The sequence below is a fragment of the Kitasatospora sp. NPDC087271 genome (genome assembly GCF_044744605.1).
Classification (GTDB): domain Bacteria; phylum Actinomycetota; class Actinomycetes; order Streptomycetales; family Streptomycetaceae; genus Kitasatospora.
This window is the reverse complement of the sequence record NZ_JBIUYQ010000005.1, coordinates 308,445-364,483: the sequence shown is the minus strand read 5'-3', so window position 1 is coordinate 364,483 and position 56,039 is coordinate 308,445. Positions and strand designations below refer to the sequence as shown.

Genomic DNA, 56,039 nt, shown 5'->3' with positions numbered 1-56,039 from the left:
GCGGGCCCGCTGGGTGAGACTGAGCGCCTGGACTGCGTTGCCGGTGTGAGCTTCGAACTGTGCGAGGCTTCCGGTTTGGTACGCGGCAAGCAGCGGGTGTGCTCCTGACCGCGCGGCTTTGATTGCAGCCCCGTAGAACGACCGCGCGGACCCGTAGTCTCCCATGTCCCACGCCAGCCAAGCGGCCAGGCTCGCCGCCTCACTCGCGACGGCGGCGAGCCTGATTCGATGAGCATCGGTCCGTGCCGCGCCAATCAACCCTTGGATCAATCGCAGATGGGAGTGGGCGACATCGGCAAGCTCTCGTGAGGGTGTAGATCCGTCTAGTCGACGGTAGGAGGTAGTGGCGACTCGGAGTGCGACAGCTTGCTGCTCGACCTCGTCTGTGGGTCCCGCGGCGGCTGTTAGTACGGGGGATGCCGCGATTGCTGCGGCTGCTCCCAGGAATTGACGTCTTTCCACGCTCTCAGTTCCGATTCGCGTCTGAACCGTAGTTTCGGCGAGGCCGAGCAGAGCTGCTGGAATTCCCAGGTGCTGCGACAGTCGCAGCAGCACGTCCATGGCATAGGGGGCGATGCCTCGCTTCTCCAGTCGCGAGATCGCTGATTGTGAGAGTCCACATGCCTCGCCCAGCTGCACCTGCGTCATGCGCCGGTACATTCGAGTCAGCTCGATGATCTTGCCGTAGTTCCTCATCCGGGAGGCATCCCGGATCGCTGCCGAGTTCCAGTTCAACAGCCCACCCCAACGCTACGAGACCTGCCAGGTCACATGATGCAATCCGATGCGTTCCTCGCATATCCGTATGCGGGCGCCGCATGATCAATGGTCTCACAACTGTGACGGGTTGTTGACTGGCAGTGATGAATTGGCTTGTGTGTTGGTGTCTCGGCTGCTGCCGAGACACCAACGTCTGGCCCTGTGCTGGCAGTTGTGCCCGGATGGCTCGGAGGGTTCGGTTCGGTGGTGGTCAGTCCACACAATGTGGTGGCGGCCCGTGCCGGGGGTGGTCATTCTGGGCGGATGGGTGATCGTGCGAACTTCGTCGTCGTCCGCGAGAGCGGTGAGTTCGAGCTGTACCTGTCGCGGTTCGGGGCGGTAGGAATCGACCTCGACCTCCTGGCCGGGCCGGCGGAGGTTCTCTCGATGGTCCGGCACCTGAGAGCGGTCGACTGGTGGCTGGACGATGTGCACTGCCAGGGTGCGGCACTGATCGACCTCGGGCGGAAGGTGTTGATGCTGTTCGCCTGGGAAGGGCCGAGCGCCGAGATGCGCCACCGGGCAGCCACGCTGGAACTGTTGCAGGAGGCGTGGGCGGGGTGGGACGTCCGGTGGATGTACGACGGCCCGGCCGAGCTGCGGACGTACCTGGAGCTGGACCCCGAACACGTCCGTGCCCGTGGGTACGGGATTGCGGTGGGGCCGCTGCTCGAACCGGGCGACGAGGAACTCGCTGACCCCGAGCCGATGGTCGCGGTGGTGACGGTCGGGACGGAGCACTGCTACGTGTTGGCGAACGTCAACGACCATCCGGTCCGGGAGGGGGCTGCGCTGCTCGACCGGCTGGCGGGCGGCCCCGAGCACGGGGTCTGTCGGGCGTCGGCCGATGCCGGGATCCACGTCGATCCGCTGCGCCGGCGGGTGGGGTGGTGGCTGCTGGGGGCGTCGGCGGAGGCGTACGAGATGCCGCAGCGATGGCCCGGTTGGACGGTGGAGTTCTGGCAGGACCGCTGGGAGGAGCACGTACTGGCGGCGCCCGGGCGCTTCTCGCCGCCGCCGGTCGACCGCGCGAGGGCGCTGGCGGACGTACGGGCAGCGGCCGGACGCTGTCGAGAGGCATGAACCCGCCCGGCGCCCGCCGGGTCGGTCCGACCGACCGGCCGGACCGACCGACCCCACCCCTCGAACCGTGCCGTCAGGCGCCGACGTGCATACTTGCCGGACGATCAGCAGGACGTAGAGGTGATGACGCGGTGAAACTGGCTGAAGCGCTCGCGCAGCGCGCGGCTGCGGTGCGGCAGGTGGAGCAGTTGCGGGCGCGCGTCGTCGGCAGTGCCCGCTACCAGGAGGGCGAGGAACCGGCCGAGAGCGCGGCGGAGGTCCTGGCCCAGGCCGGAGAGGTGCTGGACGAGCTGGAGCGGCTGATCCGTCAGATCAACCGGACCAACTCCACCGCGCTCATCGAGGGCGGCGGCACGCTGACCGACGCCCTCGCCCGCCGGGACGTCCTGCGGCTGCGCCACTCGGTGATCACCGCGGCCGCCGACGCCGCCTCCGGGCGCGACCAGCGGGGAGCCGTACGGCAGTTGCGGTCCGAACTCAGGATCCTCTCCGCCCTGCCGGTCGCCGAGCTCCATGCCCAGGCGGACGCCCTGGCGAAGGAGATCCGCGAGGTGGACACCCTGATCCAGCGCACCAACTGGGAGATCGACCTGATCGAGGGCTGACCCCACAAGCTGGGTGTGGGAAGCAGGTAGTCGCCACGGAGGCGTGCACACACCGCGGGCCGGCGGTTCATCCGGCCCCTGGCGCGTGAAGAGCAACGCAGGGGTTCGATTCCTCACCGAACAATGCAGCTCAGCATCGCGTACAGGTGACAGAGCACACGGCACAGCTCACCACCACGTGCAGATCCGGACGACGAGGGCGGGAGCGGGGCGCCCCACACCCGGTGCGAGGGCCGTGCACACCGGCACGGCCCTCGCACCTGTTCCTCCCCGGGGCCACCCGAGAAGCGCCTCCCGTCAGGGCGTGCCGAACAAGCCGAAGAAGGTGTCGAGGATCTGCTGCGCGGCGAGCCCCGCCGGCATGGTGCCGGCGCGGACCCGGGCCTCCAACTCGACCGAGAGCCGCCGCACTTCGGGGTGTTCGTGCAGCCGCGCGTAGAGCTGGTCGTGGACCATCGTCCAGGTCCATTCGACCTGCTGGTCCCGCCGCTTCGCGGCCAGCGCGCCGGTGGCGTCGAGGACCTTGCGGTGTTGCTGCAGCCGCTCCCACAGCACGTCGAGTCCGGCGCCGTCCCGGCCGCTACAGGTCAGCACCGGGGGCGTCCACGCCGCGTCGGGCGCCTGCAACAGCCTTAGGGCGCCCGCGAGTTCGCGGGCCGCGGCGCGAGCATCCGTCTCGTGCGGCCCGTCCGCCTTGTTGACGGCGATGACGTCGGCCAGCTCCAGGACGCCCTTCTTGATGCCCTGCAACTGGTCGCCGGTGCGGGCCAGGCTGAGCAGCAGGAAGGTGTCGACCATCCCGGCGACGGCGGTCTCGGACTGGCCGACTCCCACCGTCTCGATCAGGACCACGTCGTAGCCGGCGGCCTCCATCACCACCATGGACTCCCGGGTGGCCTTGGCGACGCCGCCCAGCGTCCCGGAGGTGGGCGAGGGGCGGACGAAGGCGTGCGGGTCGACGGCGAGGCGTTCCATCCGGGTCTTGTCGCCGAGGATGGAGCCGCCGGTGCGGCTGGAGGTGGGGTCGACGGCGAGCACCGCGACCCGGTGGCCGAGCCCCGTGAGCATGGTGCCGAAGGAGTCGATGAAGGTCGACTTGCCGACACCTGGCACGCCGGTGATGCCCACCCGGACCGCGCCGCCCGCGTGCGGCAGCAGCCGTTGGAGCAACTGCTGCGCGAGCGCGCGGTGGTCGGGCCGGGTGGACTCGACGAGGGTGACGGCGCGCGCGATCCAGGCGCGCGAGCCGTCGAGGACACCCGTCACATAGCTGTCGAGGTCGATCGTCCGCGGAGGCATACGATCAAAATCTCACAGCTCGTGGCCGAGGTCGGCCGCCAGCGAGGTGAGCAGGTCGTAGGCGGCGTCCGGGATGACGGTGCCCGGTGGGAAGACCGCCGCCGCTCCCGCCTCGTACAGCGCGTCGAAGTCCTGCGGGGGGATCACCCCGCCGACCACGATGGTGATGTCCTCCCGGCCGGCCTCGGCGAGCGCGGTGCGCAGCGCGGGGACCAGGGTGAGGTGCCCGGCGGCGAGCGAGGAGACGCCGACGATGTGCACGTCCGCCTCGACGGCCTGGCGGGCGACCTCGTCGGGGGTCTGGAAGAGCGGGCCGACGTCCACGGTGAAGCCGAGGTCGGCGAAGGCGGTGGCGATCACCTTCTGGCCGCGGTCGTGGCCGTCCTGGCCCATCTTGGCGACCAGGATCCGCGGGCGCCGGCCTTCGGCCCGCTCGAACCGCTCGACCAGGTCGCGGGTGCGCTGGAGGGAGGCCGAGGGGCCCGCTTCGTCTCGGTACACACCGGAGATGGTACGGATCTGGCCGCTGTGCCGGCCGTACACCTTCTCCAGGGCGTCCGAGATCTCGCCGACGGTGGCCTTCGCCCGGGCCGCGTCGACGGCCAGGTGCAGCAGGTTGCCGTCGAGCGAGCCGCCGCGCTGCGGGCCGGCCTCGGCGGCCCGGGTGAGCGCGTTCAGCGCGTCCTGGCAGACCGCCTCGTCGCGTTCCTCGCGCAGCCGGCGCAGCTTCTCGAGCTGGCGGGCGCGCACCGAGGAGTTGTCGACCTTGAGCACGTCGATCTGCTCGTCGCTGTCCACCCGGTACTTGTTGACGCCGATGACCGGCTGGCGGCCGGAGTCGATCCGGGCCTGGGTGCGGGCGGCGGCCTCCTCGACGCGCATCTTCGGGATGCCCGCGTCGATGGCCTTGGCCATGCCGCCGGCCGCCTCGACCTCCTGGATGTGCTGCCAGGCACGGCGCGCCAGGTCGTGGGTGAGCTTCTCGACGTAGGCGGAGCCGCCCCACGGGTCGATGACCCGGCAGGTGCCGGACTCCTGCTGGAGCAGCAGCTGGGTGTTGCGGGCGATCCGGGCGGAGAAGTCGGTGGGCAGGGCCAGCGCCTCGTCGAGCGCGTTGGTGTGCAGCGACTGGGTGTGGCCCTGGGTGGCGGCCATCGCCTCCACGCAGGTGCGGGTCACGTTGTTGAACACGTCCTGGGCGGTGAGCGACCAGCCGGAGGTCTGCGAATGGGTGCGCAGCGACAGCGACTTGGCGTTCTTCGGGTCGAACTGCTTGACCAGCTTCGCCCACAGCAGCCGGGCCGCGCGCAGCTTGGCGACCTCCATGAAGAAGTTCATGCCGATCGCCCAGAAGAACGACAGCCGCGGCGCGAAGGCGTCCACGTCCAGGCCCACGTCCAGGCCCGCGCGCAGGTACTCCACCCCGTCGGCCAGGGTGTAGGCCAGCTCCAGGTCGGCGGTGGCCCCGGCCTCCTGGATGTGGTAGCCGGAGATGGAGATGGAGTTGTACCGGGGCATCTTCTGCGAGGTGTACGCGAAGATGTCCGAGATGATCCGCATCGACGGCTGCGGCGGGTAGATGTAGGTGTTGCGGACCATGAACTCCTTGAGGATGTCGTTCTGGATGGTCCCCGCCAGCTTCTCGGGTGCCACCCCCTGCTCCTCGGCGGCCACGATGTACAGGGCCAGGACGGGCAGGACGGCGCCGTTCATGGTCATCGACACCGACATCTTGTCCAGCGGGATGCCGTCGAAGAGTTGGCGCATGTCGTAGATCGAGTCGATCGCCACGCCCGCCATGCCGACGTCGCCGGTGACGCGCGGGTGGTCGCTGTCGTAGCCGCGGTGGGTCGGCAGGTCGAAGGCGACCGAGAGGCCCTTCTGGCCGGCCGCCAGGTTGCGGCGGTAGAAGGCGTTGGACTCCTCGGCGGTGGAGAAGCCCGCGTACTGGCGGACGGTCCACGGCTGGTTGACGTACATGGTCGGGTACGGCCCGCGCAGGTACGGGGCGATGCCCGGGTAGGTCTCCAGGAAGTCCAGGCCGGCCAGGTCCGCCGTGGTGTACAGCGGCTTGACGCCGATGCCCTCGGGGGTGTCCCAGACCAGCTCGTCGACGTCCTTGCCGGTGGACTGCCGCCAGGCGGCCCGCCACTGGCCGTCGGTGACGTCCCCGGAGGGATCCCCGTTCAGCCCGATTCCGGTGAAGTCGGGGATCATCGTGCCACTCCGATCTGGTCGAGCAGGGAGGTGAGGACGGCGATGGCGTCCCCGCCCGCGTGGATGAACTCGTCTACTCCTGCCGGGGTTTCGCCGAGCCGACCGGCCAGCAGCACCCGTTGGGCTCCGGCCGCCCTCAGCGCGCCGGCGACGGCCTCGGCGTGCTCGCCGTACTGCGCGTCGCCGGAGCACAGGCAGGCGGCGGTGGCGCCGGAGGCGGTGAAGGCCTCGGCGAAGGCGGCCGGGTCGACGGACTCCAGCGAGGTCGTCGCGATGCCGCCGGCCTGGAACAGGTTGGCGGCGAAGGTGGTGCGCGCGGTGTGCGCGGAGGCGGTGCCGATCGAGGCCAGGAACAGCTTCGGCCGCTCGCCGGTGGCCGCGAGCTGCGCGTCCGAGCGGTCGCGCAGCGCCTCGTACGCCTCGGCGCGGCGCACCTGCGGCAGCCCGCCGCCCGGTGCGGCCGGGGCCGGCTCGCGGACCAGCGGCTGTTCGTCCAGGTGCGGGAACTCGCTGACGCCGGTGACGGGTTCACGCCGCTTGGCGAGCTTGACGGAACGCTCCGCCCAGGTCGCGGCGATCCGCTCGCGGACCGTCCCGTCGGTGAGCGCCGCCTGCTGGCCGCCGGCCCGCTCGATCTCCTGGAACCAGGCCCAGGCGGCCGCCGCCAGCTCCTCGCTCAGCTGCTCGACGTACCAGGAGCCGCCGGCCGGGTCGATCACCCGGGCCAGGTGGGACTCCTCCAGCAGGATCGACTGGGTGTTGCGGGCGATCCGGCGGGCGAAGGCGTCCGGCAGGCCGAGGGCGCTGTCGAAGGGCAGCACGGTGACGGCGTCGGCGCCGCCCACGCCGGCGGCGAGGCAGGCGACGGTGGTGCGCAGCATGTTCACCCACGGGTCGCGGGCGGTCATCATCACCCGGGAGGTGACGGCGTGCTGGCGCTGCGCCGAGGCCGCCGCGGAAGCCCCCGACACCTCGGCGACGCGGGACCAGAGGCGGCGCGCGGCACGGAACTTGGCGATGGTGAGGAACTGGTCGGCGTCGGCCGCGTAGCGGAATTCCAGCTGGCCGAGCGCGGCGTCCACCGACAGCCCGGCGGCGGTGAGCGCCCGCAGGTAGGCGACGCCGGTGGCGAGCGAGCAGCCCAGCTCCTGGGCGGGCGAGGCGCCGGCCTCGTGGTAGGGCAGGGCGTCCACGGTCAGTGCCCGGACGCCGGGGTACTCGGCGGCGCAGCGGGCGGCCAGCGCGGTGGCCTCGGCGAGCAGCGCGGTGGTGCGTCCGGTCTCGCCGGTGCGGGCCTGGAGGCCCAGCGGGTCGGCGCCGAGGTTGCCGGCGGCGGCACCGGGGGAGACCTCGCGCTCCTCGTACAGGGCGAACAACTGCTCGGCGGCGGCGGTGAATTCGGGCCCGGCGTCGAGTGCCACGGCGGCCAGGTCGAGGTACACGCCGGCCAGCGTCTCGGGCAGGGCCGTGACGGGCAGGCCCGCGCCGCCGAGCTCCAGCCAGAGCGAGCCGACGCCGTTCTCCAGATCGGCCAGGACCGCCTCGTTGGTGCGCCGGCGGTCCGGGTCGGCGTGCCGCTGGCGGACGTCCCAGCCGGCGACGGCGGCGCCCTGCGGCCGGCCGCCGCGGACGAACGGGGGGAAGCCGGGGTAGCCGGCTTCGGCCGGGGCGTCCTCGGCGGTGTACAGCGGGCGGGCGCGCAGCCCGTCCGGGAGTTCGGTGGTGAGCGCCCGCTCGGCGGCGGCGCCGTCCGCGGGGTGCGCGCCGGACTTGCGCAGCACGCCCTCGACGAGCTGCTGCCACTGCTCGCGGTGTGCGGCCGGGAATTCGGCGGCGAGGGGGAGCCCTTCGGGCAGGACGTTCATGACCGCAGGTTAGCGCTCGTTCGCAGGCCCGCAGGAGGGGCGGTCCGTGTGACCTTTCCCTCGATTTGGCACGTTCTCAGCACTCCGGGCGGCGAGGAGTGCCGCGGACGGCGGCACCCGAGGTCAACGCCGGTGCCGGGGGCCACGATCGATCGCCAGGGACGGCCCGGAACAGGGGGATTGCGGAACCCCTCCACTCATCTATTAAGTTACTTCGAAGAAGGTGGGTGGGGACCGAACCCCCGTAGGTCCTCGCCCGCCTTCGCCGTCCCCTGCCGTCCCCCGAAGGAGAGCCCCCCGCCATGGGAAAGCGTCGCAAGCCCAGCCCCCCGAGCCGGGCCCGCATGGCGGTCCTCACCACGGCCATGGCCGGCGGCGCCGTCCTCGCCTCCGGCACCGCCCACGCCGAGCCCGCCCCCAACCTGGCCTCCGTCAAGGAACAGGTGGACAAGCTCAACGAGGAGGCGGAGCAGGCCGTCGAGCAGTTCAACGGCTTCCAGGAGAAGCAGCAGAAGCTCCAGGGCGACGCCAGCAAGATCCAGGAGAAGGTCGCCCGCGGGCAGGAGGCGATGAACGAGCTGCGCTCCCAGCTCGGCGCGGTGGCCGCCGACCAGTACCGCACCAACGGCATCGACCCGTCCTTCCAGCTGATGCTCGACTCCGACCCGGCCGCCTACCTGGAGCGCGCCTCGGTGCAGAACCACCTCGCCGACTCCCAGATATCCCTGCTCAAGCAGGCCCAGAACGAGCAGCGCAAGCTCGACCAGGACCGCGCCGAGGCCACCGCCACCCTGGCCCAGCTCGACTCCGTCGGCACCGAGCTGGGGGAGAAGAAGAAGCAGATCCAGGCCAAGCTCGCCCAGGCACAGGGCATGCTCAACAAGCTGAGCGCCGAGGACCGCGCCAAGATCAACGCCCAGCAGAACGCCGAGAAGGCCAAGGCCGAGGCCCAGGCGGCGGCCGCCGCCGACCGGGCCTCCCGCTCCTCGGAGCGCCAGAACATGAACACCCCGGCGCCGCCCGCCAGCGGTCGAGCCGCCGCCATCCTCCAGTTCGCCTACGCCCAGCTCGGCAAGCCCTACGGCTGGGGCGCGACCGGCCCCAGCAGCTTCGACTGCTCCGGCCTCACCGGCGGCGCCTACCGCTCGGCCAACGTCAAGCTGCCCCGGATGTCCCAGGACCAGTGGAACAGCGGCGCCCGCGTCCAGCGCGCCGACCTCCAGCCCGGCGACCTGGTCTTCTTCTACCCCGACATCCACCACGTGGGCATCTACATCGGCGACGGCAAGATGATCCACGCCCCGCGCACCGGCAAGAACGTCGAGGTCCTCCCGATCAGCGCCATGCCGTACGTGGGCGCCGTCCGGCCGTAGGAAGTCCGGCACCGGCAGTCCGGCAGCCCGCTCCCGCCTCGGCGGGGGCGGGCCTTCGCGTTCTCCGGGGCCGCCCGGTCGGTCCTCCTCGTGTGGCGGAACGTGGAAACAGGACCATCTGGAAGTACTTGCCCCTACAGTCTCCCCACACCCCCAGGGTCGTCACGGAGAGGGAGCACCATGGCTGACACGCCCGCGCCCCGGAACATCGAGAGCTACGGCTACCAACAGGAACTCCGCCGGTCCCTGACCTTCACCGACCTGCTCGTCTACGGCCTGGTCTTCATGGTGCCGATCGCACCGTTCGGCATCTTCGGCGGCGTGTTCCAGGGCTCCGGCGGCATGGTCGCGCTGGCCTACGTCCTGGGCATGGTCGCGATGATGTTCACCGCCCTGTCCTACGCCCAGATGTCGCGGGCCTTCCCGATGGCCGGCTCGGTGTACACCTACGCCGGGCGGGGCATCGCGGCGCCGGTCGGCTTCCTGTCCGGCTGGATGATCCTGCTCGACTACGTGCTGGTGCCGGGGCTGCTGTACCTGGTCGCCGGTGTCGCCATGAACTCGCTGGTCCCGTCCGTCCCGGTGTGGCTCTGGCTGGTCGGCTTCGTGCTGCTCAACACCGTGGTCAACTACCTGGGCATCGAGACCACCTCCAGGGTCAACAAGGCGATGCTGATCGGCGAACTCGTCGTGCTGGCGCTGTTCGTGGTGGTCGGCGTGATCGCGCTCGCCTCCGGCAAGGGCCGGGGCTTCGACTTCACCCCGCTCTACAACGCGCACACCTTCTCGTGGAGCCTGGTCTTCGGCGCGGTCTCGATCGCGGTGCTCAGCTTCCTCGGCTTCGACGGGATCTCCACCCTCTCGGAGGAGAACCGGGACTCCACCAAGGCCGTCGGCCGGTCGATGGTCGCCGCGCTGCTGCTCGCGGGCACGCTGTTCATCGTGCAGACGTGGGTGGCCTCGCTGCTGGTGCCGGACCCGGACGCCCTGATCCGGGACGGCGATCCGAACGGCACCGCCTTCTACGACGCGGCCCGCACCGCCGCCGGCAGCTGGCTCGCCACGCTGACCGCCGCCTCCACCGCCGTCGCCTGGGGCTTCGCCAACTCCCTGGTCGCCCAGGCCGCCACCTCGCGGCTGCTGTACGCGATGGCCCGGGACCGCCAGCTGCCCGCCTTCCTGGCCCGGATCCACCCCGAGCGCCGGGTGCCGGTCAACGCCACCCTGCTGACCGCCGCGATCTCGCTGCTGCTCGGCCTCTACATGGCCTCGCGCGACGACGGCATCACCCTGCTGAGCACCCTGGTCAACTTCGGCGCGCTGACCACCTTCCTGGTCCTGCACGTCGCCGTCGTCGTCCACTACCTGATCCGCCGACGCAGCAGGGACTACTGGCGCCACCTGATCGCGCCGGTCCTCGGCTTCGCGATCCTCGCCTACGTGGTCGTGAACGCCAACATAGCGGCCCAGCGGCTCGGCTTCGTCTGGCTGGCCGTCGGCGCGGTCGTGTTGGCCGGGCTGGTGGCCACCGGCCGCAAGCCCCGACTGGCCGTCATCGAGGCCGAATCGGCCGTCGAGCCCGAATCGGCCGTCGAGCCCGGATCCTGCACCGAGCCCGGATCCGGTACCGAGCCCGATCCCGCCACCGGGCCCGAATCCACCGTCGATGCGCCCACCACCCGCGAGGAGAACCCGTGAGCCTGCCCGAGACCGTCCAGCTGGCCCCCGCCCCGGCCGACTACGCCTACACCTTCGGCGGACGCGCACCGCTCGTCACCGTGCGGCCCGGCACCATCGTCGAACTGACCACCGAGGACTGCTTCGGCGGCAAGGTGCGCGGCACCGGCGACCTGCCCAGCCAGGTCTGCGTCTTCCCCTACCTCAACCCGGTCACCGGGCCGATCGCGGTGGCGGGCGCGGAGCCCGGCGACGTCCTCGCGGTGCACTTCGTGGAGATCACCCCGGCCCGGGAGTACGGAGTCTCCAGCACCTTCCCGCACTTCGGCGCGCTGACCGCGACCCACAGCACGGCGATGCTGCACCCGCCGCTGGAGGAGCGGGTCTGGGTCTACGACCTGGACCTCAAGGCGGGCTTCTGCCGATTCCGGGCCCGGAACAGCGACTTCACGGTGGACCTCCCGCTCGACCCGATGCACGGCACCGTCGGGGTCGCCCCGGCGGCCGGCGAGGTGCTGGCCTCGATCACGCCGGGCGCGCACGGCGGGAACCTGGACACCCCCGAGATGCGGGCCGGCACCACCGCCTACTTCGGGGTCAACGTCCCGGGCGGGCTGCTCGCCATCGGCGACGGCCACGCCCGCCAGGGGGAGGGGGAGGTGTGCGGGACGGCGGTGGAGGCGGCCATGCGCACCACCGTGATCGTCGACCTGGTCAAGGGCGGCGGACCGGCCTGGCCGCGGCTGGAGGACGACCGCTTCCTGATCAGCACCGGCTCCGCCCGCCCCCTGGAGGACGCGTTCCGGATCAGCCAGCACGACCTGGTCGGCTGGACCGGGCACCTGCTCGGCCTGGACCAGCTCGACGCCTACCAACTGGTCAGCCAGGCCGGGCTGGCGCCGGCCGCCAACGTCTGCGACACCAACTACACGATGGTCGCCAAGCTGCCGAAGAGCCTGCTCGGGCGGGTCCGCGCCTACGACGGCCTGCACGACCGCCTGCGCGAAACCGCCGAGGCGTACCTGCGGCACCGCTAGGGTCCGCCCGGCATCGTGACCGGGGGACGGCGGACGCCCTACGGGTGCGGCGCGCAGGCCAGCAGGTACGGCAGCAGCGGGAGCGCCGACACCACCATCCAGAAGGCCAGTCGGCGCCTTCGTCGGCCGTGCCCCGGTCGGGCCAGCCGGCGGACCCGGGCCAGCACCCCGGTGGCGGCCACCGCCAGCGACCCGCCGGGCGCGATGCCGTACGCCGTGCCCGGCGCGACGCCGTGCGCGGCGCCCGTCGGGGCCCCGGACGTCGCCAGGGCGCAGAGCGCGGAGGCCAGTTCGCTGCGCGACACCCGCGCCAGCGCGGCGTCGTCGGCCGCCATCTCCAGCAGCAGTCCCACCTCCGCCCGCCCGCGCCGGGCCAGCGGCAGCGGGCCGAACAGCAGGGCGAAGGTGTCCGCCGGCAGCCGGAACAGGTGGTGGCGGCCGCGGATGTGTCCGTGCTCGTGCGCCACCGCCGCGGCCAACTGCCGGTCGTCCAGCAGCCGCAGGGCCCCGCGTGACAGGACCACCCGGGAGCTGCGGCCGGGCAGGCAGTAGACGGTCGGGTGGGCGTGCTCCAGGATCAGGGCGCCCCAGCGCCCGTCCCGGACGGCGACCACGTCCAGCATCGCCCGGTGCCGCCGGCGCGCCCGTCCGGCCCGGACGCCGACGGCCGCCACCATCGTGGCGATCGCGGCCCCGGCGGCGGCCAGCAGCCACCAGTCGTGGGTGTGCGGGGCGACGGGCCCGGGCGGCTCCGGGTGCGGGAACAGCCCGACCAGCCCGGCCGGCTCGTGGGCGAACGGCTCCACCGCGTGGTGCGCCGCCAGCAGCAACGCGACCAGGAAGGAGGCCATCAGGGCCAGCCAGAGCGCGGCGCCCGCCGCCGGGCGCGCCTGCAACCGGGCCGAGCCGGCCAGCCGGCGCGGCAGCAGGACCCCGGTCACGGCCAGGTGGAGGCCGAGCAGCGCGAGGGTCACCCGGCGTCCCGGGCCTTCACCTGCTCCAGCGCCGCCAGCAGCGCGGACGCCTCGTCGCTGCTCATCCCGTCGACGAAGTGCAGCAGCGCACCCGCCCGGTCCGGCGTGGTCTCCAGCGCCTGGCGCATCAGCCGCGCGGTGTACGCCTCCCGGGTGCAGGTCGGCTCGTACGCCCAGGCCCGGCCCACCTTGTCCCGGCGCAGCCAGCCCTTGGTGTGCAGGATGTCGGCCACCGTGGTGACGGTGGTGTACGCGACCGGCCGCTGGCGCTGGAGGTCGTCCACCACCTCGCGCACGGTGGCGGCCCGGCCCCAGGACCACAGCCGGTCCATGATCTCGGCCTCCAGGTCGCCGAACCCGCGCAGCACCGCCGTTCTCTCCCTCGCCGACCGCCGGCGCCCTTCGCCCGCTAGAACCCGCCCATGGTACGGCGCTCTCGCGCGTGGGTCGCCCGCGCACGCCGAAGCCCGCCCTCCGGAACGGGGGGGCGGGCACCGGCGTGCGCCAGGGGTCAGGACAGCCGCCGCCCCATCGGGATGCGGGAGCGGGTCAGCAGGGCGGCGAGCAGCCCCGCCAGCACCGGGAGCACCAGGACGACCAGCAGCAGCTGGCCCCAGGGGGCGGTGATCAGGGCCGGGTGGCCGCCGAACCCGCTCGCCCGGGACTTCAGCAGGCCCACCGCGGGGACGAAGCCGTTGACCGCCCCGAGCAGCGCCCCGAGCAGGGCGATCATCGCGCACTGCAGTCCCGCCATGGTGCGGCGGATCCGCGGTGGTGCGCCGACGGCGGCCAGGGTGGCCTGGTCCTGGCGGGAGTCGGCGGCGGCCAGTCCGGTGGCGATGCCGGCGGCGCCGAGGACGACCAGTCCGGCGAAGCCGCTGAGGGCCAGGGTGAGGGCGTCGCCGCGGGGCTGGAAGCCGCGCTCGACCTCCAGCTGGGCGGCCCGGTCGAGCCGGACGACGGCGGCCTCGGCGCGCTGCTGGGCCTTGCGGTCGGGCGGGGTGGCGGGCACCCAGATCGAGCCGGTGGGCTTCGCGGTGAGCCCGGGCAGGAGCTTGGGCAGCGCCGAGGGCAGGATCAGGCCCTGGGCGAAGCGGGCGGCGGCCGGGTTCTCGACCAGGACGGCGTCGGCCGGGATTTCCTGGAGGTCGGGCTTGGGGACCTCGCCGGGCTGGAGCGGCGCGCCGGAGCTGCCGCGCAGCTGGAGCACCGCCCGGCCGTCGCCGGCGAGGAAGGCGCGGTCGAAGACCAGGATCTTCCCGGCGGCCAGGGCCTGTTCGGCGGCCGGGTCGTGGATGCCGAACTGGGTGCGGAGCATGGCGGCGTCCCCGGAGGCCAGGTGCGGCGGGCCGGACGCGGTGCGCCAGTTCACGGTGCCCTTGAGCTGGACGGTGCTGGAGCAGTTGGCACAGAACTGGTACACCGCTTCGCCGAGGTCGGCGCGCGGCCCCAGGTCGGTCAGCTGCTTGCCCACCTCGGCGCGCAGGCCGTCGAGTTGCGGTCCGTCGACGGTGGAGAGGAGCTGCACGGCGCCGTACGGGGCCTGCGGCCGGTAGTCGCGGCGGTTCTCGGCGTCGGTGCTGGTGCTGTAGACGCCGATGGCGACGGCCCCGGCCACGGCGGCCATCACGGCGGCGACGGCCGGCGCGGTGCGCGAGCGGTGCCGGGCGGAGTCGCGCAGGGCGAGTCGGGGGCCGAGCGGCAGCCGCCTGGCGAACCGGCCGAGCAGGGCGACGAGTGCGGGGGTGCAGGCGAGCAGGCCGAGTTCGGCGATGACGGAGCCGCCGAGCACGGTCAGCGTGCGGGTGTCGTAGGTGCTGACGACGGGCACGCCGCCGTGTTGCAGCGCGCTCGCGCCGTACAGGGCCAGGGCGGCGCCGACGGCGAGCAGCAGCACACCGAGCACGGTGACCCAGCGGTTCGGGGCCTGGACGGTGTCCCGGTCGGTGAGTCCGGCGGTGACGCTGCGGCGGGCGGCCTGCCGGGCGGGCAGCGCGGCCGCGAGGAGCGCCGTGAGCAGGCCGATCCCGCCGATCGCGAGCAGGTCCAGTGGCGGCAGGGCGAAGTGCCCGAAGCGGGCGCCGCCGGCCCGTTCGATCCACGGGCGCAGCCCGGCGACGAGGCCGCCGCCGAGGACCAAGCCGACCACGGCCCCGGCCGCGCCGAGGACGAGGGCGCCGCCGAGCACCACCGCGCCGACGTGCGTCCGCCGGCCGCCGGCGGCGCCGAGCAGCGCGAGCTGGCGGCGGGAGCGGCGGGCGCCGACCGCGAAGGCGGGGCCGGCGAGCAGGGCGACCTCCAGCAGGCCCATGCCGGTGACGGTGGCCACCACGACCTTGGTGTTGTCGTCGGCGGAGGGGCCGAAGGAGCGGTAGGCGTCCCGGTAGTAGGGGACGGCGGCGCGCGGCGGCGGGGCGAGCGCGACCGAGCGGGCGGTGAGGGTGTAGCCGTGGGCGTTGAACTCCTGGACCTTGGCCCAGTCGAGGGTGGCCCCGGCGGGGAGCCGGACCAGCCAGGCGCCGCGTTCGGGCTCCGGCGGTGCCGCGGCCGGGCTGCCGGGAGGCGTGGCGGCGGCGAGCTGGCTCAGCAACGCGCCCGACTGGGCGACGAGTTCGACCCGGCGGAGGTCGTCCGGGTGCTCGACGACGCCGGTGATGGTGAAGGTGGTCCGCTCCAGGCCCGGAAAGGTGGTGGTGCCGCCGACGGCCAGCCCGGAGTTGTCGAGGAAGGCCCGGGTGGCGGCCAGTTCGCGCGGGCCGCCCGGGGCGTGGCCGTCGACCAGGTTGAGCCGGCCGTGCCAGAGCGGGTCGGTGAGGTCGGCCTCGGTGGTGAGGGTGCGGACCAGGCCTTCGGGGGAGGTCGCGCCGGTCTCCGGGCCCTGCCGGGCGGAGGTGAGCACGCTGCCCGGCGGCAGCAGTCCGGTGACCAGGGTGACCGGGTCGGTGCCGGCGCCCTTCTGCTGCTCGGCCGTGGGCGGCTGCCCGGGGCGGGGCTGGGCCGCGAAGGCGCCGTCCTCGGCGACCGGGGCCTGCTCGACGGCCCGGCCGGGGGCGAGCGAGGTGACGAGGGCGTCCGCCCCTCCCAACACCCGTTCGACCCGTTCGGCCGGGGTGAGCTGCCCGCTGCGGTGGACGACGTCGGCGCCGGTGACGCCGAGGACGGGCAGCGCGATCATGGCGACGATCAGGGCGCTGCGGCCCTTGGCGCGCAGCGCGTCGCGGCGGGCGATGCGCAGGGCGACCTTCCAGGCGCCGAGTCTCATCGGGCCACCTCGCCGAAGCCGTCGGCCGCGTGGCCGAAGTCGCCGACCGCGTGCCCGGTGCCGGTGGCCGAGTGCCCGGCCCCGTCGGCCGCGTGGCCGTAGCCGTCGGCCGGGGCGCTGAGCGGCTCGGCGCTCAGCCGGCGCTTGCCGGTGCGCCGCCCGTGGCTCTCGGAGGCGACCGCGCCGTCCTTCAGGTGGACCACCCGGTCGGCCCAACTGGCGTGCGCGGCCTCGTGGGTGACCATCATCGCGGCGGCCCCGGCGTCGCAGCGGGCGCGCAGCACGGCGAGCACGGCCTCGCCGGTGGCGGAGTCGAGGGCGCCGGTCGGTTCGTCGGCGAGGACGAGGCGGCGCTCGCCGATCAGCGCGCGGGCGATGGCGACGCGCTGCTGCTGGCCGCCGGACATGTCGTCGGGGAAGCGGTCGGCGAGCTCCCCGATGCCGAGTTCCTCCAGGGCGGCGAGCGCCTCGCGGCGGGCGGTGCGTCCGGAGACTCCGTCGAGTTCGCGGGGCAGCGAGATGTTCTCGGCGGCGGTGAGGGCGGGGATCAGGTTGTAGTCCTGGAAGACGTACCCGATGGAGCGCCGCCGAAGGTCGGCGAGCCGGCCGCGGCTGAGGCCGCCGAGGGCCACGCCCTCGACCAGGATCTCGCCCTCGCTGGGCGCGTCGAGTCCGCCGGCCAGGGTCAGCAGGGTGGACTTCCCGGAGCCGGACGGGCCCATGACGGCGACGAACTCGCCGGGGTGGACGGCCAGTTCGACGCCGCGCAGGGCGTGTACCTCGGCGGCTCCCCGCCCGTGCACCCGGGTGACGTTGGCCAGGTGCAGGACGGGTGCGGATCGGGTCGGATCGCTGTGGGACACACTTCCCCCTCGTGAGCTGTTGAGCTGCATATGTCGGTGAACTATATATGCCGGACGGGGGTGCACGTCGAGGGGTGGGTTTGGTCAAGCTTCTACAAAGCTGTCGAAGTTCGGTCGAGACGCCGCTATCCGGGTGAAGGGGAGGGTTTATGCTTGACGAGATTTGAAAGGCACCTCGTTCGGTGAGGCGTCTTCACGGACACAGGCCACTGACCCGACGACGTCGAGAGACGCCCAGGTTCAGGACAGGTCTTCCCGAGTTAAGGGTTGACCCCAAGTGGCTTCCGGCCGATCGGGCTGGACACGCCGTGGAGTGCCAAAGCTCTGACGAGTTGGGGTGTGCCGGTCCCGTGGGGCCGGTCCGCTCCTTGCCGTGTCGCGATGCGGTGCACAGACGGTGCGCCCCCGACCGGGAGGAGGCGAGAGACATGGACTGCGATAGTCCGGGCCATAGTCGCCCCTGCCCCCGCATGCTCTCGATCACCTCTGGCACGCGGTAACAACCTTCCCTGCGCGCGTTCACCTGACGCTGCGTCATGCGCTCAACCGCGCCCCGACGCACGACGTCTGACGCTCCGTCATGCCCTCACGGCCGCCGCCGCTCAGCGCCGCCGTGTGGTCCGACGCCGTGCGCTCTCGCAGGGAGGATCGCTGCTGCGTGCCCCCTGTCGCCCCCTCAAGGAAGGGGGCAGGGAGGCCCTGCCATGACCAACGTGATGCTGGACCAGAAGGTCCCCACCACCACCCGCACCGCCGTGCTCGACGACGCCCACGTCGGCGACATCAGGGGTGCGCTCGGTACCATCCGGCTCGACGACACCACGCCGCGCCACGGCCTGTCCGCGCGGCTCAAGACCCTGCTCGCCATCGTGGGCCCCGGCCTGATCGTGATGGTCGGCGACAACGACGCGGGCGCCTTCTCGACGTACGGGCAGGCGGGGCAGAACTACGGCACGCAGTTGCTGTGGACGCTGCTGATGCTGGTCCCGGTGCTGTACGTGAACCAGGAGATGGTGCTGCGCCTGGGCGCCGTCACCGGTGTCGGCCACGCCCGGCTGATCCTGGAGCGCTTCGGGAAGTTCTGGGGCGCGTTCAGCGTCATCGACCTGTTCCTGCTGAACGCGCTGACGCTGGTCACCGAGTTCATCGGTGTCACCCTGGCCGCCGGATACCTCGGGCTGCCGAAGGTGGCCGCGGTGGTGCTGGCGGCGGTGGTGATCATCGCCTCGGCGTTCACCGGCTCGTTCCGGCGCTTCGAGCGCGTCGCGGTCACGCTGTGCGTGGGCTCGCTGCTGCTGGTGCCGATCTACTTCATGGTCCACCCGAAGACCTCGCAGATGGCGCACGACTTCGTGGTGCCCGGCATGCCGGGCGGCTCGGGCCAGCTGGCGGCCGTGATGCTGGTGATCGTCTCCATCGTGGGCACCACCGTCGCCCCGTGGCAGCTGTTCTTCCAGCAGTCGTACGTCATCGACAAGCGGATCACGCCGCGGTTCATGAAGTACGAGAAGGTCGACCTGTGGATCGGGATCGTCATCGTCATCATCGGCGCCGCCGCGATGATGGGCTTCACCGCCGCGGCCTTCGCCGGCACCGACGGCTTCGGCCAGTTCTCCGACGCGGCGGCCGTCGCCAAGGGCCTTGAGGACAAGGCCGGACACGTGGTGGGCGTGCTGTTCGCCATCGCGCTGCTGGACGCCTCGATCATCGGCGCCTTCGCCGTCTCCCTCTCCACCGCCTACGCGATCGGCGACGTGTTCGGCATCAGGCACTCGCTGCACCGGGGCGTCAAGGGCGCCAAGGGCTTCTACGCGATCTACGCGGGCCTGGTGGTCGCGGCGGCCGCGATCACGCTGCTGTCCACCGGCTACACCCAGGGCCTGATGACGCAGTTCGTCCAGGTGCTGGCGGGTGTGCTGCTGCCCTCGGCGACGGTGTTCCTGCTGCTGCTCTGCAACGACAAGGCCGTCCTGGGGCCGTGGGTCAACGGGCCCAAGACCAACGCCTTCACCTCCGCCGTGGTCGGGGTCCTGGTGATGCTGTCGCTGATCCTGACCGCCGCCGTGGTCTGGCCCGACATCAGCTCGCAGGCGATCCTGTGGATCATGGCCGGCTGCGGCGTGGCGGGCGTGCTGGTCGCCGGGTACTTCTTCACCTTCGGCCGCACCGCCACCAAGGAGGACCCGATCGACCGCACCGGCCGCGAGGAGTGGCGGATGCCCCCGCTGGAGACCCTCGGCAAGCCGGTCATGTCCACCGCCCGCAAGGTCGGCATGGGCGCCCTGCGCGCCTACCTCCTGGTCGCGATGGTGATGGTCATCATCAAGATCGTCCAGACCGCGCTCAACCACTGAGCCGCAGACCGCAGCCCGAACGGACGGGTGGTGGGCAGCGGCCCGCCACCCGTCCGTCCGTCTCCCAGGTCTCGCAGCCCTTCCCGCTCTCCCAGCTCTGCCAGCTCTCCCAGCTCTCCCAGTGAAGGAGGTGCCGTCGTGCACACCCTGACCACCGCCGACTTCCTCGTCCGGCTCGCCACCGGGGTCGCCTGCGGCGCGCTCATCGGCGTCGAACGCCAGTGGCGGGCCAGGATGGCCGGCCTGCGCACCAACGCCCTGGTCGCCGCCGGCGCCACCCTGTTCGTGTTGTACAGCGAGGCCGTCGGCGACGCCGCCAGCCCCACCCGGGTCGCCTCCTACGTCGTCTCCGGCATCGGCTTCCTCGGCGGTGGCGTCATCCTGCGCGACGGCGCCGGCGTCCGGGGCCTCAACACCGCCGCCACGCTGTGGTGTTCGGCCGCCGTCGGGGTGCTCGCCGCCGCCGGGAAGCTCGAATTCGCCGTCCTCGGCACGCTCGGCGTCCTCGCCGTCCACCTGATCCTGCGCCCGGCCGGCCGGATGCTCGACCGCGCCCCGCAGTCCGGCAGCGACCCCGACTCCACCGTCCGCGCCACCGTCCACCTGGAATGCGAGCGCAAGGCCGAGACCCACATCCGGGCCCTGCTGCTCCAGGCCCTGTCCGCCTCCGGCCTCGCCCCCACCGGCCTGCGCGCCCGCCGCACCGACAGCGGCGACGCCACCAGCCTGCGCGCCACCGTGGCCATCACCGGGCAGGTCGCTCCCGCCCTCGAACAGGTCGTCAGCCGGCTCTCCCTCGAACCCGGCGTCCGCGACCTGCACTGGCACCTCGACGACGAACCCGACGACCCGAGCCGCCCCGCGCTCGCCTAGTCGGCGGCCCGGGGGAGGTAGAACGGAGGCACCGTCACGAGGCCGACCAGGAGGTCCCGATGTTCAACCCCGACCCCAGGCACGGGCCGCTGGTGCCGATGCTGCTGGTGCTCACCGTCGTCACCGGACTGGTGGACGCGGTCAGCTACCTCCGGCTCGGCCACGTCTTCGTCGCCAACATGACCGGCAACGTGGTCTTCCTCGGCTTCGCCCTGGCCGGTGCCGCCGGACTCTCCGCCACCGCCTCACTGAGCGCCCTCGCCGCGTTCGTGCTCGGCGCCCTGGTCGGGGGCCACCTCGCCCGGCGGCTGCCCGACCACCGCGGGCGGCTGCTGACCACGGCGGTGGTCGGCCAGGTGGTGCTCGTCGCCGCGAGCATCGCCCTGGCCGCCGTGGCCGGCTACACCTCCGACCCGGCCCGCTACGGCCTCATCGGGTTGCTGGCCTTCGCGATGGGCGGCCAGAACGCGGTGGTCCGCTCCCTCAAGGTCCCCGACCTGACCACCACGGTGCTCACCATGACCATCACGGCCCTCGCCGCCGACCGCACCGGCCCCCGCCGTCTGGCCTCCGCCGTCTGGATGTTCGTCGGCGCCCTCGTCGGCGCCCTCCTCATCCGCCAGGCCGACGTCCCCGTCGCCCTGACCCTCGCCCTGACCCTCCTCGTCGCCGTCGCGGCCCTCACCCACCGGGCCGCCGGAGCCCACCCCGCCCCGGCCTGGATCCACCCGCTCTGACCCGGCGCCGCGCCCCTCCGCTCGCCGGTCCTCTCTCGTGGGTCAGTCGTCCTGGCGGTGGCCGGCGCGGCCGCTCCAGAGGGGTTCGAGGCGGGCCCAGCCCTGGGCCCAGGCTTCGTCGGCGCGGCGGTCGAGGACGTGCAGGCGAAGGCGCAGGGCGAGGGTGAGCAGGGCCAGGAGGGCGAGAAGGGCGCCGGCGCCGGTGCAGACGGCGGAGACGGCGACGGAGGCGCGGTTGGTCGGGGGCGAGGAGAGCGCGCCGGCGGGGTCGACCCAGACGGGGACGACGGTGCCGGTGACGGCCGTGCGGGGGGCCTGGACGGTACCGGTGTGCGGCTGCCCGTCGGGGTAGGTCCAGGCGGCCTCGGCGTCGACGCGGGTGCTGTAGCCGGCGCCGAAGCGTCCGCCGGTGCCGGAGCCGGTGCCGGTGCCGTGGTCGGGGAGGGTGAGCACCACGGCGTCGACCTTGTGGAGGCGCAGGCGGTCGCTGTCGGCCTGGGGTGCGGTGGCGTGGTAGGCGAGCAGGGCGCTGCCGGTGGCGAAGGCGAGGGCGAGCAGGGCCCCGAGGGTGCTCAGCAGCCAGGCGCGGGCGCGGGCCCGGTCGACGGGCCGGACCAGCGGTTCGTGCCGGGCACCGAAGGCCCGCCGCAGCCGGCGGCCGGTTCGCGGCGGGCGCGACGAGGGCCGGGCGGGGCGGGGTGTGCTGGACACGTCGACGGCTCCTCAGGGGGGTTGGGACGGCGTGCTGGTGGGGTCGTGGGGCTTCGTCACCCAATTTCCACCCGGTGGCCGCCCGCGCACAAGAGTCGTGCGGGCTCGTACCACCGGGACCTGCGGACGGCGCCGCCGCGCGCCGGTCGCGTTCCGGGTCACGCCCGGGCGTGCGGCCGCCCGGCGCCCCTTCGCGCACCCGGGACGTTCGACCCTCGGCAGCGGCCGGGCGGGCGGGCAGGCTGGGGTCCGGCCGCATCCTTCGTGCCAGGGGACGGCTTGGCCCGGTTGACCGTGGGGGTGCCGGGCCGTGGTGCGGTGCAGGGGGTGAGCGTGGGGCTGCCTCCTGCCCGCCCGCACCCGGGTGACGGTGTCTCCGCCCGGGTTCTGACCACGTTCTGACCACGTTCTGACCGGGTTCTGACCGGGTTCCCGGCGAGGGACCCGAAAGCGAGCGCTACGTGATCACCGGCGCGGGGGCGACGGAGTTCGAGACCTGGCTCCGGGATCCGGTCGCGCCCGAACCCAGCCTACGGAGCGTGCTGTTCACCAAGGTGGTGCTGGCCCTGACGCTGGGCCGCGACGCCGAGGAGTACCTGGACACCGAGCGCGCCGCCCACCTGCGCCGGATGCGCGAACGCACCGAACTGCGCCGCACCGGCGCCCTGGTGGACGCCCTGCCCGCCGACCACGGCCTGTTCCACCTGGATGCCGACCTGCGCCGGATCGACCTCACCGCCGCCCGCCTGGACGCGCCGGCCCGGCTCGGCTCGGCCCGGCTCGGCCTGGGCGGCATGGAGCGGCATGGAGCGGCGCCGCTCCGGCGAACTGTCGGGTGGTCAGGCGCAGCGCGTGGCGCCGGCCCGGGGTCTGGCGGCCCGGCCGCAGGTGCTGTTCGCCGACGAGCCGACCGGCGCGCTCGACTCGCTGAAGCGGATCACCGGCCCCGAGGCCGCCCGCAACGGCGGACGGCCCGTCGCCGTTCGGCGCGGGCCGCCCGGGCGGTGGGCTCTCGGCGTCCGAGTGCCGCCGGGGTACCCCGGCGCCCTCAGCGGGTGACGGGGTACCCGGTCGTTCCGGCCCGGACCACCGACGGCCGTTGCGGCAGCCAGCTGCCGAGGACCAGCGAGGACGGGTAGAACATCGGCTCCGGCAGCGCGTCCAGCGCGACCCGCTCCCAGCCGCCGCAGGAGTGCGGCTCGGTGACGACCGCCTCGGCCAGGCTCGGCGGCGCCAGCACGGCGGCGGTCAGCCGGGGCCGGCCGAGCTCGTGGTCGAGCAGGAGCGCGAGCACCCGCATCTGCTCGGCGGGCAGCACGATGCCGGTCTCCTCGGCGAGTTCGCGGGCCGCGGTCTGCTCGAAGGACTCGCCGGGATCGACCTTTCCGCCGGGCAGGCTCCAGGTCGGCGGCTCGCCGGCGGTGGTGCGCCGGCCGATCAGCACTCGGCCGTCCCCGGTGGGCACGATGATTCCGGCGCCGAGCAGCGGTGCGGTGGTCAATTCGCCATCTCCTTCGCGGGGGTCCTCGCCAGGATCGGGGATTACCAGTTGGAGCGCTCGTAGTCCTTCAGGAAGCAGCCGTACAGGTCCTCGCCGAGCTCACCGCGGACGATCGGGTCGTACACCCGGGCCGCGCCGTCGACCAGGTCGAGCGGGGCGTGGAAGCCCTCGTCGGCCAGCCGCATCTTGTCCGGGTGCGGCCGCTCGTCGGTGATCCAGCCGGTGTCGACGGCGGTCATCAGGATGCCGTCGGTCTCGAACATCTCGTGCGCGCTGGTGCGGGTGAGCATGTTGAGCGCGGCCTTGGCCATGTTGGTGTGCGGGTGGCCGGCGCCCTTGTAGCCGCGCTGGAACACGCCCTCCATCGCGGAGACGTTGACGACGTACTTGCGGCGGGAGGCGGAGGCGGCCATCGCCGGGCGCAGCTGGCTGATCAGGATGAACGGCGCGGTGGAGTTGCAGAGTTGGACCTCCAGCAGCTCGACCGGGCCGACCTCCTGGACGGTCTGCACCCAGCTGTTGGTGGGCGCGAGGTCGGGCACCAGCCCGCCGGCGTCGATCGCGGTGCCGGCCTCGATCCGGGCGGGCGTGGCGGAGCCGGTGACGAGCGCGAGCGAGGTGACGTCCTCGGCGGCCATCCGCTGCGCGTCGCCGCTCGCCTGGTGGGGGAGGGCGGGGAGGTCGACGCTGCCGCTGCCGAAGCGGCCGATGGTGGTGGCCTGCGGCAGCTCGCCGGCCGGCAGCGGCGCGGACTCGGCGGCGATCAGCTCGCGGTAGGACTCCGGCGGGCGGCGCACGGTCTGCGCGGCGTTGTTGATCAGGATGTCCAGCGGGCCGTCGGCGGCGACCTCGTCGGCGAGCGCCATGACCTGTGCCGGGTCGCGCAGGTCGATGCCGACGACCTTGAGGCGGTGGATCCACTCGGCGCTGTCCGGCATCGCGGTGAAGCGGCGGATGGCGTCGTTGGGGAAGCGCGTGGTGATGGTGGTGTGGGCGCCGTCGCGCAGCAGCATCAGCGCGATGTACATGCCGATCTTGGCCCGGCCGCCGGTGAGCAGCGCGCGCTTGCCGGTGAGGTCGGCGCGGGCGTCCCGGTGGGCCCGGTTCTTGACGGCACAGTCCTGGCAGAGGTTGTGGTAGAACGCGTCGACCTCGACGTACCGCTGCTTGCACGTGTAGCAGGAGCGGGGCCGCTCCAGGATGCCGGCGATCTCGGTGCTGGTGACGGTGGTCAGGCCGAAGGCGCCGGCGGTCTCGTCGTCGATCCGGGTGGGTGCGCCGGTGGCGGTGCGCGCGGTGACCTCGCGGTCGTTGGCGGTCTTGCGGGCCCGGGTCTCCTGGCGGCGGCGCTGCTTGAGCGTCCGGAATATGCCGCCGACGGCCTGGCGGACGGTGATCGCGTCCGGGTGGTCGACGTGCAGCCGGTCGAGCTCGGCGAGCACGTCCAGGCAGAGCCGCAGCCGCTCGGGGTCGAGGCCGGGACCGTAGTCGATCTCCTCCCCGGTGTCCGTGCCGCTCTGGTCCTGCTTGATGTCCACGCCCGCCGTCATTGCCTGTCGCCGCTTCCCGCTCGCCTCGCCGTTACCGCGTGAATGCTACGGGAGCGGCCCTGGCCGGGGCGAAAACCGCCGGTCTTGGATGATCGTCCAAGTCTACGCGCGGAGCATTGATCATGGTTTGTACACAGTGCCAGCAATGGGCCTCGAACTGGCTTTTGATCCCACCGTCCCGGAGAATCGAATGCTGGGTGCCGGGCGCCCGAGTGCGCCCGGCGGCAGTGCCGCAACCGCACCCGAGGTGTAATTTCTCCCAGCCAGAGAGCCCCCTTCATGCGCTTCCTGAACGACCTCAAGCCCTCGTACGACTTGACGTACGACGACGTCTTCATGGTCCCCAGCCGTTCCGCCGTGGGCTCCCGGCAGGCGGTCGACCTCTCCTCGAACGACGGCACCGGCACCACCATCCCGCTGGTCGTCGCCAACATGACCGCCATCGCGGGCCGCCGGATGGCCGAGACCGTCGCCCGCCGCGGCGGCCTGGTCGCCATCCCGCAGGACATCCCCACCGAGGTCATCGCCGAGGTCGTCTCCTGGGTCAAGCAGCGCCACCTGGTGCACGACACCCCGATCACCCTCGCCCCGGGCGCCACCGTCGCCGAGGCGCTGTCGCTGCTGCCCAAGCGCGCGCACGGTGCCCTCGTGGTCGTCGAGGACGGCAAGCCGGTCGGCGTCGTCACCGACTCCGACTGCCAGGGCGTGGACCGCTTCACCAGCCTCGCCGACGTGATGTCCCGCGACCTGCTGCTCCTGGACGAGGGCATCGACCCGCGCACCGCCTTCGACAAGCTCACCGAGGCGCACCGCAAGCTCGCCCCGGTCGTCGACGCCGAGGGCCGGCTCGTCGGCATCCTCACCCGCAAGGGCGCGCTGCGCGCCACCCTGTACACCCCGGCCGTGGACGCCGCCGGCAAGCTGCGGATCGCCGCCACCGTCGGCATCAACGGCGACGTGGCCGGCAAGGCCAAGGCCCTGATCGACGCCGGAGCCGACGTGCTGGTCGTGGACACCGCGCACGGCCACCAGGAATCGATGATCAGCGCGCTGCGCGCGGTGCGCGGCCTCGACCCGCGGATCCCGATCGTGGCCGGCAACGTGGTCTCCGCCGCCGGTGTCCGCGACCTGGTCGAGGCGGGCGCCGACATCCTCAAGGTCGGCGTCGGCCCCGGCGCCATGTGCACCACCCGGATGATGACCGGCGTCGGCCGCCCGCAGTTCTCCGCCGTGCTGGAGTGCGCCGCCGAGGCGCGCCGGCTCGGCAAGCACGTGTGGGCCGACGGCGGCGTCCGCCACCCGCGCGACGTCGCGATGGCACTGGCCGCCGGCGCCTCCAACGTGATGATCGGCTCCTGGTTCGCCGGCACCTACGAGTCCCCGGGCGACCTGCAGACCGCCGCTGACGGCCGCCAGTACAAGGAGAGCTTCGGCATGGCCTCGGCCCGTGCGGTCAGCAACCGCACCGCCCAGGACTCCTCGTACGACCGGGCCCGCAAGGCGCTGTTCGAGGAGGGCATCTCGCACTCCCGGATGTTCGTCGACCCGGCCCGCCCGGGCGTCGAGGACCTGATCGACTCGATCGTGGCCGGTGTGCGCAGCTCCTGCACCTACGCGGGCGCCAACACCCTGGAGGAGTTCCAGGAGAAGGCGATCGTCGGCATCCAGAGCGCGGCCGGCTACGCCGAGGGCAAGCCGCTGCACTCCAGCTGGGCCTGATCTGGTCGGGCCTGAGCGCCCGCTCCTTCACCGGCCGGTCGGTTCCTCGCCTCGGGGAGCCGGCCGGCCGCCGTGCGGGGGGCGTCCGGTGCCCTGTGGGGTGCGTCCGGTGCAGTGCCCGGTGCATGCGGCGCCGTGCCCGGTGCGTGCGGTGCCTTGTCTGGTGCGTCCGGCGTGCCCGCCGCCGTGCCCGGGGCGTCCGCCGTGCGTGGTGAGCCGCCGGCCGCGTCCGGTGCGGGGTGCGGGCCGAGCGGGAGCAGCAGGGCGTGGCCGAGCAGGCCGGCCGAGCAGTCCAGGGCGGCGGCGAAGGCCCGCGCGGCGGTCGGCACCGCGCGCAGCTCCCAGAGCGCCTGGACGGCGGACCACGCCCCCTCGCGGGCGGCCTCCACCGACCAGACGCCGAGCAGGTGGGTGAGCGGCTCGGCGCGCTCCAGCAGGTCCGGGCCGGGCACCAGCTGCTCCCGGACGGCGGTCTCCACCTCCGCCAGCAGGCCGTTGATCCGGTGGTAGTCCGCCGCGAGCCCGGCCGGCTCGCAGCCCCGACGCAGGCAGGTGTCCACGACGGCGAGCGGCAGGTCGTGCTGGATGTGGGCGTTCATCCCGGCCAACGCGAACTGCAGCGGGTGCACCCCCGGGTGGGCGCGCAGTGCGAACAGCGGACGCCAGCAGGCGGGCGGCTCCTGCCCGGCCGCGTCGGCGGCCACGGCCAGCAGGTAGCGCCCGGCGAACACCGTGTCCAGCTCGGCCATCGCCGCCGGATCGGCGAAGTACGAGCCGCCGAGCCGGCCGCGGACGGCCTCCGTGACGGTGAGGTAGAGCCGGTTGAAGACCGCCACCCCGTCCGCCGGGGGCAGGACCGCCCCGATCTCCCGCAGCCGACCGACCACCTCCTCGACCGTGACTGGCGTCGTGACCCGAGTCGTGACTGGTGTCGCGACAGGCGCCGTGACCGTGTTCGCGGCCAGCACCGCGACCGGCGTGCCGTCCGCCGCCATCGTCGTACCGGGCATGCGCCACCCTCCGATGTCGATCGTGCACTGATCGCATCATCGTGGCAGCGCGGACGGCAGCCCGGTGCGTGCGGCGCGCGGCTGAGACCAGGTGATTCAGCCCAGCTCGTACTCCAGGACGTAGGTGTGGGTGCCGGCCTCGTCGACGGTCAGGCGGAACTCGCCGGTGAGCCCGGCCAGCTCGCCCGACCCGGTGCCCGGCACCACGCGTATGGTCGTCCCGCCGGTGTCCCACGCCGCGTGCTGGAGCACGAACGAGCCCTTACGCCCGTCCAGTTCGCCCGTCACGTGCTCCACCGCGACGTACGACGCCGGGCCGCCCGAGGGGCCCGCGACGGAGAGCATCCGCACCTCGCTGGCGCCGCTCAGCCCACCCGTGAAGTTCTTGGAGATCCGGACCCGCCCGAAGGCCGTACCCTCGCGTTCCTCCGTCTCCACCGGTTCGAAGCCGGTCAGCTCGAACGACCCGCTGGCCTTGTCCCCCATGGCGCACTCCCTCCGACGATCGCTACCCGGCCGGCTCCTCACCGACCGTGTGCGAAGCCTTGCACACGGCTCTGACAATCGGCCGGGCCGTCACTGCTCCCGCCGGCCCGCCCATCCCGCCTGCCCCCTGCCTGCCTGCCCGTCCGCCGTCCGCCGTCCGCCCTCCGCCCGTCAGTGCTCCCAGCGGAGCGCCAGCAGCGCCGCGTCGTCCGTCAGCCCGGCGTCGCCGACCCAGCCGTCGACGTCCGCGAGCAGGTCCTCCAGCAGGTCCGCCGGGTTCCCCGCGGGCAGCCCCGGCAGCCGCTCCTCCAGCGGGTAGAACCGCCCCTCGGCGTTGCGGGCCTCGGTGATGCCGTCGGTGTACAGGAGCAGCAGGTCCCCCGGCAGCGGCTCGAAGTGGACCGTCGGATACCTGCCGCCGGTCAGCCCCCGCAGCCCGAGCGGCGGCGCGGCGTACGGCGGCGTCAGCGCGCGCACCCGGCCCGCACGGCGCAGCAGCGGGGGCGGGTGCCCGCAGTTGACCACGCCGGCCGGCCCGCGCTCCGCGGGCACGGTCAGCAGCAGCGCGGTGGCGAAGCGCCCCTCGTCCGGTCGGGCGGCGAGCGCCGCGTCCAGCCGCTCGGCCAGCCGCGCGAGATCGGGCTCCGTCCGGGCCGCCTCGCGGAACACCCCCAGCACGTCCGCCGCCGTCTCCACCGCCGGCAGCCCGTGCCCCTGCACGTCCCCGAGCAGGATCCGGGTGCCGTAGCGGGTGTCGACCACCGCGTACAGGTCCCCGCCGATGCGTGCCTCGGCCGCCGCCGCGACGTAGCGCACCGCGGTGCGCAGCCGCCCGATCCGCTCCGGCGGCGGGCGCAGCAGGGCCCGCTGCGCCGCCTCGGCGACCGTCCGGACGTGGAACAGCTCCCGCTCCCGGGCCGCGACCAGGACGACGTTGGCGGCGCTGGCCAGGGTCGCCGCGAGCACCGTGATCAGCGCGGTGATGTGCACCTCGGCCGGCAGTTCGGTGTTGGTGGTCTCCAGCAGCCCGACCGCCACGACGGCGATGCCCCCGGCGGCCAGCGGCACCCGGGCGCTGCGGGTGGTCGCCCCGGCCAGGACCGGCGCGACGGCCAGTACGGGGGAGAGGGTCGTCCCTGGCCCCGTCACCAGGTCGGCCACCACGGCGGCGACCAGCAGCCCGAAGGCGCCGACCAGCAGCATCCGGGTGCGCCGCGGCAGGTGCAGCGGTGGCACACCGTCCGGGCCGTCTGCGCTCACACGTCCTCCCGGCTGCTCCCGGCGGATTGGCGACCTACCGTCCACTGTGCTCCGCACTCCCCGTGAGCGGCACCTCGGGGGCCCGGGGCGGCTCGGGGACCTCGGCCGGGGCCGCCCCGAGCGGGCGGACTACGCTGGCCGGGAGATGAGACGCAAGAGCCGCCGCCCGGCCTCCCCCCTCCCGCAGCGCCACGGTGTGGACCCGGTGCACCTGCGGCTGCCACCCGAGGGCCCCTGGCCGACCGTCCGCGCCTACCTGGTCGAGCGGCTGCCGGCCGTGGCCGCCGCGCGGATCGACGCGGCGCTGAGCGGCCGCGAGATCGTCGGCGAGCACGGCCCGGTCGCCCCGGACGCGCCGTTCCGGCCCGGCGCGCACCTGTGGTTCTACCGGGACCTCCCCGAGGAGGTCCGCGTCCCGTTCGAACTGGAGGTGCTGCACCGCGACGAGCACCTGGTCGTCGTCGACAAGCCGCACTTCCTGGCGACCACCCCGCGCGGCCGGCACGTCGTCGAGACGGCGCTGTCCCGGTTGCGGCACAGTCTCGACCTGCCCGCCCTCAGCCCCGCGCACCGGCTCGACCGGCTCACCGCGGGCCTGGCCATGTTCGTGGTGCGGCCCGAGGAACGCGGTGCCTACCAGACCCTGTTCAGCGACCGGCTGGTGCGCAAGGAGTACCAGGCGATCGCCCCGTACGACCCGGCGCTGGACCTGCCGCGCACCGTGCGCAGCCACATCCTCAAGGAGCGCGGGGTGATCGCGGCCCGGGAGCTCGACGCGCCGCCGAACAGCGAGAGCCGGATCGACCTCCTGGAACGCCGCGACGGCCTGGCCCGCTACCGGCTGCGGCCGCTGAGCGGGCGCACCCACCAGCTGCGGCTGCACATGTGCGGCCTCGGCGTGCCGATCCTCGGTGACCCGGTGTATCCGGTGGTGCTGCCCGAACCGGCCCCGGACGACTTCCGTCGCCCGCTCCAACTCCTCGCCTCGGTGGTCGAGTTCACCGACCCGCTGACCGGCCGGGAGCGCCGCTTCGACACCCGCCGCACCCTCGCCGCCTGGACGGACCCGCAAGCCTGGGCCGGCGGCCCAGGTCCGGCGACCCAGACACCCTAGGCCCAACGGACGACCGGGTCCCGGTTCCGGCGGCCGATCCGCCGCCGCCCCCTGCGGGGCGAGGGTGGGGGCATGAACGCAGCACAGCACACCGCCCCCGCCCCCGTCGCCGTGGTCACCGGAGCCTCCCGGGGGCTCGGCCTGGCGCTCGCCCGGGCCCTCGCCGCCGACGGCTGGCAGCTGGTGATCAGCGCCCGTGGCGCGGCCGGACTCGCCGCCGCCGAGGCGGCCCTGGCCGCCGTCACCAAGGTCGTCGCCCTCTCCGGTTCCATCGTCGACGACGACCACCGTGCCCACCTGACCGCGGCCGCCGACGGGCTCGGCGGCGCGAGCCTGCTGGTCAACAACGCCGGTACGCTCAACGGCGCCACCGCGCCCGGCGCCGAGCCGCTGCCCCGGCTGGCCGACTTCCCGCTGCCGGACCTGCTGGAGACCTTCGAGGTCAACGCGCTCGCCCCGATCGCCCTCACCCAGCTCCTCCTGCCTCAGCTGCGAGCCCGCACCGGGAGCGTGCTCAACATCAGTTCGGACGCCGCCGTGGTGCCCTACCTCGGCTGGGGCGGCTACGGCGCCAGCAAGGCGGCGCTCGACCATGCCACCGCCGTACTCGCCCGCGAGGAGCCGGAGTTGCGGGTGTGGGCGGTGGACCCGGGAAGCATGCGCACCGGGATGTTGCAGGAGGCCAGCCCCGGTGAGGACATCTCCGGCGAGCCGCTGCCCGAGGAGGTGGTGCCGGTCCTGCTCGGACTGCTGCATGACCGGGCCGCCTCCGGCCGCTACCGCGCCGAGGACCTGAGGGCCGCGGCCCGGGGTGGGCGATGACCGGACTCGTGGACCTCGGCCTCGACGTCGCCGTGCCGCCCGAACTCTCCGCCCGGGCACCGGCGGAGGCGCGCGGCGGGGCGCGGGACGGCGTGCGGATGCTGGTCGGCCGGCGCGACCGGGGGAGCGTCGAGCACCACCGCTTCACCGAGCTGCCCGAGGTGCTGCGCGCGGGTGACCTGCTGGTGGTCAACAACTCGGCCACCCTGCCGGCCGCGCTGCCCGGCCGGCTGCCCGACGGTACGGCGGTCGCGCTGCACCTGTCCTCCGCCCAGCCCGACCAACGCGGCTCCCACCTGGTGGAGTTGCGGCGGGTGGTGCCGGGGGCGGCGGCCGCCTACTACCCGCCGGCCGACTCCCCGGCCCGCCCCGGTCTGCGGGTGGCGCTGCCCGCCGGCGGCGCGGCCGAGCTGGTCGCACCGTTCACCGCCCGGCTCTGGTACGCCGAACTGACGCTGCCAGCAAGGCTGTTGCCGTACCTGGAGGTGCACGGCAAGGCGATCCGATACGGCTACGTGGACCGCGACTGGCCGATCGAGGCCTACCGGACGGTCTTCGCGGCCGTCCCCGGCAGCAGTGAGATGCCCAGCGCCGCAAGGCCGTTCAGCGCGGAGGTGGTGGCCCGGCTGGCGGGTCGCGGGGTGCTGGTCGCGCCGGTCACACTGCACACCGGGGTGGCCTCGCCGGAGGCGCACGAGGCGCCGTACGCCGAGCGGTTCCACGTCCCGGCGGCCACCGCCCGCCTGGTCGGCCATGTGCGGGCCGGCGGTGGCCGGGTGATCGCCGTCGGCACCACGGTGGTGCGCGCCCTGGAGTCGGCCGCCGCGTCGGACGGCACCGTCCAGGAGGCGGACGGCTGGACGGAGTTGGTGATCACTCCGGAGCGCGGGGTGCGCGCGGTCGACGGCCTGCTCACCGGCTGGCACGAGCCCCGCGCCTCGCACCTGCTGATGCTGGCAGCCGTCGCCGGGCGGCCCCTGCTCGCCGAGTGCTACCGGGCCGCCGTCCAGCACCGGTACCTCTGGCACGAGTTCGGCGACGTGAACCTGCTCCTGCCGGACTGAGCCCGGGGCCCGCGCCGCCCGGTCGCGGGCCGGATCGCTCGGTCGCGGGCCGTGCCACCTGGTCGCGGGCCGGATCGCCCGGTCGCGGGCCGGATCACTCGGACGGGCTGCCCGGGGGCAGTTCCAGCTCGAACCAGACCACCTTGCCGTCCCCGGTGCGGCGGCTGCCCCAGCGGTGCGCGAGCTCGTTGACCAGGTGGATGCCGCGCCCGCCCTCGTCCTCGGCGCGGGCGCGCCGGATCCGGGGCGTCTCGCTCTCCTGGTCGGCGACCTCGACGGTGAGCGCCCGGTTGCAGAACAGCCGCAGCTGGGTGGGGGATCCGGCGTGCACCAGGGCGTTGGTGATCAGCTCGCTGGTGAGCAGTTCGGCCCAGTCGGCGAGCGGTTCGAGGCCCCAGGCGACCAGCGTCTCGCGGGTGAAGCGGCGCGAGTGGGCGACCATCGCGCGGTCGCCGGTGAGCGGCAGACTGGCGATCCGGTCCGCGCCGACCGGCCGGACCTGCGCCATGATGACGGCGATGTCGTCCTCGCTGGTGGGGCCGGTGAGTTCGGCTAGGACGGCGTCGCAGGTCTGCTCCAGCGAGCGGCGCCGGTCGGCGACCGTTCGGCAGAGCAACTGCAGTCCCTCGTCGATGTCGTGGCCCCGGCGCTCGACCAGCCCGTCGGTGTAGAGCGCCAGGATGGCCTCCTCGGGGAGGGTGAACTCCACGCTCTCGAACGGGACCCCGCCAACGCCGAGCGGTGCGCCGGGCGGCAGTTCGACCAGGTGCGCCCGCCCTTGCGGATCGGCGACGACGGGCGGCAGGTGGCCGGCGCAGGCGGCGGTGCAGTGGCGGTCCACCGGGTCGTACACCACGCAGACGCAGGTGGCGAACTGGCCCTCGCCGAGCGCGCTGGAGGCCTCGTCCAGCCGGTGCAGGACGCGCTCCGGGTCCAGGTCCAGGGTGATCAACGTCCGGGCGACGGTTCGCAGTTGGCCCATGGTGGCGGCGGCCCGGATGCCGTGGCCCATCACGTCGCCGACGATCAGCGCGACCCGCCCCGAGGAGAGCGGCACGACGTCGAACCAGTCGCCGCCGACCTCGCTGACCACGCTGCTGGGCAGGTAGCGGTAGGCGAGGTCCAGGCCGAGCGTGCGGTGGATCTCCTGCGGCAGCAGGCTGCGCTGGAGGGTGAGCGCGGTGTCCCGCTCGCGCCGGTAGAGCCGGGCGTTGTCGATCGCGAGGGCGGTGCGCGCGGCGAGTTCCTCGGCCAGCGAGCGGTCCTCCGGGCCGAACGGCTCCGGGTTGCGGGTGCGGACGAACTCCGCGCCGCCCAGCACGAGTCCGCGCGCCACCAGCGGCACCATCAGGTACGAGTGCACCCCGGCGGCCAGCCCCGGCTGGACCCGGTCGGGCGAGGCGGCGATCCGGCGCATCTCCTCCTCGGTCACCTCGGAGACCAGGATCGAGCGCCGGGTGCGCAGGCTCTGGGCGTACAGCTGGGCGGACTGCGAGGTCTCGCCGACCTGGTCGGAGGCCGCCGTCATGCCGCCGCCCCGGGTCGCTTCGCCGACCGCCACCGCCCGCATCAGTATCGAATCGTTCTCCGGGACGGGGCCGGGCTCCTCGCCGCCGAGCACCGCGTCGCGCAGGTCCACGGTGACGAAGTCGGCGAAGCGCGGGATCACCACCTCCACCAACTCCTGGGCGGTGCGGTGCAGATCGAGGGTGGTGCCGATCCGGGTGCTGGCCTCGTTGAGCAGCGACAGCCGCTGCTGCGCGGCCCGGGCCTCGTCCAAAGCCCGCTGCCGGGCGGCGGCCGCGTCGCGCTCGCGGGTGAACAGCAGCGCGTTGTCGATGGACACGGCGGCCCGCACCGCCAACTCGCCGGCCAGCGCCAGGTCGTCCTCCTCGTACGGGCGCTCCACCAGGGTGCGGTAGAACCCCGCGACGCCGACCGCGGTGCCGCGCGCGATCAGCGGGACGACCATGAAGGAGTGGACGTTCTGCTCCCGCACCGCCGCGGCGCGCACCGGGTCGTCGGCGAACCAGGCCAGCCCCTCCGCGTCCATCCGCGGCACCAGGACCGGCTTGCGGTGTGCCAGGCTCCACGCGTACGGCGTGCCGGGCGCGAAGCGGTGCACCCCGCCGAGCCGGGCGACCGGCCGCAGCGTCGAGCCGGGTACCGAGTGGAAGGCCATCCGCCGCAGCAGCGCCGAACCGTCCGCCGGGGCGCGGGCCTCGCGCTCGCCGCGGACCAGGTCCTCCAGCACCTCCACCACCACGGAGTCGGCCAGCCTGGGCGTCGCCACCTCGGCCAACTCCTGCGCGGTCTGGGCGAGATCGAGCGTGGTGCCGATCCGGGTGGAGGCCACGTTGACCAGCGCCAGCCGCTCCTGGGCGGCCTTCGCCTCGCGCAGCGCCTGCTGCCGGGCCAGGACGGTCTGGTGCTGGCGCAGGTACAGCCGGGCGTTGTCGATCGCGACGGCGGCCCGCGAGGCCAGCTCGTCGCCGAGGGTGATGTCGGCCTCGGCGAACGACTCCCGGTCGCCGCGCCGCGAGTACACCACCATGCCGAGCGTGGTGCCGCGCGCCACCAGCGGGGTGATCCGCACCGAGCGCGGCCGGTCGCCGAGGTAGGCCCGGCGGTGGCTCTCGGTGATGGCCTCGCTCAGCAGCGGCAGCTCCCAGGACGGCACCACCACCGTCCGCCCGGTGGCCAGCGCCCGGGCGTACGGCGAGTCCGGCGTCAGCTCGTACAGCGATTCCACCGGCAGTGACTCGGCCGGGTACAGCGGGTCGGTGGTGGCCAGGGCCAGCCGGCGGACCAGCTGCGGCGCGTCCGGGTCGGGCGGTTCGACGTTCCGCCCGGTCACCAGCACCTCCAGCGCGAACACCCCGCTGATGTCGGCGACCCTGGGCACCATCGTGTCGGCCAGCTCCCGGGCGGTCTGCCGGAGGTCGAGCGTGGTGCCGATGGAGGCGGTCGCGTCGACCAGCAGGGCCAGCCGCTCCTGGGCCCGCGCAGCCCGGGCCTCGGCGCGGAACCGCTCGGTGACGTCGATGACGGTGGAACTCACGCCGAGCACCCGGCCGCCGGGTTCCTCCAGCCGGAAGTACGAGGCGGACCACGCGTGGTCGTGCTGCGGGTCGCCCGGGGTGCGGCCGTGCGAGCGGGTGTCCACCACCGGTTCGCCGCTCTCCAGGACCCGTCGCATCACCGCCTCCGCCTCGGCGCCGTTGATCCCGGGCAGCACCTCGGTGAGCCGGTGGCCGAGCTGCTCCTCGACGGGCAGGCCGTTGGCCCGGGCCAGCGCCTCGTTCAGCCGGACGAAGCGCAGCTCGGGGTCGAAGACGCCCATGCCGACGGGGGACTGGGTGAAGAAGCCGTCGAGCACCGCCAGGTCCGCCTGGATCCGGCGCAGCGTGGTCACGTCGGAGGCGACGGCCAGCACCAGCGTGCGGCCGTCCGGCCCGGTGATCGGATGGGTGCGGAACTCCAGGTTCACCAGATGCCCGTCCCGGTGCCGGACCGGGAACACACCGGACCAGGCCCGGCCGTGCAGGATCTGCTGGAACAGCTCCAGCACCTCGGGCCGCTGCTCCTCGGAGGTCAGCAACTTGGCGGCCTTGGCCCCGATCGCCTGCCCCGGGGAGTAGCCGAGCAGTGCCTCCGCGTCGCCGCTCCAGTGCAGGATCCGGCCGTCGGCCTCGATCAGCGCCGTCGCGATCGGCACCATCAGCAGGGCGTCCTGTTGCGGCTCGCCCAGGTGGTGTTCGTTGTCGTTCACCATGGCCAGAGAACCGTCCGGAGATCGTCCCCACCAGCCCTGCCATCTTCGCACGCGGCCCCGGCGGGCCGCTCACCGTAGCGGCTCACCGGAGCGGCGGCGGGCGCTCCGGGAAGAAGTCGTCGAGCTCCCGGCTGCACGGGCTGCACCGCGGCGCTGGCGGCGGTCGAGCGCGCGAAGTCGGCCGGGCCGACTTCCCGCGCTCCTCACCGGGTCGCGGCCCGCTCGCGGGCCGGGGCGGCCTCCGGGGCTCCGCCGCCCCGGGCTTCGGCGGCGCGGGCGACCAGGGCGAGCAGCGCGCCGACCAGGCAGAGGGCGGCGGCGACCAGAACGGCCCGGTCGGTGCCCGCCGCCAGGGCGCGGGCGGCGGCCTCCCGGCCGGGGCCGCCCGGTCGGGCCGAGCCCGCGACGGCCACGGTGACCGCGACGCCGAGCGCCGAGCCCAGGTACCGGGAGGTGTTGTTGGCACCCGAGCCCATGGCCGCCCGGTGCGCCGGGACGCTGCTGACGGCCAGCCGGGCCAGCGCCGCATTGAGCACCCCGCTGCCGACGCCCGCCACCGCCAGACCCGGCGCCAGCCGCAGCCAGCCGGAGCCGGGTGCCAGCCCGTACAGGCCCGCCTCGCCGAGGCCGCAGACCGCGAGCCCGACGGCGACCTGCGCGGTGGCCGACAGGTGCGCCGCCAGCCGCCGCGCCTGGAGCGCGGACAGCACCGACAGGCCCGACCAGAGCGCCAGCACCCCGCCCGCGGCCAGGCCGGACAGACCCAGGACGCCCTGGAGCAGGGTCGGCAGATAGCTCATGAAGCCGACCAGCGAGAGTCCGGTGAACAGGGCCCCGCCGGTGGCGGCGACGAAGCCGGGGCGGCGGAACAGCGCGAGGTCCAGCATCGGCTCCCGGACCTTCGCCTCGACCAGCCCGAACAGCGCCAGCAGCAGCACCCCGAGCAGCAGCAGCACGACGACCACCGGCCGCCCCCAGCCGCCGCGCCCCTCGGCCAGCCCGGCGATCAGGCAGGACGTCCCGGCGGCCAGCGTCAGCACCCCGTACGGATCGAGGGCGCGTGGCCGTTCGGCCCGCGACTCGGTGAGGACGGCGGCCGCGTACGCCGCCACGGCGGCCGAGACGACCGCGATCCCGCCGCTGACCGCGCGCCAGCCGGCCCACTGCCCGACCAGCGCGCCGTACACCGGGCCGACGGCGATGCCGAGGCCGACGGCGGCGCCCCAGACCCCGAGTGCCCGGATCCGGCCCGGGCCGGGTGGGTGGGCGTGGCTGATCAGGCCGAGCGCGGGTGCCAGGACGGCGGCCGAGGCGACGCCGAGCAGCACCCGGGCGGCCAGGTAGACGGCGCCGCCGGGGGCCAGCGCGGCCAGCGTCTCGGCGGCCGCGAACAGCAGCACGCCGAAGGTGAAGACCCGCTTGCGGCCGTGGTCGTCGGCGGCGCTTCCGGCGGTGAGCAGCAGGGCGGAGATGCCGACCAGGGTGCCGGTGAGGATCCAGGTCCGGCCGGTGGCCCCGAGGTGCGCGCCCTGGGCGGTGGCGGCGAGCGAGGCGGTGGGGGCGGTGTAGGCGACGGTGACCAGCGCGGTCGCGGCTGCGGTGGCGGCCAGGGTGGCGCGGGGCCGGACGGGCGCGGTGACGGGGGAGGAGCCGGGTGGTGCGGGGGACATGGGGTGTTCCTCCGGAGCGCGGACCTTAGGTCTGGTGAATGAACCTTCGTCTCGATCGGCACGCTACCACCATTGGTCTGTTCATTGAACCCGCTGTCCGGGTGGACTACGCTGACCCGCATGGCGCTGGGAACCGACTACGAGCAGCAGGACTGCGCACTGGCCCGCGCCCTGGAGGTGGTCGGCGAACGCTGGAGCCTGCTGATCCTCCGCGACGCCTTCTACGGAGTGCAGCGTTTCAACGACTTCCTCGCCCACCTCGGCATCCCCCGCGCCGTCCTCACCGCCCGCCTCAACGCCCTGGTCGCGGCCGGGGTGCTGCGCAAGGAGCCGTACCAGCAGGCGCCGCTGCGCCACGGCTACCTGCTCACCGAGACCGGCCTCGAACTGTGGGGGCCGCTCTACCAGTTGAGTCGCTGGGGCGGCCGCCACGCGACCGCGGGCGGTCCGCACCACCTGTTCGCGCACGCCGTCTGCGGCACCGACCTGGACGTCGTCGGCGCCTGCCCGCGGTGCGGTGGCGCACCCGTCCCGCCGGCCGAGATCGCGATGCGCCCCAACCCCGCCCGCGGCGACGCGCACCGGGACGACCCGGTCTCCCGCTCCCTGGTCCGCCCGCACCGGCTGCTCGAACCGATCGCCTCGGCGGCGCCGGCCGCATAGCGAACGGCGGGCGACGGACGGCGGCGCGGCCGCCGGCAGGCTGCCGACGGCCGCGCCCACCACACCCGGGTCACGGCTGGAACGACACCTCCGGATTGGCGGCGGTCGGCCCGTCGAGGAGCGGCTGCCGCACGCCCTTCAGCTGGAGGTCGAAGAAGGCCGCCACGTACGAGCGGGTGAGCTCCGCGCCCCGCTCGCCCGACATCGTGGTGCCGGGAGGCTGGGGCAGGTTGAGCTTCTCGAAGAACAGCGGGAAGTCGGTGAAGGTGCCGTGGTTGGAGCCGGCGAAGGTCAACCAGCGCTTCCAGCCGTCGAGGTGTGCCCAGCTCTCCGTCCAGCTGCTGTCCTCGGCGCCGTCGGGCAGCGGGTGGCCGATCATCAGGAAGGGCTTGCCGTCGATCCCGGAGGCGGGGACCGTGACGTCCATGGTGCCGTCCAGGTCCACCCCGGCCCGGATCCGGTCGTCGGCGAGCAGGGACGGGACGGTCGAGGCGCCGCCGGCCGAGTGCCCGGCCATCCCGATCCGGTCGCGGTCGATCATGCGGGCGTAGCGCCACGCCGGGTGGGGGCGGGCGGTCAGCTGGTCGAGGACGAAGGAGACGTCCTTCGCCCGGCTGTTGTCCACGGCCGCCCAGGACTCCGGGGTCGTCAGCTTGTCGCACAGCAGGCACGGGAGGGTCTGCCCGTCGGGGAACGTCGTCCCGGTGTTCTCGTAGGTGTGGTCGACCAGCGCGACGACGTACCCGCGGCTGGTCAGGTCCTCGGCGAGGCCGCTCAGCGAGGCCCGCGGCATGGTGAAGCCCGGCGACAGCACCACCAGCGGGAAGTGGCCGCCCTGCGGGCGCGCGTCGGACTTCGCCCAGGTCCGGGTGCCGGTGACCGTCTCGGTCGGGATGGTGTTGCCCGGGAGCTTCCCGTCCAGCAACATCCGGGCGGCCGCAGGGGTCATGTACGGGGCCGCGCTGCCCGTCCCGTCCTTCGCGGGGTAGTACATCGACACCATCAGCTGGCGCGGACCGGCGGAGGGGACCCACGGATCCGGGCGGTCCCGGTCCACCAGGTGCAGGATCTCCTGCCCGACCGCGTACGGGCCGGTCGGGCGCGGCAGGTCGACGTGGACGGCGGCGGGGGCGGGAGTGGAGGCGTTCGTCAGGGCGGCGGGAGCGGCCAGCGCCGGCGCGGCGGCGGCGACGGACAGCGGCAGGGTGAGCAGCAGGGCTGCCGCGGCCGTGGTGGTGCGAAGTCGGTTCATGTGAGGGACGGTAGGCCGGGGGAGCGGAAGTTGACGTCCACTCAGCGGCGTAGAGATCCCTTCCGGGATGTGCGGGCGGGGACCCTTAGGGGTCGGCCGAATGGACGCCGGCCGAACCGGGCCGAACCGAACCGGACCGAACCAGGCCGGGCCAGGCCGGGCCGGGCCGGACCGAACCAGGCCGGAGTCGTTGAGGAATCGAACTCGAACTCACCGCGGAGCAGCGAGCTCGGGAGCCCACCCCTCGGATCGTCCGCCGGTCAGAGGCTCCGGGCCCGGACCTCCTCGACGAAGGCCGCCGCCGCACCGGCGTTCGGCACCGGGAGGGTGAGCGGCAGGCCGGCCGAGTGCGTCCGGATCTCCAGTTCCCCGAGCTCCGAGGCCCGCGCGGACTGCACCTCCGTCCACCGGAACGACTCCGTCGCGGCGAGCGGGTGCGGCGGCCGGTGCACCAGCCCGCCGGCCGTCAGCGTCAGCCGCCCCCGGGCGAACCGGACGCCGCCCTCCGTGCGCAGCGCCTCGTGCAGTGCGGCCCGGAGGGTCGGGCGGAGTCGCTCGTCGAGCTCCCGGAACAGCTCGTCCAGCCGTCGCAGGTGCGCCAGTGCCAGTGGCTCGTCCGCGCCGACCAGCCAGATCCGGCCCTGCTCGCCCACTCCGTGCCGCCCGCCGGGGGCGTACTCGGTGGCCTCCACCGCACTCCACGGCAGGGGCTGCTCCGCGCCGTCCGCCCCGACCAGCACCAGCCCGCGCTCGTGCACCCGGACGGCCCGCAGGCCCGGCGCCGGCCGCAGCCGCCCGTACCCGCTCGCGGCCGTGATCGCCGCCGCGGCCACCACGGGCGCGGGCCACCACTCCCCGCTCGCCAGCCAGGCCGCCCCGGCGACAGCGGCCGCCGCCGCGTCCAGCCAGGCCCGCGTCGGCCATGGCAGCGGCCGGAATCGCCGGTACACCCGCACCGCGCGGCCGAGCCGCCCGTCGCCGTCCGCGACCGACCGAGCCCGCGACAAGGGCCACACCACCGCCACCTCGGCCACCTCCCGCTGAGCGAACACCACAACCGGAACCGCGACTGTCAGATCCTCAGCATCGACCGACCGCCGCGCCCTCGAACAGGGCCAATTCGTACCTCTTGGCCCTGAAACGACCTCACCCCATCCTCCACCTCACTCCGCCGACGGCCGCACCCGGTCCTCCGCCGGGCCCGCTCACCGCCACGCCCCGGCCCCGGCTCGTCAGCTCGTCGTCGCGTACTCGTTCTGCAGCGTGCGCAGCAGGGCCGTCCCGGCCGGATCGGCGGAGCGGCGGGTGTTCACCAGGACCACCACCCCCACCTGCTTCTCCGGATCGAAGGCCACGAAGGAGCGGAACCCGCCCGTGCCGCCGTTGTGCCAGATCTGCAGGTGGCCGCCCTGCTGGCTGTGCAGGCGGTGGCCGAGCCACCCCAGGTGCGTCCAGGCGAACGGGTTGACCCGGTGCCGGGTCTCCCGGGTGAGCGTGATCGCGGGCGCCAGCGGCGCGTCCGGCTCGCGGTCGGCGGCCAGCTGGGCCCGCAGGAGTATCGCCAGGTCGGAGGCGGTCGACCGGAGCCCGCCCATGCCGGAAATGTCCGCGAAGTTCCAGTACGGCACGGGCCGCCCGCCGGAGGTGTGCCCGTGCGCCAGCCGCTCGGACTGCTCCCGGCCCGAGCGCACGTGGGTGTCCACCAGCCCCAGCGGCTCGCATATCTCGCGCGCCACCAGCTCCTCGTAGCCGGTGCCGGTCCGGTGGGCGAGGGCCAGGCCGAGCAGCCCGGCGCCGAGGTTGGAGTAGCGGAAGCCGCGCCCGGGGGTGGCCCGCAGTCTCGTCCGGGCCAGCCCGGCGAGGACGTACTCGGTGCTGCAATGCGCGTACGGATCGGGTTTGTTGGGATTGAGCAGCGCAGTCGCCAGCATGCCCCGGGGCAGCCGGGGGAGCCCGGAGGTGTGGGTGGCGAGGTGTCGCAGGGTGATCGGCTGCCCGCCCCTGGCCGGGACGGCGGCACCGTCGGGCCGTACGTCGGCGAGCACGTCGGCGAGCGGTTCGTCGAGCGGGTCGTCGAGCCCGGTGGCGGTCCCGCCGGAGTCGGCGAGCACCAGCCGCGCGAGGGCGAGCGAGGTGAACACCTTGGTGACGGAGCCGACTTCGAACAGGGTGTGCGGCCCGGGCACGGCGCCGCCCGGACCGGTCCGCCCGGCGCCGCGGATCTCCACGGCGCCGCCGGCCAGCCCGGCGACCACCGCGCCGACGTGCTGGCCCGCGAGCCGGTCGGCGGTCTGTTGCACGAGGCGGGCGAGTTCGTTCATGCCTTGAGCGTAGGGGGCCGCGACCTGCGAAGTCGTCCGCCGGAACGACGATTTCAACCGCCCTCCGCTGCTCCTGCGGGAGTACGCCCCCCACGTGAGTACGCCCCGCTACGCTCGGCAGCGTACGGACACCACGGTGTGATGGCCGGTCCGGGCGTAGCGGGGCGCGTGGTGGGGCGGGGGCAAGCCGTCAGCAGCTCAGGTTGCCCCCGGGGACGGTGCCGAGGATCTGGACGAAGCTCTGGTACAGGCTGATCCGGTGCTGCATCTGGGCGGTGTTGTTGCCGTTGCACTCCAGCGAGCCGTTGATGCTGCGGATCGTCTCACCGAAGCCGTACCCGTTGACCATGGCGTTGTGCGCGGTCATGGTGCCCGGCCCGTTCTGGGTGTTCCAGTACCAGAGGCCGGTCTTCCAGGCCACCGCAGGGTCGGTCTGCACCAGGTTCGGATTGTGCAGCAGGTCGATGCCGAGCGCGTCGCCGGCGGCCTTGTAGTTGAAGTTCCAGCTCAGCTGGATCGGCCCGCGCCCGTAGTACGCGGCCTGCCCGGCCGGGCACCCGTACGGTTGCGAGGCGTCGCAGTAGTGCGGGTAGTTGGCGGTGTTCTGCTCGACCACGTACACCAGTCCGCCGGTCTCGTGGCTGACGTTGGCGAGGAACGCGGCGGCCTCCTGCCGGCGCACGGTGTCGCTGCCGGTGGCCGCGAAGCCGGGGTAGGCGCCGAGCGAGTCGAGCAGGCCCTGGTAGGTGTAGAAGGAGTTCCGGCCCGGGAACATCTGGTCGAACTGGGCCTGGCTGACCGGGAATCCGCCCGGGTTGGGCGGCTGGGTCGAGCCGCAGCCGTACGGCTCCCAGTACCAGGTGCTGATGACCGGGTCGTAGCCCGGGTTGTCGTGGGTGGCGCGGTAGTAGCCGCCGTTGGTGTACCGGACGATGTCGCCGGCGACGTAGGCGCGGCCGGCGACCCAGGCGGGGTAGTCGCAGGCGCCGGACGTCGGGGTCGGCGTCGGGTCGGTGGACCCGCCGCAGGAGCCCTGGTCGGCCCAGACCCCGGTGCCGCCGGTGCTCGGGGGCTCGTTCTGGGTCCACCACTTGGCGGTCCAGTTGTGACCGTTGTACGAGACGGCCGCGCCGCCGGTGTAGGCGGTGGCCGCGCTCCACGGCGTGCCGCAGGCGGCGGCGCTGGCGGAGGCGGGGAGGAGCACCGCGACCGCCAGCGCCGTGACCACGGCGGAGAGCAGCGCGAGCAGGCGTTTCATTGACACGTCATCACCCCTTGTGCGGTGGGGGCCGCACGTCGTCGTGACAGGGACTTGAACGGGGCAGGGGAGCCGGGTCCCGTGCGGGGGTGCGCCAGGGGAAGGCGGCCGACCGGGGTGTGGGCCGGTGCGGGGCCGTGAAGGCGACTCAAGCGGAGTGTTCTATACCTGTCAAGAGAGTGGGTGGAACCGGCTCACAAATGCGGTGCGCACGCCCCCCGGCGCCCCCGCGAGCCCTCCCGGCCTCCAAGCGTCGCCCTCGGCCCGTCGCGAGCCCCCTCAGTCGCCGAGCGCCGCGCGCAGTCGGGCCGCGACCTCCCCCGCCCCCGCCTCGTCCGGGTACTTCCCCCGCGGCCAGAAGAAGCCGCGCAGCCCGTCCTTCGGATTGCGCGGCACCACGTGGACGTGCAGATGCGGCACCGACTGGCTGATCCGGTTGTTCGCCGCCACGAAGCTGCCCGCCGCGCCCAATCCGCGCTCCACCGCGGCGGCCACCCGCTGCACCTGGAGGAAGAACGGCCCCACGTCGGCGGCCGGCAGGTCCGCCAGGGTGCGGTGGTGGGCGCGCGGGACGACCAGCACGTGACCGGGGAACAGTGGCCGCCGGTCCAGGAAGGCCACCGCCGCCGCGTCGTCCAGCACCCGGTGCGCGGGCTCCTCGCCCGCCACCACCGCACAGAAGACGCAGTCCATCCGCCCATTCAAACCACCGGCGGCCGCCCCGGCACCTCCGCGATCGCGCGGTTGCGGGGCGTCACCCGTCCGGCCTCGAGCGGGTGCGGCCTCCGGGGCGGGTGGCGCACGGTGCTGGAGGGGGTCGACCAGAGGCGCGCCGTGCGCCGCACGAGGAGGTGGCCCGATGGCGGGCAAGTTCGAGGTCTACGAGGACGCCGGCGGCAAGTACCGGTTCCGGCTCAAGGCGGGCAACGGCGAGATCGTCGCCACCGGCCAGGGCTACTCCAGCAAGGAGGCCGCCCACAAGGGCGTCGAGGCCGTCCAGCGGGCGGCCAGCGACGCGCCGGTGGTGGACGTGCCCAAGGCCGCCTGAGCGCGCCGAGCGCCGAGCGCCGAGTGCCGACACCGAGTGCCGAGCACCGAGCGTCGAGCGTCGAGCGCCGAGTGCCGACACCGAGTGCCGAGCACCGAGCGTCGAGCGCCGCCCGCCACGCGGCAGCACGCCGTGTGGCGGAAGGCGCCGCCCGCGCCGCGGTCGTCACTCGTAGCGGTGGAGCAGCGCCTCCCGCTCGGTCTGCTCGATCATCTCGATGGTCAGCGAGTCGTCCCGCAGGTGCGAGAGGGTGATCTCGGCCGAGGTCGGCTGCGCGTCCTTGGCCAGCCAGTTCTCCGGCTTCCACGCCGAGCCGCGCAGGAAGGACTTCGGGCAGTGCGCGTACACCTCCTCGACGGCCACCACGATCGCGCTGCGCGGGGGCTTCCCGACGGCGGTCAGCTGCCGCAGCAGCTCCGGGTCGGTGGAGACGCAGGCCCGCCCGTTGACCCGGAGCGTGGTGTCCCGGCCCGGAACGACGAAGAGCAGCCCGACCCGGCCGTTCTCCAGGATGTTGTGCAGGGTGTCCAACCGCTTGTTGCCGGTGGCGTCCGGGATGGCCAGGGTGTGCTCGTCGAGGACGGAGACCACCCCGGCCGGCCCGCCGCGCGGGGAGACGTCGCAGCGCCCGGCGGCGTCCGAGCTCGCCACGAACACCAGCGAGGAGCAGGCGATCAGCCGCCGCGCGACCTCGTGCAGGTGGTCGACCTGCTTGCGGCGCGCGTGGTCGCCGGGCTGCTCGTAGATCTCGCGCAGCTGCGCCGGGTCGGTCAGCGCCCCGGCGCCGAGAGCGGCGAACAGGCTGCCCGGCGCATCCGGGGCGGCGGTTGACGGCATGACAGATTCCGGTGTGCTGGTCATACCGGAAATCTAGCCGAGCCCCTTCCCGGAGCCCCCGGCCGCCGGCGGTGCAGTCCTCGGTAAAGCTTCCCCGCCACCCCTCCCCACCAGCGGTTTTACCGTGATAATGGGGCCAGGCGCTCCGCTCGGAGGTGGTGGTCGTGATCGTGAGGATCTGGGCCGGGCAGGTCCTGGCCGGTCGCATCGAGGAATTCTGTGTGCTGCTGACAACCCAGGTGATCCCGCAGCTCGGGCGGACCGACGGTTGCCTGGGCGGTGAACTGCTGCGCTCGGTGACCGAGGACGGACACCGGGTGCTCGTGGTGAGCCGCTGGCGCGACGAGGCGGCCCTGCGCGGGTACGCGGGGCCGATGTGGCGGATCCGGCCGGTCTGGTCGGAGGGCGAGCTGTGCTACCTCGCGCACCCGCCGGTGGTCACCCACTTCACGTCGATCGCCGCGCCCGCCACGCTCTGACCGCGCCCGCTACTTTCCGTACGCACCTGCCACTTTCCGTGTGCGCCCGCCACGTTGTGGGCGTCACCTACCACCCGGCCGCACATTCCCCGCATCCGCGTGAAACAGGCCACAGCGGAAGGCTCTCCCTGGGCTTGCGCACGCCATGGCAGAATGACCCCAACAGCAGTGACGTTCAGCGCACTCCGGGGTCGGTGAAAATCCGAACCGGCGGTTACAGTCCGCGACCCGTCCGCAGCCAGCGGCCGGTTGACCAGGTGAAATTCCTGGACCGACGGTTAAAGTCCGGATGGGAGGCGTGCGCGGGCGGACGAAGAGCAGTATCCGTGGTCCCCCGGTGGACCGCGGCCAGGTGAACGGCGGGAGAGGTGTCTCCCGTGCCGGGCGAGCGATCTCCCGGCGGCCTCGGCATCCCGGCGACGGGTCGTGCCGTCGGCTCGCGCGCCGTTGCCCGTCCGTGTCATCTCCCATGCCGCCCCGGAGTCCGCGCCCCCAAGCGCGAGGAGAACCCGGGTGTTCACCGGCATCATCGAAGAGCTCGGCGAGGTCGTGTCGATCGAGGAGATCGGCGACTCCTCGCGAATCCGCCTGCGCGGCCCGGTGGTCTGTACGGGTGCGCGGCACGGCGACTCCATCGCGGTCAACGGCGTCTGCCTGACCGTCGTCGACAGCCCGGACCAACTGGCGGCCGATACGGGCGAGTTCAGCGCCGACGTGATGGCCGAGACGCTGCACCGCTCCAGCCTCGGCGAGTTGAAGCCCGGCTCCCGGGTCAACCTGGAGCGCGCCATGGCGCTCGGCGACCGGCTCGGCGGCCACCTCGTCCAGGGCCATGTCGACGCCACCGGCACGCTGTTGGGCCGGGAGCCCGGCGAGCGCGACGCGGCCGGCGACCTGCGCTGGGAGGTGCTGCGCTTCTCGCTGCCCGGCACCATCTCCCGCTACCTGGTGGAGAAGGGCTCGATCACGGTCGACGGCGTCAGCCTCACCGTGGTGGAGCCCGCCCGGGACAGCTTCACCGTCAGCCTCATCCCCACGACCCTCGCGCTGACCTCGCTCGGCGCCAAGGCCGTCGGCGAGAGCGTCAACCTCGAAGTGGACGTGCTCGCCAAGTACGTCGAGCGACTGCTCGACTCCCGCACCCTTCCCCCGACGATCGCCGGAGAGTCCAAGTGAACTGGCTCAGCGGAGAAGCGTTCACCGTCTTCGGCGAGCACGTGAAGTGGGCCGACATGTTCGGCAACCTGCTCGGCCTGGCCGGGCTGGCCTTCGGCTGGCGCCGCTCGGTCTGGAGCTGGCCGCTCCAACTCCTGTCCGGCGCCGTGCTGATCGCCGCCTACCTCGGGGGCCACGTCCCCGGCCTGATCGGCAAGCAGCTGATCGTGCTCGTCACCGCCGCCTGGGGCTGGGCCCAGTGGCGGCGGGGCCGCCGGGACACCGGCACGATCGCCGTCCGCTTCGCCACCTGGCCCGAGCGGGCCGCCCTCGTGGTCGGCACCGCGGCCGGCACCGTCGCGCTGGCCTGGCTGTTCACGGCCCACCCCAGCCTGTCCTGGAGCCCCTGGTCGGACGCCTACATCTTCGTCGGCACGCTGGCCGCGATGGTCGCCCAGGCCCGTGGCTGGCTGGAGTTCTGGTTCGCCTGGATCGCCGTCGACGTGGTCGGCGTCCCGCTCGCCTTCAACAACGGCTACCCCTTCTCCGGTCTCACCTACTCGATCTACTTCGTCCTGGTGCTGCTCGGCCTGCGCTCCTGGTGGCTGAGCAGTCGTGAGCCGCGCGTCAACTCCGCCACCGTCCCGCAGGGAGTCACGGTATGACCGAGAACCACACCGCCGACCGCGACCGCGAGGCGGCACCCGAACTCGTCCTCGACCCGGTCGAGCGCGCGATCGCCGACATCGCCCTCGGCCGCGCCGTGATCGTGGTCGACGACGAGGACCGCGAGAACGAGGGCGACATCGTCTTCGCCGCCTCCGCCGCCACCCCCGAGCTGATGGCCTTCACCATCCGCTACAGCTCCGGCGTGATCTGCGCCCCGCTGACCGGTGAGGAGCTGGACCGGCTCAAGCTGCCGCCGATGACCCAGGTCAACGAGGACCGCAAGGGCACCGCGTACACCGTCTCGGTGGACGCCCGGGAGGGGGTCGACACCGGCATCTCCGCCGCCGACCGCGCCCGCACCGTCCGGCTGCTGTCCTCGCCCGGCACCGAGCCCGGCGACCTCACCCGCCCCGGGCACGTGTTCCCGCTGCGCGCGGTCGAGGGCGGCGTGCTGGTGCGCCCCGGCCACACCGAGGCCGCCGTCGACCTGGCCCGGCTCGCCGGACTGCCGCCGGCCGGTGCGATCGCCGAGGTGGTCAACGACGACGGCACCATGGCCCGGCTGCCCGAGCTGGTCGCCTTCGCCCGCGAGCACGGCCTCGCGATCATCTCCATCGAGGACCTGATCGCCTACCGTCGCCGCACCGAACTGCACGTCGACCGGGCCGCCGTGACCGCCCTGCCCACCGTCCACGGCGAGTTCACGGCCGTCGGCTACCAGGGCACCATCGACGGCGTCGAGCACATCGCGCTGGTGGCCGGCGGCCTCGGCGCGGACGGCCGGCTGCCCGAGGGCGAGGACGTCGTGGTCCGGGTCCACTCCGAGTGCCTGACCGGCGACGTCTTCGGCTCGCTGCGCTGCGACTGCGGCCCCCAGCTGGAGGCCTCGCTGCACAAGGTCGCGGAGTCCGGCCGCGGCGTGGTGCTCTACCTGCGCGGCCATGAGGGCCGGGGGATCGGCCTGGCCCACAAGCTGCGCGCCTACGAACTCCAGGAGCAGGGGCGCGACACCGTCGACGCCAACCTCGACCTCGGCCTGCCGGCCGACGCCCGCGACTACAGCATCGCGGCGCAGATGCTGGTGGACCTCGGCGTCCGCTCGCTCACCCTGCTCACCAACAACCCGGAGAAGCTCACCGCGCTCACCGAGCACGGTCTCAAGGTCAAGGGGCGCGAAGCGGTCGAGATCGCGCCGGGTGAGCACAACCTGCGCTACCTGCGCACCAAGCGCGACCGGATGGGCCACGACCTGCCCGGCCTCGACTCCTGAACCCTCCCCACGCCTCACGCACCACGCCCCACGCCTCACGCACCACGCCCCACCACGACGGACAGGAAGAACGAACATGAGCGGCCACGGAGCCCCCGAGCTGACCATCGACGGCGCCGCCGACCTCAAGGTCGCCGTCGTCGCCGCCCAGTGGCACGACGTCGTGATGAACGGCCTGCTGGACGGTGCCCACCGGGCGCTCAAGGAACTGGGCGTCACCGAGCCGACCGTGCTGCGCGTCCCCGGCACCTTCGAGCTGCCGGTCGCCGCCAAACGCCTCGCCGACCACGGCTACGACGCGGTCGTCGCCCTCGGCGTGGTGATCCGCGGCGGCACCCCGCACTTCGACTACGTCTGCCAGGCGGCCACCGCCGGCCTCACCCAGGTGACCGTCGACACCGGCGTCCCGGTCGGCTTCGGCGTGCTGACCTGCGACAACGAGGAGCAGGCACTCGACCGCGCCGGCCTGCCCGGCTCCGCGGAGGACAAGGGCCACGAGGCCGTCACCGCCGCCGTCGCGACCGCCGCGGTGCTGCGCGCCGCGCTCTGAGCGCACCGCCCCGACCCGGACCGTGGACGTCCAACGGACTGTCCACGGTCCGGGACCGTTTACCGCCGGTCAGCCCGCACGCCGTAAGGTGAGTCCCATCATGGCTTCGAAGACATTCGAGGAGCTCTTCGCCGAGCTCCAGCAGAAGGCCGCCACCGGCGACCCCTCGTCCTCCCGTACCGCGCAGCTCGCCCAGCAGGGCGTCCATGCGATCGGCAAGAAGGTCGTCGAGGAGGCCGCCGAAGTCTGGATGGCCGCCGAGTTCCAGACGGACGAGCAGACCGCCGAGGAGATCTCACAGCTCCTGTACCACGTTCAGGTGATGATGATCGCCCGCGGGCTGACGCTCGACGACGTCTACAAGTACCTCTAAACCCGAACCGCACGCCCCTCCCCACAGGTAAGGAACCAACCTCCCATGCTGCGCATCGCCGTCCCCAACAAGGGTTCTCTCTCGGGTCCCGCGGCGGAGATGCTCCATGAGGCCGGCTACCGCCAGCGGAAGGACCCCAAGGAGCTCGTCCTCGTCGACCCGAACAACGAGGTCGAGTTCTTCTTCCTGCGCCCGCGCGACATCGCCGTCTACGTCGGCTCCGGCCGCCTGGACATCGGCATCACCGGCCGCGACCTGCTGCTGGACTCGCACTCCAACGCCGAAGAGGTGCTCGCGCTCGGCTTCGCCGCGTCGACCTTCCGCTTCGCCCGCCCCGAAGGCGTGGCCGTCGAGGACGTCAAGGGCCTGGAGGGCCTGCGGATCGCGACCTCCTACACCGGCCTGGTCGAGCAGCACCTCGCCGACCACGGCGTGAAGGCGACCGTCACCAAGCTGGACGGCGCGGTGGAGACCGCGGTGCAGCTGGGCGTCGCCGACGTGATCGCCGACGTGGTGGAGACCGGCACCAGCCTGCGCAACGCCGGCCTGGAGGTGTTCGGCGAGCCGATCCTGATCTCGGACGCCGTGGTGATCCGCCCCAAGGGCGCGGGCGAGGACACCAGGGTGGACCAGTTCCTGCGCCGCCTCCAGGGCGTGCTGGTGGCCCGCCGCTACGTGCTGATGGACTACGACATCCGCGCCGAGAAGGTCGGTGCCGCCGTGGCGCTCACCCCCGGCCTGGAGTCGCCGACCGTCTCCCCGCTGCACACCGAGGGCTGGGTGGCGGTGCGCTCGATGGTGCTCCGCAAGGAGGCCCAGCAGATCATGGACGACCTGTGGGGCATCGGCGCCCGGGCCATCCTGGTCACCAACATCCACGCCTGCCGCCTCTGAACCGGTGCGGCGGCGACCTCGCCCGCCGTGGTGCGGGTAAGGAACGGTTGAATGGGGCGGGGACGCTGACCGGCGTCCCCGCCCTTCGTCCGGATCCGCCCGCTGCCCGGAACCGTCGTTCCCGGGAACGACCGTTCCCCCGAACCACCCCACCGGAGACCCCACGTGTCCACGCCGCCCGTCGAGTTCCCCGTCACCTGGGCGCCGCGCCGCACCCGCGCCGTGCTGCTGCCGGTCTGCGCGCTGCTGGTGGTGCTGTTCGCCGTGATGGCCGTGGCGCTCCCGGAGAACTGGCAGCTCAACGACCGGATCATGATGGCGGGCAGCGGCGTGCTGTTCGCGTGCGTGGGCCTGATGCTGGCCCGCCCCCGGGTGAGCGCCGACGCGCAGGGCGTGACGGTGGTCAACTTCGTCCGCAGCCGCCGGCTCACCTGGGCCGAGATCGTCCGGGTCAACTTCCGCCAGGGCGACCCGTGGGCCACCCTCGACCTGGCCGACGGCACCTCGCTCGCCGCGGTCGGCATCCAGTCCGGCGTCGGCAAGGACCAGGCGATCGCGCACGCCCGCGCCCTGCGCGACCTGGTCGAGCACCACGCCGGGGCCTGAGCCCCGCAGCGCCGCCGCCGGTCGGCGCCCGCCCGTTCCACACCGGCACCGCCGGCCCGCCGACACCCCTCCGGTCCCCGCCGGGCCTGCGAATCCTCGGCCCGGCGGGTCCGAACACTCTTCCTACCATCGTCCGGGTATGGTCTACGCTGGTAAAAGCAGGGCAAAACTTCCGTCCTGCCCGAAAGACGACTTGAGGAGTGACTTCCCCCCTCGATGGACGATCCGTCCGGTAGTACCTGCGCCGCCCACCTTCCTGTCAGCGGAAGGCAGGCGGCACTGTGATCACCGCCTGGCTGCTGTTGCTCGCAGCCCTCCTGCTGATCCTCGCCAACGGCCTGTTCGTGGCCGCCGAGTTCGCCTTCGTGACCGTCGAGCGCGGGGCTGTCGAACGCTCCGCCGAGGCCGGAGACGCCAAGTCCGTCCGCGTCTCCCGGGCCCTGCGGCACCTCTCGTTCGAACTCTCCGGCGCCCAGCTCGGCATCACCGTCACCTCGCTGGTGGTCGGCATGCTCGCCGAGCCGGCGCTGTCCACCCTGCTCAGCCCCGTCATGACCGGGATCGGCGTGCCCGAGTCGGCCGCCCGCGGCGTCGCCGTGGTCGTCGGCATGGTGCTCGCCACCGTGGTGCAGATGGTGATCGGCGAGCTGGTCCCGAAGAACTGGGCGATCTCCCGCCCGCTCCAGGTGGCCCGCGCGGTCGCCGCCCCGCACATGGCCTTCTCCTTCGCCTGCCGCCCGCTGATCAGCTTCCTCAACGGGGCGGCCGACCGGACGGTCCGCGCCTTCGGCGTCGAGCCGCAGGAGGAGCTGGACCACGCCCGGACCCCGGCCGAGCTGGTCTCGCTGGCCCGCCACTCGGCCAAGGCCGGCGCGATAGACGAGGAGTCGGCGACCCTGTTCGTCCGCACCCTGGGCCTGGGCGAGCTGACCGCCGAGTCCGTGATGACCCCGCGGATCGACGTCGCCTCCCTCCAGGGCGACGCCACCGCCTCCGACGTGATCAACCTGACCCGGGCCACCGGCCTGTCCCGCTTCCCGGTCTACACCCACAGCCTGGACGAGGTCACCGGCATCGTGACCCTCAAGGACGCCCTCGCCGTCCCGGCCGCCCGGCGCGGCCTGGTCCGGGTGAGCGAGCTCACCTCGCCGCCGCTGCTGGTGCCCGAGACCCTGCCCGCCGAGCGGCTGCTCGACCAGCTGCGCCGCCTCCAGCCGATGGCCATCGTGGTCGACGAGTACGGCGGCACCGCCGGTGTCGTCACCGTCGAGGACATCGTCGAGGAGATCGTCGGCGAGGTGCAGGACGAGCACGACCCCGCCGACCGCCCCGAGCTGCTCCCGCTGCCCCCGGTGGACGGCCTGCCGGCCTGGGAGGCCGAGGGCCGCGCCCGGATCGACCAGCTGGAGGCGATCGGCCTGATCGCCCCGGACGGCCCGTACGAGACGCTGGCCGGCCTGGTCGCCGACCTGCTCGGCAAGCTGCCCGAGGTCGGCGAGCAGGCGGAGCTGCCGGGCTGGCGCTTCACCGTGACGGGTGTCGACCGGCACCGCACCAGCCAGGTCCGGGTCGAGCGCACCAGCGCGCCGGCCTCGTTCGGAGACGACCAGGAGAACGCCCGATGACCGCGCTCCAACTGGCCGTCGCCGTCCTGCTCCTGCTCGGGAACGCCTTCTTCGTCGGCGCCGAGTTCGCCGTCGTCTCGGTGCGCCGCAGCCAGATCGAACCGCTCGCCGAGGCCGGCCACAAGCGTGCCCGCACCGTGCTGCACGCGCTGTCCAACGTGTCCGCGATGCTGGCCGCCGCCCAGCTCGGCATCACCGTCTGCTCGCTGGGCCTCGGCGCCCTGGCCGAGCCGACCATCGCCAGTCTGCTGGAGGGCCCGTTCCACGCGATCGGCGTCCCGTCCGGTCTGATGCACCCGCTCTCGTACGGCATCTCGCTGGCCGTCGTGGTCTTCCTGCACATGGTGATGGGCGAGATGGTGCCCAAGAACATGGCCATGGCGGGCCCGGAGAAGGCCGCGCTCTGGCTCGGCCCGCCGCTGGACCGGCTGGCCCGCTGGCTGGCCCCGGTGATCAGCCTGCTGAACGCCATCGCCAACGGTGTGCTGCGGCTGTTCCGGGTCGAGCCCAAGGACGAGGTCGAGTCGGTGTTCACCACCGAGCAGCTGATGTACCTGCTGGTCGACTCCCGGGACGCCGGCCTGCTCGACGAGGGCCGTCAGGAGCGCCTGGAGGACGCCCTGGAGCTGGGCCACCGCCCGGTCACCGAGGTGCTGCTCAAGCCCGAGCAGCTCGTCACCGTGGACACCAAGGTGACCGCCGCGGAGGTCGAGGAACTCGCCCTGCGCACCGGCTTCTCGCGCTTCCCGGTCACCGACGGCGACCCGGCCGGCCACGGCTACCTGGGCTACCTGCACCTCAAGGACATCCTCGACGTGGAGGACCCGTCCGCGCCCGTCCCGGCCCGGCTGTGGCGTCCGATCACGGTGCTGCGCGGCAGCCTCCCGCTGGACGACGCGCTCGGCGCGATGCGCCGGGCGACCTGCCACCTGGCCGCCGTGCTGGACCAGGACGGCCGCACGCTCGGTGTGGTCATGCTGGAGGACGTGCTGGAGGAGCTGGTCGGCGAGATGCACGACCCGGACCACCGCTCCGCCGCCTGAGGTTCCCCCTTCCGCTGACGGCGTGTCCGCCGCGGGCGATTCTGCTCTCGGCGTTCAGCCGTTCCCATGCCGACCACCCTGGGCGCAGGGTGGTCGGCATGAGGCTTCTCCTGCTGGGTGGAACGAATTTCGTCGGACGGGTCGTCGCCGAGGAGGCGCTGGTCAGGGGATGGGAGGTGACGGCCCTCAACCGGGGTACGCAGCCCGCGCCCGCGGGCGTGACCGCACTGCTGGGCGACCGCACCGCCGAGGGCGGGCTCGCGGCGCTGGCCACGGGGGAGTGGGACGCGGTGGTGGACACCTGGTCCGGAGCCCCGACGGCGGTGCGCGACAGTGCCCGGCTGCTGGCCGGCCGGGTCGGCCACTACGCGTACGTCTCCAGCCGGTCGGTGTACGACTACCCGCTGGCGCGCGGGGCGGACGAGTCGGCGAAGGTGGTCGAGTCGTCCCCGGACGCGGAGGGCGAGGTGCCCTACGCCGAGGCCAAGCGCGGGGCCGAACTGGCCCTGGAGGCGGAGTTCGGCGGGCGCGCCCTGCTCGCCCGGGCCGGGCTGATCCTCGGCCCGCACGAGAACATCGGCCGGCTGCCCTGGTGGCTGAACCGGATCGCCCGGGGCGGCCCGGTGCTCGCCCCCGGCCCGTACGATCTGCCGCTGCAGTACATCGACGTCCGCGACCTCGCGGGCTGGCTCCTGGACGCGTCGGCGGCCCGGCTCGGCGGCGCGTGCAACGTGGTCAGCCCGGCGGGCCACACCACGACGGGCGAGCTGCTGGAGGCCTGCGTGCGGGTCACCGGTTCGGACGCGGACCTGCGCTGGACCGACCCCGAGCGCATCCTGGCGGCCGGCGTCGAGCCGTGGACGGAGCTGCCGATCTGGCTGGCGCCCGGAGAGCTGAACGACTTCCTGCACGGCGCGTCCGTGGACCGGGCGGTCGCCGCCGGGCTGCGCTGCCGGCCGGTGGGCGAGACGGTCGAGGACACCTGGGCCTGGCTGCGGTCGATCGGCGGCGTCGCCCCGCGGCGCGCCGACCGGCCGAAGGTCGGACTCGACCCCGAGCGCGAGGCCGAGCTGCTCCGGGGCTGATCCCGGCGCGATCCCGGGGAGCTGGTCTCAGCCGCGGCCGTCGATCAGCTCCCCGTAGGCCTGGACGAGGTCGGGCAGGCGCAGGGTCGCCAGGTCCTCCCGGCCCGGCGGCTCGCGCAGCAGTGAGAGCCGCAGGTCCCGGTAGGCGCAGGACTTCTCGTAGAGGGTGCGGATGAACCGGCCGTTCCCGAGTTCGTCGATCCAGCCCTCGCGGACCACGTGGGCGCAGATGCTGGCCAGTTCCTCGGCCGCGTCCTCGTCCCAGCCGTCGCCGTCCCGGCCGGCCAGCGCGGCGCCGATCGCGGTCAGCTCGTTCGGGCGGTAGCTGGGGAAGTCGACCCGGGTGGTGAAGCGGGAGTTGAGGCCGGGGTTGGTGGCGAGCAGCCGGTTCATGCCCTCGGGGTAGCCGGCCAGGATCACCACCAGACGGTCGCGGTTGTCCTCGGCGCGTTTCAGCAGCACCTGTAGGGCCTCGTCGCCGTAGGCGTCGCCCTTGGTGTAGCCGGAGTTGGAGAGGCTGTACGCCTCGTCGATGAACAGCACGCCGTCCAGCGCCGAATCGATCAGCTCGTTCGCCTTGACCGCGGTCTGGCCGAGGAACTCGCCGACCAGGTCGGCCCGTTGGGCCTCCACCAGGTGGTCGCCGGAGAGCAGTCCGAGGGCGTGGAAGACCCGGCCGAGGATCCGGGCCACGGTGGTCTTGCCGGTGCCGGAGGGGCCGGAGAAGACGAAGTGGCGCTTGGGCGGCTGGACCGGCAGGCCCTGCGCGGCCCGGAGTCTGGACATCCGCAGCTGCGCCGACAGCGCCCGCACCTGGCGCTTGACCGGCTCCAGGCCCACCATCAGCGAGAGTTCCGCCAGCGCCGCGTCCAACTCGCGCTCGTCGTCGACCGGTTGGGTGGCGGGCAGTGGAGCGGTGCGGGGCTGGGCCTCGGCGCGGACCGGCGCCGGCAGCGGGGTGGCGGAGCCGCCCGGCGAACCCGACCGCTCGCCGGCCGCCTGCGGCGCGGGGTCCGCCGTGGAGGCGTCGCCCGGGCCGGGCCCCGTGAGAAACCCGACGCCCTCGACGAATCCGACCCCGCCGGTGTACCCGGCGCCCTCGGTGAACCCGGGGGCCGCGTCGCCGAAGCCCCCCGCCGTGGCGTACCCGGCCCCGTCCTGGAAGTCCGCCTCGTCCGCCTCGTCCGTCTCGTCCGTCTCGTCCGCCTCGTCCGGCGCGGTGTCCTCGTACCCGGCCGACCGCCCGCCCGC

49 protein-coding genes, 1 pseudogene and 2 riboswitches (2 of these 52 cut by a window edge) are annotated in these 56,039 nt (G+C 73.6%); of the genes and pseudogenes, 26 read left to right on the top strand and 24 right to left on the bottom strand.

Going from position 1 to position 56,039, the window contains the following annotated elements; genetic code table 11:
- Positions 1–735, bottom strand: partial view of a helix-turn-helix domain-containing protein gene (locus ACIO9K_RS12110; RefSeq protein WP_400328904.1) — the 5' portion only. 510 nt of this gene lie to the left of the window's left edge; only the first 735 of its 1,245 coding nucleotides appear in the window; it begins with the start codon at positions 733–735; its stop codon lies off the left edge, out of view.
- 288 nt (positions 736–1,023) lie between these two features.
- On the opposite strand from ACIO9K_RS12110, the gene ACIO9K_RS12105 reads away from it, so the two are divergent.
- On the top strand, positions 1,024–1,842 hold the full coding sequence (locus ACIO9K_RS12105) for a hypothetical protein (RefSeq protein ID WP_400328901.1): 819 nt from the start codon (positions 1,024–1,026) through the stop codon (positions 1,840–1,842).
- 131 nt (positions 1,843–1,973) lie between these two features.
- Positions 1,974–2,447 carry a DIP1984 family protein gene (locus ACIO9K_RS12100; protein WP_363625118.1) on the top strand — a complete coding sequence of 158 codons (474 nt, stop codon included), beginning with the start codon at positions 1,974–1,976 and terminating at the stop codon, positions 2,445–2,447.
- A gap of 297 nt (positions 2,448–2,744) precedes the next feature.
- On the opposite strand, the gene meaB is transcribed toward ACIO9K_RS12100, so the two are convergent.
- Genes meaB through ACIO9K_RS12085 form a run of 3 tightly spaced genes read right to left on the bottom strand, consistent with a single transcriptional unit; the run spans position 2,745 to position 7,828 of the window.
- Positions 2,745–3,746 (bottom strand): methylmalonyl Co-A mutase-associated GTPase MeaB, encoded by a 1,002-nt coding sequence (gene meaB, locus ACIO9K_RS12095; protein WP_400328898.1) that lies wholly within the window; start codon positions 3,744–3,746, stop codon positions 2,745–2,747.
- A gap of 12 nt (positions 3,747–3,758) precedes the next feature.
- Positions 3,759–5,963 (bottom strand): methylmalonyl-CoA mutase, encoded by a 2,205-nt coding sequence (scpA, locus tag ACIO9K_RS12090; RefSeq protein ID WP_363625121.1) that lies wholly within the window; start codon positions 5,961–5,963, stop codon positions 3,759–3,761.
- Positions 5,960–7,828 carry a methylmalonyl-CoA mutase family protein gene (locus ACIO9K_RS12085; RefSeq protein WP_400328895.1) on the bottom strand — a complete coding sequence of 623 codons (1,869 nt, stop codon included), beginning with the start codon at positions 7,826–7,828 and terminating at the stop codon, positions 5,960–5,962. Before ACIO9K_RS12085 ends, scpA begins: the two co-directional genes overlap by 4 nt.
- 302 nt (positions 7,829–8,130) lie before the next feature.
- Between ACIO9K_RS12085 and ACIO9K_RS12080 the strand changes: the two genes are divergently transcribed.
- From ACIO9K_RS12080 to ACIO9K_RS12070, 3 genes are all read left to right on the top strand, one after another.
- A complete protein-coding gene (locus tag ACIO9K_RS12080) occupies positions 8,131–9,201 on the top strand; it encodes an NlpC/P60 family protein (RefSeq protein ID WP_363625125.1) in 1,071 nt (356 codons plus the stop codon).
- A 180-nt stretch (positions 9,202–9,381) separates the two neighbouring features.
- Positions 9,382–10,899: an APC family permease gene (locus tag ACIO9K_RS12075; protein WP_400328891.1), complete on the top strand. Its 1,518-nt coding sequence runs from the start codon at positions 9,382–9,384 to the stop codon at positions 10,897–10,899.
- Complete coding sequence (locus ACIO9K_RS12070) at positions 10,896–11,915, top strand: acetamidase/formamidase family protein (RefSeq protein ID WP_363625129.1); 1,020 nt, start codon at positions 10,896–10,898, stop codon at positions 11,913–11,915. Before ACIO9K_RS12075 ends, ACIO9K_RS12070 begins: the two co-directional genes overlap by 4 nt.
- A gap of 38 nt (positions 11,916–11,953) precedes the next feature.
- On the opposite strand, the gene ACIO9K_RS12065 is transcribed toward ACIO9K_RS12070, so the two are convergent.
- The 4 genes from ACIO9K_RS12065 to ACIO9K_RS12050 all read right to left on the bottom strand — a co-directional run bounded on the left by ACIO9K_RS12065 (position 11,954) and on the right by ACIO9K_RS12050 (position 17,044).
- Positions 11,954–12,889 (bottom strand): M56 family metallopeptidase, encoded by a 936-nt coding sequence (locus ACIO9K_RS12065; protein WP_400328888.1) that lies wholly within the window; start codon positions 12,887–12,889, stop codon positions 11,954–11,956.
- On the bottom strand, positions 12,886–13,254 hold the full coding sequence (locus ACIO9K_RS12060) for a BlaI/MecI/CopY family transcriptional regulator (RefSeq protein ID WP_363625139.1): 369 nt from the start codon (positions 13,252–13,254) through the stop codon (positions 12,886–12,888). The genes ACIO9K_RS12065 and ACIO9K_RS12060 overlap by 4 nt, the downstream gene beginning before the upstream one ends.
- Before the next feature lie 146 nt (positions 13,255–13,400).
- Positions 13,401–16,151 carry an FtsX-like permease family protein gene (locus ACIO9K_RS12055; RefSeq protein WP_400328885.1) on the bottom strand — a complete coding sequence of 917 codons (2,751 nt, stop codon included), beginning with the start codon at positions 16,149–16,151 and terminating at the stop codon, positions 13,401–13,403.
- Positions 16,148–17,044, bottom strand: coding sequence for an ABC transporter ATP-binding protein (locus ACIO9K_RS12050; RefSeq protein ID WP_400328882.1), 897 nt, complete (start codon positions 17,042–17,044; stop codon positions 16,148–16,150). The genes ACIO9K_RS12055 and ACIO9K_RS12050 overlap by 4 nt, the downstream gene beginning before the upstream one ends.
- 137 nt (positions 17,045–17,181) lie before the next feature.
- Positions 17,182–17,358, top strand: a riboswitch (M-box (ykoK) riboswitch).
- 360 nt (positions 17,359–17,718) lie between these two features.
- Here ACIO9K_RS12050 and ACIO9K_RS12045 point away from each other — a divergent pair.
- From ACIO9K_RS12045 to ACIO9K_RS12035, 3 genes are all read left to right on the top strand, one after another.
- The gene (locus ACIO9K_RS12045) at positions 17,719–19,368 is read left to right on the top strand and encodes an NRAMP family divalent metal transporter (protein WP_400328879.1); all 1,650 of its coding nucleotides are present in this window, start codon (positions 17,719–17,721) and stop codon (positions 19,366–19,368) included.
- 138 nt (positions 19,369–19,506) lie between these two features.
- Positions 19,507–20,241: an MgtC/SapB family protein gene (locus tag ACIO9K_RS12040; RefSeq protein ID WP_063346501.1), complete on the top strand. Its 735-nt coding sequence runs from the start codon at positions 19,507–19,509 to the stop codon at positions 20,239–20,241.
- A 59-nt stretch (positions 20,242–20,300) separates the two neighbouring features.
- The gene (locus ACIO9K_RS12035) at positions 20,301–20,978 is read left to right on the top strand and encodes a YoaK family protein (RefSeq protein WP_363623582.1); all 678 of its coding nucleotides are present in this window, start codon (positions 20,301–20,303) and stop codon (positions 20,976–20,978) included.
- Positions 20,979–21,020: 42 nt separating this feature from the next.
- Here ACIO9K_RS12035 and ACIO9K_RS12030 read toward each other — a convergent pair whose 3' ends face one another.
- Together ACIO9K_RS12030 and ACIO9K_RS12025 are read right to left on the bottom strand one after the other, a co-directional pair.
- Positions 21,021–21,689, bottom strand: a complete 669-nt coding sequence (locus ACIO9K_RS12030) for a hypothetical protein (protein ID WP_400328876.1) — start codon at positions 21,687–21,689, stop codon at positions 21,021–21,023.
- Between the two features lie 530 nt (positions 21,690–22,219).
- Entirely contained in the window at positions 22,220–22,495 is a 276-nt protein-coding gene (locus ACIO9K_RS12025; protein ID WP_400328873.1) for a hypothetical protein, read from the bottom strand.
- Between the two features lie 4 nt (positions 22,496–22,499).
- Between ACIO9K_RS12025 and ACIO9K_RS12020 the strand changes: the two are divergent.
- Positions 22,500–22,619, top strand: a pseudogene (locus ACIO9K_RS12020) (ATP-binding cassette domain-containing protein); the annotation flags it as partial.
- Between the two features lie 118 nt (positions 22,620–22,737).
- Here the strand turns inward: ACIO9K_RS12020 and ACIO9K_RS12015 are convergent.
- The gene (locus ACIO9K_RS12015) at positions 22,738–23,190 is read right to left on the bottom strand and encodes an NUDIX domain-containing protein (protein WP_363623588.1); all 453 of its coding nucleotides are present in this window, start codon (positions 23,188–23,190) and stop codon (positions 22,738–22,740) included.
- A gap of 41 nt (positions 23,191–23,231) precedes the next feature.
- Positions 23,232–24,740: an SDR family NAD(P)-dependent oxidoreductase gene (locus ACIO9K_RS12010; RefSeq protein ID WP_400328870.1), complete on the bottom strand. Its 1,509-nt coding sequence runs from the start codon at positions 24,738–24,740 to the stop codon at positions 23,232–23,234.
- 279 nt (positions 24,741–25,019) lie between these two features.
- On the opposite strand from ACIO9K_RS12010, the gene ACIO9K_RS12005 reads away from it, so the two are divergent.
- A complete protein-coding gene (locus tag ACIO9K_RS12005) occupies positions 25,020–26,459 on the top strand; it encodes a GuaB1 family IMP dehydrogenase-related protein (protein WP_363623589.1) in 1,440 nt (479 codons plus the stop codon).
- On the opposite strand, the gene ACIO9K_RS12000 is transcribed toward ACIO9K_RS12005, so the two are convergent.
- The 3 genes from ACIO9K_RS12000 to ACIO9K_RS11990 form a co-directional block, all read right to left on the bottom strand.
- On the bottom strand, positions 26,420–27,469 hold the full coding sequence (locus tag ACIO9K_RS12000) for a DUF5995 family protein (protein ID WP_363623591.1): 1,050 nt from the start codon (positions 27,467–27,469) through the stop codon (positions 26,420–26,422). The genes ACIO9K_RS12005 and ACIO9K_RS12000 overlap by 40 nt on opposite strands.
- Positions 27,470–27,565: 96 nt before the next feature.
- Positions 27,566–27,955, bottom strand: a complete 390-nt coding sequence (locus ACIO9K_RS11995; RefSeq protein ID WP_400328865.1) for a DUF3224 domain-containing protein — start codon at positions 27,953–27,955, stop codon at positions 27,566–27,568.
- Positions 27,956–28,126: 171 nt separating this feature from the next.
- The gene (locus ACIO9K_RS11990; RefSeq protein WP_363623593.1) at positions 28,127–29,215 is read right to left on the bottom strand and encodes a PP2C family protein-serine/threonine phosphatase; all 1,089 of its coding nucleotides are present in this window, start codon (positions 29,213–29,215) and stop codon (positions 28,127–28,129) included.
- 145 nt (positions 29,216–29,360) lie between these two features.
- On the opposite strand from ACIO9K_RS11990, the gene ACIO9K_RS11985 reads away from it, so the two are divergent.
- The 3 genes from ACIO9K_RS11985 to ACIO9K_RS11975 all read left to right on the top strand — a co-directional run bounded on the left by ACIO9K_RS11985 (position 29,361) and on the right by ACIO9K_RS11975 (position 32,215).
- The gene (locus ACIO9K_RS11985; RefSeq protein ID WP_400328862.1) at positions 29,361–30,329 is read left to right on the top strand and encodes a pseudouridine synthase; all 969 of its coding nucleotides are present in this window, start codon (positions 29,361–29,363) and stop codon (positions 30,327–30,329) included.
- Between the two features lie 72 nt (positions 30,330–30,401).
- Positions 30,402–31,151, top strand: coding sequence for an SDR family NAD(P)-dependent oxidoreductase (locus ACIO9K_RS11980; RefSeq protein ID WP_400328859.1), 750 nt, complete (start codon positions 30,402–30,404; stop codon positions 31,149–31,151).
- Entirely contained in the window at positions 31,148–32,215 is a 1,068-nt protein-coding gene (locus ACIO9K_RS11975) for an S-adenosylmethionine:tRNA ribosyltransferase-isomerase (RefSeq protein ID WP_400328856.1), read from the top strand. Before ACIO9K_RS11980 ends, ACIO9K_RS11975 begins: the two co-directional genes overlap by 4 nt.
- A gap of 94 nt (positions 32,216–32,309) precedes the next feature.
- Here the strand turns inward: ACIO9K_RS11975 and ACIO9K_RS11970 are convergent, their stop codons facing one another.
- A complete protein-coding gene (locus tag ACIO9K_RS11970) occupies positions 32,310–35,990 on the bottom strand; it encodes a SpoIIE family protein phosphatase (protein WP_400328853.1) in 3,681 nt (1,226 codons plus the stop codon).
- 203 nt (positions 35,991–36,193) lie between these two features.
- Positions 36,194–37,660 carry an MFS transporter gene (locus ACIO9K_RS11965; protein WP_400328850.1) on the bottom strand — a complete coding sequence of 489 codons (1,467 nt, stop codon included), beginning with the start codon at positions 37,658–37,660 and terminating at the stop codon, positions 36,194–36,196.
- A 120-nt stretch (positions 37,661–37,780) separates the two neighbouring features.
- Between ACIO9K_RS11965 and ACIO9K_RS11960 the strand changes: the two genes are divergently transcribed.
- Entirely contained in the window at positions 37,781–38,323 is a 543-nt protein-coding gene (locus ACIO9K_RS11960; protein WP_363623605.1) for a helix-turn-helix domain-containing protein, read from the top strand.
- A gap of 70 nt (positions 38,324–38,393) precedes the next feature.
- Here ACIO9K_RS11960 and ACIO9K_RS11955 read toward each other — a convergent pair whose 3' ends face one another.
- The 5 genes from ACIO9K_RS11955 to ACIO9K_RS11935 all read right to left on the bottom strand — a co-directional run bounded on the left by ACIO9K_RS11955 (position 38,394) and on the right by ACIO9K_RS11935 (position 43,847).
- The gene (locus tag ACIO9K_RS11955) at positions 38,394–39,575 is read right to left on the bottom strand and encodes an alpha/beta hydrolase family protein (RefSeq protein WP_400328847.1); all 1,182 of its coding nucleotides are present in this window, start codon (positions 39,573–39,575) and stop codon (positions 38,394–38,396) included.
- A 260-nt stretch (positions 39,576–39,835) separates the two neighbouring features.
- Complete coding sequence (locus tag ACIO9K_RS11950) at positions 39,836–40,630, bottom strand: hypothetical protein (protein ID WP_363623609.1); 795 nt, start codon at positions 40,628–40,630, stop codon at positions 39,836–39,838.
- Between the two features lie 177 nt (positions 40,631–40,807).
- A complete protein-coding gene (locus tag ACIO9K_RS11945) occupies positions 40,808–41,896 on the bottom strand; it encodes a serine hydrolase domain-containing protein (protein WP_400328844.1) in 1,089 nt (362 codons plus the stop codon).
- A gap of 190 nt (positions 41,897–42,086) precedes the next feature.
- Positions 42,087–43,154: a glycoside hydrolase family 19 protein gene (locus ACIO9K_RS11940; protein WP_400328966.1), complete on the bottom strand. Its 1,068-nt coding sequence runs from the start codon at positions 43,152–43,154 to the stop codon at positions 42,087–42,089.
- A gap of 279 nt (positions 43,155–43,433) precedes the next feature.
- Positions 43,434–43,847: an HIT family protein gene (locus ACIO9K_RS11935; RefSeq protein WP_363623613.1), complete on the bottom strand. Its 414-nt coding sequence runs from the start codon at positions 43,845–43,847 to the stop codon at positions 43,434–43,436.
- Positions 43,848–44,013: 166 nt separating this feature from the next.
- On the opposite strand from ACIO9K_RS11935, the gene ACIO9K_RS11930 reads away from it, so the two are divergent.
- Positions 44,014–44,202 carry a DUF1508 domain-containing protein gene (locus tag ACIO9K_RS11930; protein ID WP_063346479.1) on the top strand — a complete coding sequence of 63 codons (189 nt, stop codon included), beginning with the start codon at positions 44,014–44,016 and terminating at the stop codon, positions 44,200–44,202.
- 165 nt (positions 44,203–44,367) lie between these two features.
- On the opposite strand, the gene ACIO9K_RS11925 is transcribed toward ACIO9K_RS11930, so the two are convergent.
- A complete protein-coding gene (locus ACIO9K_RS11925; protein WP_400328840.1) occupies positions 44,368–45,063 on the bottom strand; it encodes an MSMEG_1061 family FMN-dependent PPOX-type flavoprotein in 696 nt (231 codons plus the stop codon).
- 140 nt (positions 45,064–45,203) lie between these two features.
- Between ACIO9K_RS11925 and ACIO9K_RS11920 the strand changes: the two genes are divergently transcribed.
- The 11 genes from ACIO9K_RS11920 (at position 45,204) to ACIO9K_RS11870 (ending at position 54,788) form a co-directional block, all read left to right on the top strand.
- A complete protein-coding gene (locus ACIO9K_RS11920) occupies positions 45,204–45,518 on the top strand; it encodes an antibiotic biosynthesis monooxygenase (RefSeq protein WP_159398348.1) in 315 nt (104 codons plus the stop codon).
- Between the two features lie 177 nt (positions 45,519–45,695).
- A riboswitch (FMN riboswitch) is annotated at positions 45,696–45,823 on the top strand.
- Positions 45,824–46,031: 208 nt separating this feature from the next.
- Entirely contained in the window at positions 46,032–46,694 is a 663-nt protein-coding gene (locus ACIO9K_RS11915) for a riboflavin synthase (protein WP_400328837.1), read from the top strand.
- A gap of 56 nt (positions 46,695–46,750) precedes the next feature.
- Positions 46,751–47,338, top strand: coding sequence for a nicotinamide mononucleotide transporter family protein (locus tag ACIO9K_RS11910; RefSeq protein ID WP_350883668.1), 588 nt, complete (start codon positions 46,751–46,753; stop codon positions 47,336–47,338).
- Positions 47,335–48,612: a bifunctional 3,4-dihydroxy-2-butanone-4-phosphate synthase/GTP cyclohydrolase II gene (locus ACIO9K_RS11905; protein WP_363581670.1), complete on the top strand. Its 1,278-nt coding sequence runs from the start codon at positions 47,335–47,337 to the stop codon at positions 48,610–48,612. Before ACIO9K_RS11910 ends, ACIO9K_RS11905 begins: the two co-directional genes overlap by 4 nt.
- Before the next feature lie 76 nt (positions 48,613–48,688).
- A complete protein-coding gene (gene ribH, locus ACIO9K_RS11900) occupies positions 48,689–49,162 on the top strand; it encodes a 6,7-dimethyl-8-ribityllumazine synthase (protein WP_363581672.1) in 474 nt (157 codons plus the stop codon).
- A gap of 100 nt (positions 49,163–49,262) precedes the next feature.
- Positions 49,263–49,535, top strand: a complete 273-nt coding sequence (locus tag ACIO9K_RS11895) for a phosphoribosyl-ATP diphosphatase (protein ID WP_063346472.1) — start codon at positions 49,263–49,265, stop codon at positions 49,533–49,535.
- Between the two features lie 45 nt (positions 49,536–49,580).
- Positions 49,581–50,429 carry an ATP phosphoribosyltransferase gene (gene hisG, locus ACIO9K_RS11890; RefSeq protein WP_350883551.1) on the top strand — a complete coding sequence of 283 codons (849 nt, stop codon included), beginning with the start codon at positions 49,581–49,583 and terminating at the stop codon, positions 50,427–50,429.
- A 165-nt stretch (positions 50,430–50,594) separates the two neighbouring features.
- Positions 50,595–51,035 carry a PH domain-containing protein gene (locus tag ACIO9K_RS11885; protein WP_350883553.1) on the top strand — a complete coding sequence of 147 codons (441 nt, stop codon included), beginning with the start codon at positions 50,595–50,597 and terminating at the stop codon, positions 51,033–51,035.
- Between the two features lie 281 nt (positions 51,036–51,316).
- Positions 51,317–52,660 carry a hemolysin family protein gene (locus ACIO9K_RS11880; RefSeq protein ID WP_363581676.1) on the top strand — a complete coding sequence of 448 codons (1,344 nt, stop codon included), beginning with the start codon at positions 51,317–51,319 and terminating at the stop codon, positions 52,658–52,660.
- On the top strand, positions 52,657–53,703 hold the full coding sequence (locus ACIO9K_RS11875) for a hemolysin family protein (protein WP_363623619.1): 1,047 nt from the start codon (positions 52,657–52,659) through the stop codon (positions 53,701–53,703). The genes ACIO9K_RS11880 and ACIO9K_RS11875 overlap by 4 nt, the downstream gene beginning before the upstream one ends.
- A gap of 98 nt (positions 53,704–53,801) precedes the next feature.
- Positions 53,802–54,788: an NAD-dependent epimerase/dehydratase family protein gene (locus tag ACIO9K_RS11870; protein ID WP_363623621.1), complete on the top strand. Its 987-nt coding sequence runs from the start codon at positions 53,802–53,804 to the stop codon at positions 54,786–54,788.
- 27 nt (positions 54,789–54,815) lie between these two features.
- Here ACIO9K_RS11870 and ACIO9K_RS11865 read toward each other — a convergent pair whose 3' ends face one another.
- Positions 54,816–56,039 carry the 3' portion of an AAA family ATPase gene (locus tag ACIO9K_RS11865; RefSeq protein WP_400328962.1) on the bottom strand. It continues 753 nt past the right edge of the window, so the window shows 1,224 of its 1,977 coding nt (coding positions 754–1,977); its start codon lies beyond the right edge, outside the window — the gene reads right to left on this strand; the stop codon is at positions 54,816–54,818.

Coding starts and splice junctions, on each gene's coding strand:
- ACIO9K_RS11940 (WP_400328966.1), bottom strand. CDS start 43,154: ATGAAACGCCTGCTCGCGCTGCTCTCCGCCGTGGTCACGGCGCTGGCG.
- scpA (WP_363625121.1), bottom strand. CDS start 5,963: ATGATCCCCGACTTCACCGGAATCGGGCTGAACGGGGATCCCTCCGGG.
- ACIO9K_RS12080 (WP_363625125.1), top strand. CDS start 8,131: ATGGGAAAGCGTCGCAAGCCCAGCCCCCCGAGCCGGGCCCGCATGGCG.
- ACIO9K_RS11870 (WP_363623621.1), top strand. CDS start 53,802: ATGAGGCTTCTCCTGCTGGGTGGAACGAATTTCGTCGGACGGGTCGTC.
- ACIO9K_RS11930 (WP_063346479.1), top strand. CDS start 44,014: ATGGCGGGCAAGTTCGAGGTCTACGAGGACGCCGGCGGCAAGTACCGG.
- ACIO9K_RS11895 (WP_063346472.1), top strand. CDS start 49,263: ATGGCTTCGAAGACATTCGAGGAGCTCTTCGCCGAGCTCCAGCAGAAG.
- ACIO9K_RS11875 (WP_363623619.1), top strand. CDS start 52,657: ATGACCGCGCTCCAACTGGCCGTCGCCGTCCTGCTCCTGCTCGGGAAC.
- meaB (WP_400328898.1), bottom strand. CDS start 3,746: ATGCCTCCGCGGACGATCGACCTCGACAGCTATGTGACGGGTGTCCTC.
- ACIO9K_RS12035 (WP_363623582.1), top strand. CDS start 20,301: ATGTTCAACCCCGACCCCAGGCACGGGCCGCTGGTGCCGATGCTGCTG.
- ACIO9K_RS12105 (WP_400328901.1), top strand. CDS start 1,024: ATGGGTGATCGTGCGAACTTCGTCGTCGTCCGCGAGAGCGGTGAGTTC.
- ACIO9K_RS11985 (WP_400328862.1), top strand. CDS start 29,361: ATGAGACGCAAGAGCCGCCGCCCGGCCTCCCCCCTCCCGCAGCGCCAC.
- ACIO9K_RS11935 (WP_363623613.1), bottom strand. CDS start 43,847: ATGGACTGCGTCTTCTGTGCGGTGGTGGCGGGCGAGGAGCCCGCGCAC.
- ACIO9K_RS12000 (WP_363623591.1), bottom strand. CDS start 27,469: ATGCCCGGTACGACGATGGCGGCGGACGGCACGCCGGTCGCGGTGCTG.
- ACIO9K_RS12045 (WP_400328879.1), top strand. CDS start 17,719: ATGACCAACGTGATGCTGGACCAGAAGGTCCCCACCACCACCCGCACC.
- ribH (WP_363581672.1), top strand. CDS start 48,689: ATGAGCGGCCACGGAGCCCCCGAGCTGACCATCGACGGCGCCGCCGAC.
- hisG (WP_350883551.1), top strand. CDS start 49,581: ATGCTGCGCATCGCCGTCCCCAACAAGGGTTCTCTCTCGGGTCCCGCG.
- ACIO9K_RS12085 (WP_400328895.1), bottom strand. CDS start 7,828: ATGAACGTCCTGCCCGAAGGGCTCCCCCTCGCCGCCGAATTCCCGGCC.
- ACIO9K_RS12025 (WP_400328873.1), bottom strand. CDS start 22,495: ATGCCGCTCCATGCCGCCCAGGCCGAGCCGGGCCGAGCCGAGCCGGGC.
- ACIO9K_RS12055 (WP_400328885.1), bottom strand. CDS start 16,151: ATGAGACTCGGCGCCTGGAAGGTCGCCCTGCGCATCGCCCGCCGCGAC.
- ACIO9K_RS11995 (WP_400328865.1), bottom strand. CDS start 27,955: ATGGGGGACAAGGCCAGCGGGTCGTTCGAGCTGACCGGCTTCGAACCG.
- ACIO9K_RS11960 (WP_363623605.1), top strand. CDS start 37,781: ATGGCGCTGGGAACCGACTACGAGCAGCAGGACTGCGCACTGGCCCGC.
- ACIO9K_RS12005 (WP_363623589.1), top strand. CDS start 25,020: ATGCGCTTCCTGAACGACCTCAAGCCCTCGTACGACTTGACGTACGAC.
- ACIO9K_RS11910 (WP_350883668.1), top strand. CDS start 46,751: ATGTTCGGCAACCTGCTCGGCCTGGCCGGGCTGGCCTTCGGCTGGCGC.
- ACIO9K_RS12050 (WP_400328882.1), bottom strand. CDS start 17,044: ATGCAGCTCAACAGCTCACGAGGGGGAAGTGTGTCCCACAGCGATCCG.
- ACIO9K_RS12075 (WP_400328891.1), top strand. CDS start 9,382: ATGGCTGACACGCCCGCGCCCCGGAACATCGAGAGCTACGGCTACCAA.
- ACIO9K_RS11965 (WP_400328850.1), bottom strand. CDS start 37,660: ATGTCCCCCGCACCACCCGGCTCCTCCCCCGTCACCGCGCCCGTCCGG.
- ACIO9K_RS12010 (WP_400328870.1), bottom strand. CDS start 24,740: ATGACGGCGGGCGTGGACATCAAGCAGGACCAGAGCGGCACGGACACC.
- ACIO9K_RS11970 (WP_400328853.1), bottom strand. CDS start 35,990: ATGGTGAACGACAACGAACACCACCTGGGCGAGCCGCAACAGGACGCC.
- ACIO9K_RS11925 (WP_400328840.1), bottom strand. CDS start 45,063: ATGACCAGCACACCGGAATCTGTCATGCCGTCAACCGCCGCCCCGGAT.
- ACIO9K_RS11945 (WP_400328844.1), bottom strand. CDS start 41,896: ATGAACGAACTCGCCCGCCTCGTGCAACAGACCGCCGACCGGCTCGCG.
- ACIO9K_RS11905 (WP_363581670.1), top strand. CDS start 47,335: ATGACCGAGAACCACACCGCCGACCGCGACCGCGAGGCGGCACCCGAA.
- ACIO9K_RS11955 (WP_400328847.1), bottom strand. CDS start 39,575: ATGAACCGACTTCGCACCACCACGGCCGCGGCAGCCCTGCTGCTCACC.
- ACIO9K_RS11980 (WP_400328859.1), top strand. CDS start 30,402: ATGAACGCAGCACAGCACACCGCCCCCGCCCCCGTCGCCGTGGTCACC.
- ACIO9K_RS11975 (WP_400328856.1), top strand. CDS start 31,148: ATGACCGGACTCGTGGACCTCGGCCTCGACGTCGCCGTGCCGCCCGAA.